The following is a 47,689-nucleotide window of genomic DNA, read 5'->3' as shown; positions in this document are numbered from 1 at the left end:
GTACGCCGTGCCCGAGCGCGTGCACTCGGCGCAGAGCGCCGTGGCCGATACCGTGCGGGCCTACCGCCGTGCGGTGAACGACCGCCGAACCGTGGTGCTGAACCTGCCGCTGAACGTCCAGGCGCAGGAAGCCACCGAGGAACAGGCCTCCGCCGTCGTGGCCATGGCGGCGGCCGAGCCGATCCGCCCCTCGCGGGCCTCTGTCGAGGCGTTGGCCGGGCTGCTTGCCCAGACCAAGCGTCCGGTGTTCGTCGCCGGCCGTGGCGGCCGCGAGGCCAAGGCCGAAATCCTGGCCCTGGCCGAGCACGCCGGTGCCCTGGTGGCGACCTCCGCGGTGGCCAAGGGCCTGTTCAACGAGGACGAGTTCAACCTGGGCATCTCCGGCGGGTTCTCGTCGCCCCTGGCGGCCGAGCTGATCACCGACGCGGATCTGATCATTGGCTTCGGTTGCGCGCTGAACATGTGGACGATGCGTCACGGGCACCTCATCGGGAGCGAAACCAAGGTGGTCCAGATCGACCTCGAGGAACAAGCGCTGGGCGCCAACCGGCCCATCGACCTGGGCGTGGTGGGCGACTCGGCACAATGTGCGGCGGACGTACTTGAAGCCCTGCAGGCCACCGGCATGCAGGCCCGCCAGGGCTACCGCAGCGCAGAACTCGCCGTGCGCATCAAGGAAGCGATCCACTGGCAGCAGGTCGATTTCGAGGACCTGTCCGACGGGCAGTTCATCGACCCGCGCACGCTGACCAAGGTGCTGGACGAGTTGCTGCCCGCCGAGCGGATCCTCAGTGTCGACTCGGGCAACTTCATGGGCTATCCCAGCCAGTTCCTCTCGGTGCCAGACGAGTTCGGATTCTGCTTCACCCAGGCCTTCCAATCCATCGGACTGGGCCTGTACACGGCGATCGGCGCTTCCCTGGCACAGCCGGGGCGTTTCCCGGTGCTGGGTACCGGGGACGGGGGCTTCCACATGGCCATCGCCGAACTGGACACCGCGGTGCGGCTGAAGATGCCACTGGTGTGCATCGTGTACAACGACGCGGCCTACGGGGCCGAGGTGCACCACTTTGCCATCGACAACCCGGAGGCAGACATGAGTTCCGTGCGATTCCCCGACACCGACTTCGCGGCCATCGGCCGTGGTTTTGGTGCCGACGGAATCACGGTGCGCAGCGTTGCGGATCTGGACGCGGTGGGGGACTGGGTGGCCTCGAACCCCGCCAGACCGTTGGTGATCGACGCGAAGATCGCCTCCGATTCGGGTTCATGGTGGCTGGCGGAGGCCTTTAAGGGTCACTAAAAGATTCCGCCAATAGGCGTCATGCGGCAGACCTGAAATGATGCTGTGACGTCATTGACCGAGCCCACCGCGTGGTGAAGAGGTTGAGAAGAACCCGGTGACGGGAGACTGTCACGCCGGGATCTGTGGGAGCCGGAGGGCTAAATCCCCTCCGGCCACCCGACCGTGGTCATTACCCTCAGGCGGCTCATCCGCCAAGCCTGGCAAACCCATCGCTGGGATACCCGGCCCAAACGCACACCCTGAGCCATCAACGCCTATTGGCGGAATTTCAAAATTATTTACCCTGCACAAACGATCATCGAAGCGCGGTACATCTCTTTTTATGCATGCTTCATGTCAATGGCTCGGAGGGGTTACTGAGACGATAAATTCGACGCCTTCCTTCGTGTCATTTACGAAGCGATGAGGAATTCGAGAATTGAAGTGGCAACTGTCGCCCTTGGCGAGCTCGAGACGCTCGCGGTCAGTCTCGATCACGAGCCGACCACGGGTTACCACAATGCATTCCTCTGCTTCATGGCTCCACACGGTCTCGCGCGAGACGCCACCTGGCAACAGTTCTCCCGCAAGCACCTCGAGCTGCATGCCGACTGTCGACTTGCGACGATATTTCATGTCGCCGGAGCGCGTCGTGATCGTCATTTCGTCACCCACACGCATGACGTGCATCTGCTCACGGTCGACCTCGGGAACGAATAGTTCGAACAGCGGCACATCCAGCACCTGAGCAATCTGGCGCAGTGTTTCGAGGCTTGGATCAACAAGCCCACGTTCAACCTGGCTGAGCATGGAAGCCGAAATGCCTGCTGAACCAGCGAGCTCCTTCGCCTTCAGCCCCTTAGCCTGTCGGAGCCGTCGTACGCGCAACGGAAAGCTCATGATTCGTCCTCAACGATTACAGGTCACTAAAAATGTAGTGCTATTTAAGAAAGTTTAAGTATACTAAAGTAACGAGCGTCACAAAAGCGGGATATTGGCTCGAATGAGCCAGCTCCCTATAATCCTCGCTAGCCACTAATCTTACTTCCCCAGGAGTGCTTCCACGATGTTCGTGAAACCAACCGCCGAGCCGCCCCACCGTGTAATGGTCCTCATGGCCTGCCGCGAGTCATGGTACGAGGCGAGCGACGATGAACGAAGCACAGTCGCGCTGCCGACCCTACAACACCTCCTTGAAGACTGGGAAGCGCTCGGATTCGAACTACTGCATTCTTTTGACGACGACTTCTTCCTTGTTGGCCAGCCCGGGTCGTTGCAGTTTCCCATCACGATCCTGGGCACGGTGCCGTCGCTTGACACCATTGTGCAGATGATGAACCGCGCACGCACCACTGTGAACGGCGAGCGTGCCGACCGGTACTACCGGTTCGAAAGCCGCCTCGGACGCAAGCTATTCCTACTCCCGCGATAAGCCGGGCTCCTCGCTAGGCACCCATATCCCGCTCCACCCGATCAAGAAAGGCGCCATCAACTTGAATACCGACAAACCACTGCAATTCCGAGTTGGCACTTTCGGTGCTTTTATCGCACCAATCATTTTTATCGCCGGCGCAATCGTCTACTTCGTCGTTTTCAAAGCATTCGATACTACGGCTCTCACGACCGCAGGCATCGTCGGCATCGTCATTGCCGGTGTTTTTACTAAGGAGTACACCCGATTCTGGGACAGCGTGATTGCAGGCCTATCGAACCCCATCGCGATGACCGTAGTGATGATTCTGTTCGTCGTCGGCCCATTGTCGTCACTGCTCGAATCCACCGGAGTCTCAGAGGGATTCGTATGGCTGGCTGCAGAGTTGAACGTGACAGGCGGCCTCTTCATTGCCGTCGTCTTTATTGCGTGCTGTGCCATGTCGATGGCGACGGGTACCTCACTAGGCACTATGTTCACTGCTTTCCCGATCTTCTACCCCGCTGGTGCAATGGTCGGCGCTGACGCTCTGTTGCTCGCCGGGGCGATCTTCTCAGGTGCTATGTTCGGCGATAGCCTCGCCCCGATTTCGGACACCACGATTGTCTCGGCATCCACGCAACGCTATCGTCGCCGTGAGGGCAGTGCCGAGGTCGCCGGAGTGGTCGGCACACGCGCTAAGTACGCGCTCACTGCTGCTGGAATCAGCATGGTCTTGTTCCTGGTGCTAGGCAATATCGCCGCGCCGCCAGCCCAGGGCGGCTCCGTCGATGCCAGCGGCTACTCGCCACTCGGACTCGTCATGCTGCTACCGGTCATCGCACTCATCGTGGTCGCCTTCTGGAAACGCAACCTCTATCTCGCCATCACTGTCGGTGTCATCAGCGGCACCATCGTCGCGCTCATCTCGGGCTTGATCACGCCGAAGGACATTATGTTCGTTGAGGACGGCTCCCCGAGTGGCTTCCTCTTTGAGGGTATTGACGGCATGCTGCCTCTGATCGGTCTGTCAATCGCGGTCTTTGGGATGATCGGCATTGTGCGTGAAGCGGGCGTATTTGAAATTATCATCAATGCGCTGTCGCGTCGGCCATGGACACAGAGCGCCCGCGGTGCAGAAGCTGCCATCGCCGTGGGCCAGACCATCACGACGACCATGTTTGCCGGCGTTGTGGGTCCCTCGATCGTTCCGTTCTCGGTCATAGCCGATGAAATCGGTGCTCGTGCAAGCCTCCATCCGTACCGGCGAGCAAACGTGATGGAGGGTTTCGCCGCAGGTATCGCATGCATAGTCCCCTCGTTCAGCGCGTTCCTATTCATCATCAGCCAGTTGACAACCGGTGTTGAGGGCATGCCAGCAATATCGCCGATTACCGTGGCATTTGTCTCTTTCTACCCCATTATGTTCAGTGCCGTGATGATCTTCTCTATCATCACTGGTTGGGGCCGGCGCTTCGAATCGGCTAACGGTGTCCCTGTGAAGCGATTCGAGGACATAGTTCCTGAGATCCTGAGCGAACCCGCAGACACCGCCTCCGCCTACCCAGCCCCCGCGACGCGCGGCTAGAAAACCTATCGTCAATCACAGAATTGAGGGAATCATGACAGTCAACGTCATTTCACCCGTCTCACTCACACCCGATCAGTTCCGCCGGAATTTCGCACAGCTCGACAAAGCACCGCATTTCGCAAGCTGTAGCCAAGGCGCGCTTTCCGACCACTTGACGCAAACCATGCAATGCATGACGGCATCGCTCGTCGACTCCCAAGCTCCATGGGACGTATGGGTAGGCGTTGTAGAACAGTACAGGGCCAAGAGCGCCGCGTTCCTAGGCTGCTCGAGCGATCAGATCGCCGTGCTCTCCTGTGCAAGCGAAGGCGCTTTCCAAGCTGTCACCTCGCTCGATTGGTCAGGTGAGCGCAACCGCCTCGTCACTTCCGATCTCGAGTTCCCGTCGGTCGGCAATGTGTGGCGTGCCCAGCGCGAAGGCATCGAAGTCGTCAACGTGGGAGGCATCGAGGAAGCACTCCTGGCCGAAAACTGGATCCCGCACATCGATGAGCGCACGAAGCTGGTCTCGGTTCCACTGGTGAGCTACATCAACGGCACGCGACCGGAGATCGAGCGCATCGTCGAACATGCGCACTCGGTCGGTGCCCTGGTTTTCGTCGATGCATACCAAGGGGCGGGCGTAGTACCGTTCTCGGTCAACGAGCTTCAATGCGACTTCCTAGTGACGGGCAATCTTAAGTATTTGCTGGGGTTGCCGGGCATCGCATCGCTTTTCGTACGCGAGCCCGAGAAAGCCGAACAGAACGCGATGCTGACTGGTTGGTTCGGACGCGTGAACCCGTTCGAGTTCGACCCGGCACTCGTCGACTACCCGAACAATGGGCGTCGTTACGAGACTGGCACCTACTCCATCCCCTCAGCGTATGCCGGTGTTGCAGGCTACGAAGTTCTCGAGCAAATTGACATCGCAAGTTGCTGGCCGCATGTCGAATCACTTCGCGAGTCGCTCGCAGATGAGCTACTCGCTCTCGGATACGAGATCGACTACCCCGAAAACCCAGCCCACCGCGGACCCGAAGTAGCAATCGTATGCGACGATCCAGATGCGCTTGCAGCTAAGCTCGCCGAGTTTCGCATAGGCACCTCACCCCGAGGGTCGCGCTTGCGACTCTCTTTACATGCCTATTCGGCGCAGAGCGACATTGATGCGCTAGTCGTGGCTCTGAAAGCTCTTTAGACCCAACGCCGTTTACATTGCGTTCTCAGATGCTGATCTATTTCCATGACACGTGGTGGATGAGTGTAGCCCGAAGTAGTTAGAACGACTATCAGGTCAAGTCTGTCTCGGTGGACTAACGAAGGGGTTCCCACCTATACCGGTTGCTAAAGCGATCAACGAAGTTGGGGCAGGCGAGCAGCACCTACAACTGCCACCTTCCTGAGCCATGGTCTACTTTAGCCTGAAGTTGCGTTGGCCTGAACGCCAGGAACCCCGGGTTGGGCGAATTCTAGGGGTCGTTGCAACGCCTAGGGGTGGTTAGTTAGTTATTAGATCACGCAAAACGCTCGGCCGGGGTATCCCAGCCGAGCGTTTTGCGTGGGCACGCATTGAGCTTTTGGGCAACGAACTCGAGGTCCTCGGGACTGTGGGCGGAACAAGCAACCACCGTTTGTTGCCACGGGCGAGGGCACAGCGGAAGCGCAGCCCAACCCTTGGTATCCGGCCTGACCAAGACGTAGGTTTTGTTCATCTTGCAATCACAATGTTCATCACATCATTCTCGCACTTGGACGAAGAAAGGTCCTTCTGGCCTGCCCATTCCCGACGGTCCCACTCTCCTACTCCGACGGCAGGCAACAACTGACCTAGGGCCGGGTCTTGGAGGGTAGATGAATCGGCGGATGAGACGACTCGTAATCCATGCCATGCAAGACCGCAGCCGGCGACGATGCCGAGACTGCTTGGCTTAAGATCGCTACGGATTACAAGGTTGCTGACCCGCAGGCGCTGCTTGATACCTACAAGGCCGGGCTGGAAGCCAACGCTGGGGCCACATACGAGGATGCCACCGCGAATTGCGTCGCGGGCTTTACCTCCAAGTAGCCTTCAGGATTAAAGGCAAAGGAGATCTCTGTACTCGTTGACAGCGGGGGTCATTGGCTGATTCGGGAATAGCTGGCTTGCCGCGTCATGGGCATCCTACCTTTGACGCGGCACTCTCGTTCAAGTGCCACCCATTGGCTACCGCAGTGGGTATCAAAGGGGACCGGTTATCGAGGACCTGGGATGGGTACCGTCGGTCGAAACTCAGCTGGGATCCATGATGCCAGGAAAGGCGGCACATAGGTGCCCCGCCCCGTGGCAAACAACCAATAGCAAAGGCCAACCACACCGAAGAGACGTGGCTGGCCTTTGCCATGCCCCGGCGGCTGATGTTGTTCATCGTGGTGACCAGCTGCGCCCTTCGCTCCGGCCTCGCGTACGGGCTACTGAAAGTCGGATGAAATGGATGTCATGGCGGCAGAGTGAACGATGTTCGGAGAACAGGGTGAGACCCTGGCCGAATCCCATACCGAGGGTAACCGCGAGGTCCCGTGTAGCCCGCTCAACGCCCTTCAATGCCATGGTGCGACACGCCAACGGCTTGCCGGCTGATGCCCATCTCACTGTTACGGACCATGGACCTGGACGTCGGGGCACGATGCTCCCTCGCCGACGCGTAGATCCTGCTGGTCAGCTGGTGGCGGGCCCACCGGGACAAGGGCCTGAAGACCAAGATCGCTCGCGTCCAGGTCAAACGGCTGGTCGCCGCCATCTTGCAGATCAATACCAGGCTGGCATCGAACCACCAGGTTCTGCGCGACGCTGTAGACGCCATGGCATCCGGCCTGTTGGAGCTCTCCGGTGTCGGTCCTGCGTCTGGGGCCCAGGTGCTGATCTCGTATTCGCCCCCGGACCGGTGCGTTCGCCAGGCCGCGTTCGCAGCCTGGGCCGCAGCAAACCCCATCCCCGCATCCTCCGTCACATCGACCCGGCACAGGCTCAACCACCACGGTGGCCCGCAGCTGAATCGTGTTCCGTATATGATCGCCCGATCCCGAACGGAATATGACCCTACAACCATCGCCTACGTCGGACGTCGGACTGCCGAAGCGAATACCCTTCGCGAGATCCGCCGCTGCGTCAAACGATTCATGGCCCGCTGACTCTTCCGAAGGTGAAAACCCGTCGACTTGAACTTTAGAAGGTGGGGAGGCTGCGCAGTTAAAGGCCTACTGCGTGGCGTTGGGGTGATGCGCGTGGACGTCGAACAGGACCACCGTTTTGTGCCCTCGACGTAGAACCAGATCCTAGCCCATGGGTGGCAAATATGGCTTGTCGGTACGTTCAATCCGGGGAGTTGGTGCCGCCGAGTGATCCCGGAGTTCATGCATCGAACAGGAGTCATGTGAATTCCGAAATGTTTTTGGCTGACGCTTACCGCACGATTCCACGCGAATAATTCAGCTTTACGATTACCCGAGCGATCTAGCGACCGGTCCTTGGCGCCAGCCCGCCGGTTAACCCCGCTGGCAGTTCGAAGTCCTGCGGGTTGGTTGCCAGGATGCGCAGGGTGTCCTGGCCCTGGGTCCGGTCCCTTTCATCGAGCATGAGCCAGGACGGATACAATGGGTCAGCCAATGCCTGGTGCAGGGTGATGATCCGGCTGCGGTCGCTGCCCTTCAGCTCCGGCACCACCCCGAGCGGGTCCTTGAGCGTGGCCGCGAGCATCGCTGCATCATCCAAGTGGCGGCGTCCGTCTCGGGAGTCCTCCCGGTAGGCCGCTCCTTTCAGGACAAGGGCGCCAAGCGTATTGGGGATGCTAACGCTCACGGCTCCCTCGCCTGTGTCGATTCGGCAATGGACGGTGCGCTGCAGGGCCTGCGTTCAGGCAGGAATCCGGAACACTTCCCTCCGGCCCAGGAGCAACGGAGGCTTGGCCACCCCATGGTCGGCGACCATGACGTCGATCTGCTCGGCGCCTCGCACGAAACGGTGGGCCGGGGCGCCGTTATCGATCGAGGCCTGCAGGCTATATCCGAGTGTGTGCAGGGTTTCGTTGAGCTCGCTGGCGGTGACCGAACCCGTTTCGACATGCAGGATGATGTCGACGTCGGAGGTCGGCCGAGTGACTTCCATTCCTGCGACGGCGGCGTGCAGCTGCACCATGAGTCCGCCCACCAGTGTCCATTTGCTGGCGGGCAGCGCTCGGGCCAATTCCAGACACTGCGGCCACGGCGAGCCCCACCCGCCCGCGGGCGCGGGGACTTCCCAGACGGGTCGAATCCCAGCTAGGTCAGCGCTGCTTGGCTCAGCCATGGAGCAGTTCCTCGAGGACGCGGATGCCCGCGGAGCGTTCCCGGGTGGATAGCGAATCCATCAGGTCCACGGCGACCGCGGCCCAGGGCGTATGGCTGGAGGTGAATGGTTCGGTGCGTGTGGTTTCGCGGATGACCACGTTGCCGTTGGGGTCTTCCACCAGGCCCAGTGCGTTGGCAAACTTCTCGCCATCTCCGGCCGTCGCATAGCCCTCGGCAAACCCGCCGCCGCCGGAGAGGCTAAAGCGCGCGGCCGTTACCTCATCGTGCATGGCGGAACCCGCGGTTGGCATCAGTCGTGGGCGGAGCCGGTCCACGGCCGCCGGGGTTCCCCGGTAGCGCTTTACTGCGGCGCGGTTCCTGGCCAGCAGATGCACGTCCTCGGATCCGAGGTCGCCGAGGCGGGTTTTAAGGCGGTATTTTTCCGCCGCAGTGATCCAGGGTGCTTCCTGCCCGGAAAGGATGCATAGGGCTGCCCATGCCGTCCGGGGGCTCCATAACCTGCCGGTATGTTTACCCGAATCGACCACCCGTTGCAAAGAGGCGGGGTCGATGAGCAGGGTGCGGCCGGCGGTCCCCGCGCCGGTGAGTCGGCCACTGCGGAGCATCTTGCGCACCGCGACATCGCTGATGCCCAGGCGGTCGGCCGCCTCCCGGGTCGTCACAACATTCATACATAAAGGTTCTCATAAAAGAACCATTGTGCATACATCGGTTCACCTGTTCCAGGATGCGGACAACTGAAGTCGGTCAAACATCGGCAACATCCCTGTGGACCGAGCTAGCACCCAAAGGCGCAAGGCCAAGAGTCCAGCATGGAAGTGATAACCATAACTTCATATGTGCGGTTATCGGCGGTTGCGCTTTCAGCGGCAGCGCGATCTATGTTTGCCAAACTCGGTATACATAGGCTGCCAACGTGAACCGTCCCGGGTTTGATGCCGCTGTCTTTTTTGAGAAAGATGGCAACCATGCCCAAGAAATACCCTGCCGAAGTTCGTGACCGTGCCGTGAACATGGTCCTGGATCGAATCACCGAATATCCATCGCTCTACGCAGCATGCAAGGCACTGGCCCCGAAGCTGGATGTCGGCGCCGAGTCCTTGCGCCGTTGGGTGGTCCAATCCCAGGTGGACTCAGGCGAGAAGGACGGCCCAACCACCGATGAGATCGATGAGCTCAAGCGGCTGCGGGTCGAAAACCGGGACTTGAAGGAAGCCAACGAGATCCTGAAAGCGGCATCGATTTTCTTCGCGAGGGAACTCGACCCTCGCCGCCGCTGATTTGCCGTTTCATTGACGAACTGAGAGCCAAAGGCCATGCGGTCGAGTCGATCTGTTCCGTCCTGCGAGAGCAGGGCGTGCAGGTCGCCGCACGGACCTACCGGGCCTGGAAAACACGACTGCCGGCACTGCGGGCGGTCGAGGACGCCAGGGTCATCGACACGTTACGCGCACTGAACATCCCAGACGCCAAGGGGCGGCCGCGGCCGGAAATCCTCTACGGTCGCCGGAAGATGACCGCGTGGCTGCGCCGCAATGACTTCCCTGAGGCCTCCAAACACACCGTGGACCGGCTCATGCGAGACGAAGGCATGAACGGGCTTGTCCGTGGCCGCAAGACCCGCACCACCATCCCCGGCAAGGACGGAAAACGCGCCGGGGACCGGCTGAACCGCAATTTCCAGGCCAGCGCGCCAAACCGGATTTGGGTCACCGATTTCACCTACGTCCCGGTGTATTCCGGGTTCGTTTACGTCGCGTTGGTGATCGACCTGTATTCGCGGGCCATCGTCGGCTGGGAAACTTCCACGGTCAAGGACACCGCCTTCGTGGAGCAGTGCCTCAAGATGGCACTATGGCGCCGAAAAAACGCCAATAGACCGGTTGACAAGGGACTTCTGCACCACAGCGATGCGGGCAGTCAATACACCTCGATCCGCTACACCGACACCCTGGAGATTGAGGGACTGATCCCTTCGATCGGCAGCGTCGGGGATGCGTACGACAATGCGGCCGCCGAAACCGTGATGGGACTCTTCAAGAACGAAGCCGTGGCCAAGGGTTCACCGTTCCGAACCGGGGCCCTGAAGACTGAATCCGACGTGATTGAGGTCGTCTTCGACTGGGTTCACTGGTACAACAATGAGCGCTTGCATTCCACTTTGGAACACCAAACCCCGGAGGAATTTGAGCGAACCTACTATGCTGAAATTTCCGGCTCGTTACCCGACGCTGCCGCCCACAAGACGGCGGCATGATTTCCGGGACGGTTCAGCCTTCCGTGGTGGACCAGCCGGTCGATGACGGCAGCGGCCATGTTGTCATCCCCAAACACCGTCCCCCACCTTGAAAACTCCAGGTTGGTGGTAATGATCAAGCTACGGTTCTCATAGCTGTCGGCGATGACCTGGAACAACAGCCTGGCACCCTCGGTGTCGATCGGCAGGTAGCCCAGCTCGTCGATGGCCAAGACCTGATTTTTGGCCAGGGATGCGAGCTCCTTATCCAACCGGTCCTCCTCCTTGGCCCGGCGCAGCATCATCACCAACGCCGAGGTGTGAAGAACCCGGCCGCGATGCCCCGCCGGCAGGCCGCGGCCACCAAGGCGGTGGCCATGTGCGTCTTGCCGGTACCCACGTCGCCATAGAGGACGAGGTCTTGGGCGCGGTCGATGAAATCCAGGGACTCCAGGGGCTCATGTCCGTAGTCCCCGGTGAACTTCACGCAGGTGTAGTCGAAGCCGCTCAGGGTTTTCAAGGCCGGCAGCCGCGCTGCCTTCAGCAGCCGCTGGCGCCGGGATTCGAGTCGGGATTCGTGCTCGGCGACCAGGACCCCGTGCAGGTATTCGCGTTGTTTCGGGGTGCCTTTCTCGGCCCACTCGGTGAGTACGCTGCCGGTCAGCGAGGCGTGCTTTCCGGCCTCGAGGATCTCCTGGACGGTGATCGGATTCATGCGACTTCTCCCGTGCTGGTGTTCAGGATGGTGAAGGTGTCATAGACGCTCAGATCCACGTTGGCCGCCGGTGGTTCGGTGCCGTCGGCCAGGCGGCGGGCCAGCATGCCCAGCATGGCCATGTCCGGTTCGTCCCCGCGCTGGATCAGGGTGTCGGCGGCCTGGATCGCGGTATCGAACCCGGTGGTCCCGGACGCGGCGTCCACCGCGCTGAACAACCGGCGCCGGTTGGTGGCGGTGGCCGCATCCAGCCAGTCGCGCACCGGGTCGCTGACCAGGGTCCGCAACGGGGAATGGGACCACGCACCGGGTTTGGTCACCAGCAACGGGAGAGGGGACGCCGGGTCGAAGATCGTCTCGGCCTGCGTCCCGAAGACACGCTCGAAGGTGCGCACCGGTGCCGAGTGCTCGTCCAGGATCTGCACCACCTCATGGCCCAGCCCCACGGTGAGCATCCGCCCATTGAACATTGGCCCGGCTGCGTAGGTGTTCCCATCAATGAGCAGGTTCCCGGTCTTGTCGGCCCTGCGCGATTCGTAGCGCACCGCTTCGAAACCGATCCCCGGCAGCTGAAGGGACGCGGCCACGTCCTGGGCAAACAGCTCGCCCAGGGGCAGGCCCTTGCGGTAGTGCACGGTGGCGGCCAACGAGTCGCATTTGGCCATCAACACCTCATTGAGCCTGGCCAGGGAGGCAGCTTCTGGCAGCGGGACCATGAAGTTGCGGCGCAGGAACCCGACCGCGTTTTCTTTCGTTGCCCTTCTCATGCCCCGAATACGCGTTGCAATAGCGTGATTCGGACCGGTAGTGGAGCTTGAACGCACCAAAGAGCTTCGACTCGACGACCTTGGTTCCGACCCTCCGACCGATGCCCGTGGCGTTGTCGAACACCAGGTGCCGTGGCGCCGCGTTGATGTGCTCGAACACGGTGCGCAGCCCGTGGGCGACGCATTCGGCGGTCTCGCCGCGGTAGGCCTGTACGAAGCGCATGTTCGAGAACGGGAAGGTCACCAAGAAGATGTGCAGCACCTGCCGGACCCCGGCAATGATGGCTTCGGCCTGCCCGAAGTCGACCTGCACGGTGCCGGCGGGCCAGAGAAGCTCGGTGAAGCCCTCCCCGGGCTTCCGGTGGGCGGCCTTCCATTTCTTCGCGTACCGCTGCACCGCCGAATACGCGCCGGTGAAACCGTGTTCCTCCACGAGCCGGTCAAAGACCCGTTTGGCCGTATGCCGCTGCTTGCGCGGTCGGCGATCATCATCGGTGAGCCACTGCCCGATGTGGTGCTCGAACCCGGTGAGCACCGAGGCGCCCGGCCGGGCGGTGGGGGCCGCCGGGGCCGGGGAGAAATCCTGTTGGTTGGCGTACTTGGAGACCGCGTCCCGGCTGACTCCCAACCGTCGGGCGATCTCCCGGCCCGAGATTCCCTGGGAATCCATAGTTCTGATATTTTCTTGTACGGACATGGGTACCGTCATCTGCTTTCCAGTTCCTTCCGGCGCACACGCTTTGCAATGGCAGCGCCGTATGGAACTTATCTGGGTGGTGGCGGGCCCATGTGCCTTGACACACTGGACGGGCCCGAACCACCGGGTGGTCTTTCTCTGCAGGCCAGTCCGGGAATGATGATTTCCGGGTGGAATTCTCTGGCCTGATTCTTACCGCTCTTTTGGCTGGAAACCGGCCACCAACTTGGCTGGATTCCTTGGCTCAAACGGCCTACAGATAGTCGATCACACACATCTCCGCCTGCGACCCGTTCGACTGCCCGATGGTGGACGAGTACCGCCCCTACTAAAAAAGGCGCAGCCCGGCAGCCCGTTGGCGTCGTCCAGGGAAGAACTGCACGGCGAGAAACATCTGCCCGGCAGACTGTCGCCGACCACCATGGAATCGCCTCAAGCGCCCGGCCGGGGATTCCACGGCCGGACGCTTGAGGTTTTCACCGCTTGGGGGGATAAACGTCTTCGCTGTTTTCCCCGGCCCGGGCAGAGGCGGCAAGATGCCCGCACCTCGAGGGCGGACGAGGGACTCGTTCCGGGTAAACAGAAGGCCCCTCTATGCCAGAGGGGCCCTCGATGAATGGGGTGGTTTGTCTCGGTTTAGGTTTAGCTTAACGGCGACGTGTCCCTCCCCTCTTGGCCGGTCAAATCCATCAACGGATGCAAGTAGCAATAGGCTAATAACGAGTGCCGGGCCCTGTCAAATCCATCCCTGCCCAGTGCTTCCGTGGCTGAATACAGCCCGTGGCAACCCCAGGCGTCCAGGGGGAACCAAGCCTCATTCCGGACCAACAAGCTCAGGGGTCCGGTCCCGCGCCGAACCAACCTTTTCAGCGGACTGCATCAAGGTCCTGGACCACAAGGGTGTCGGTGACCCCACGGGCAGGAACTTGCAGGTCAAAGCCCGAGCACCCGAGAACACCCGTTTCTTCAGCGGAACCGGCAAGGATCCGTGTGAATCACGCGCCAGAGGTGTGCCCTCGGCCGCACCAGGCGGTTCTGCGGGGGCTTCCGTGCCGCGATGAGCGATTTTGCTGCGTTGCCAGGACCAGAACCGCACCACGGAACTGACCGCAAGCATCGGCTGCGAAGACTTCGACTACTCATTGGTTGTCCCCTGAGGTAGCGCCTTTGCTTGTGGCAACCCGATGACCGCGATCGACAGCTCCTCGTCCCGGTGGGTCCACCGCCGGCCGGCCGGCAGGATCTGCCCGCCGGTGAGTCCGCTACGGCCAGGTCACCCCCGGGCATCCCGAGGGGACCATGCCGTAAGCCAGCGACCTCGCTTGGTTTGGTGCCCAACCCCTCCAAAAACCCCGGAAACTTGGGGATTTGATTTTCTCTGGAAGCAGTACTATATTTTTTGGCATGCGGGGGAGGAGAGCGAATTACCCCCAGATTGAGGAAGCTGCAGTTGCTTCCTTTCGGGGGAACCCCGCATGGCAGTACCCGGCCGTCGGACAGCTTGAGACGGCCACCGCAGTAAAGAAGTACCAGCAGTAAAGCAGTAGCCGGAGGGCGTGGTCGTCGGACAGCTTGAGACGACCGCAGCAGTACAGCAGTACCAGCAACACCAGCAGTAAAGCAGTAGCCGGAGGGCGTGGTCGTCGGACAGCTTGAGGCGGCCGCAGCAGTACAGCAGAACCAGTTACCCCGGCAATCAAGCAGTACCAGCAACACCAGCAGTAAAGCAGTAGCCGGAGGGCGTGGTCGTCGGACAGTTTGAGACGACCGCAGCAGTACAGCAGAACCAGTTACCCCGGCAATCAAGCAGTACCAGCAGTAAAGCAGTACCAGCAGTATCCGGCCGTCGGACAGCTTGAGACGGCCGCAGCAAAACCGGCAGTACCAGCAGTAAATCAGTAAAGCAGTACCCGGAGGGCGTGGTCGTCGGACAGCTTGAGACGACCACAGCAGTACCAGCAACACCGGTAGTACCTGCAGTACCGGGCCGTAGGACAGCTTGAGACGGCCACAGCAGTAAAGCAACACCCTATGGGGCGGGCTAGAGATGGAGCTATATCCATCACTAGCCCGCCTCATGCCGTTCGTGTCAAAGTTTGCATCGCTCACCAGTTGCGCGCACCAGGGCAGGAATCGGAGTTGACGCTCTCCAAGAGCTCACCCCTTGCCTCCTCGGGTGTTCCTCGGCCGCCCGCTAGAGCTTCCGCCTGGGGGTGGGGCATGGGTAGCAATGGCGTGAAATAGCGCGCCAGGTCACACGTGCCAGTTTGGGGTATACATCATCCTGACGTCAGGAGACCAACGCAGAACCATCAGGTTAGTGTCGTAATTTGGGTTGACTGTCGGTTTAGCTGGGGGTCTTTGAAGCTACCTGGATAGGTTCATGTTGAGGGAAAACGACGGAACCGCCATTATCTGCGTTCTACAGGTGCCACGTGCGGGCCGGCACGTGAGCATCGTTGGATGTGGTGCCGGGAGTTCCAAGCTCGCGATTCACAACTGGAGGAGCTCTCGGAAGAAGCCGTTCAACATGGTCCCCGCCTGGTCCCGGTTCACGAATTCGAACCCGCCGAAGCGGTAGACCTCGTAGCCGGTGAGCCTGAGTCGGCGGTCCTCGGCCACCATCTCGGCGTACAACCTCGGTTTGGCCCGCCCGTCCGGGTCAGCGTAATGCTGGACCCCGTCCAGCTCGAGCACGACCCGCCTTCGGTTCGGCAGCAGCAAGAGAAAATCCATCCGTTGCCGAGGAAGCGTACCGCCGTGGCGTTTGGTGTAGGGATCGTAATGCAGGTACACCTGCGGGATCAGAGCCGGAAGGTCAAACCCGTGGGCACCGTACAGACTGCAGTATTGCTGGAAAAGGAATTGCTCGGCGCCGTTGCCCTCCATCGATGCCATGAGACGGCGGTAGAGCGTCCCGGCCGTTTCGCGTTCGGTCTCGGCGGGGATGGTTTCTGTGTCGGCCCACCAGGACACCAGTGCCCGCCAGCTCAGTCCATCGGCCGGTAGTGACCTGTTGTAGACCAGACAGTGTTCGGCGTTTTTGGTGATCTGGATGTCGTTGTTCACCGCATCGAGCAGGACAATCTTGGGCTTCGGACCGTTTGCGGCAAAAATGAGGTTCTTTAGGTCGCCAGCCACCCCGCCGACGCCGGCAAGGGAAAGCACATGTTCGAGTTCCGTTGAAGGATGCTCCTCGTTGACCCGGTGGCCCAGGGCGACGAGCTGCTGCAGGGAGAATTCCCGGAGCTTTTTCTCGATGTATCGGATCTTGCCCTTCCAGGGATCCTCACCATCTTGGGGTGGCGCGAGGCCGAATCGTTCGCACTCTTCCGCCACCTCTTGTGCAGGTGTCTGGGCCAAGGCGCCGGCGATGGCAGCTCGCACCGTTTTGAGGTTGGCTCGGTCGGGCAGCTCTGGTGCCGGTAACGTCTGGAAGGCGGCAGGGAAGATGTCCTGAAACTGCTGCAGTGGGGCCGGGGGAGTGCTCACGTTCTGTCTACCAGATCTTGATGCCGAAGCGTTTTGCCACGGTCAGTAGAGCGGAATTGTGGGACTGGATTCCGGTGCCCGAATCGGAGGCCATTTCGTCGCCGTCCAAGCCATCGTCCCGGCGGCGCAGCCAGTACGCCCAACAGTCACCCCCACCGTGTTTGCTCATGAACCGAATACCCAACGGCAGGCTTCCGTCATCCATTGTCTGCTCGCGGATCCATGCGGCGATCTTGGTCGTCGCCGCCCGGTTTTCCCCGTGGAGGACGCCGAGCGTCAACTGGGAGATGCCAAGTTCATTTTTGAGTTTCTCGCCGATGCCGGCGCTTATGGCTGAGATGGAGTCGGGGTGTTCGACATCGACCCACCACCCCGCGCCGTTCAGTGTGAGCTGGTAGATGTTGCGCCGATCGCGCCAGTGCCGCGGCAGACAGCCCATCTTGACCTGGTTGCCCCAGTCGTCTTTGACGCCCTTGAAGTAATCGTCCAGGGTCATGCCCATGAAGTCGGCATCCTTTTGCATCGGGTGCTTGGAGCCAAGCTTCATGGCGTACCCCGACAGCACTTCCGCGAAGGCGATCTCGTCGTTGTCAGAAATATAGACTGTGGAGCCCGGCGTGTCATAGCGGTTCCAGCCCGCCGGGTCATCACCGCTCAGACGCTCGGGCGGATCCAAGGCACCGCGGTTGGCGGTGGCAACCCGGCGGCCGGACCGGAAATCGTCCAGGATCCAGAGACCCGTTTTTGTGCACTGCCGCCCGCTCAAACGTCTTGCCTGTCCTCGAGGAACGCCGTCAGTGCCTGGAAGACCTCTTTGTGCCGGTCTTCGCGGATCGCGGTGATCGGGGTGTCTTCGTCCAAAAAGGGGTTTCCGCCAATGAACCAAGCGCGCGCGATGGCCTCGCTCTCTGCATCTGCAAGCGAGATCCAGACGCGGTGTGCCAGCTGCAGGCGTTTTTGGAAGGCCGGACCGGGGGTCGGACCGTCGGGCTTCGCCCACTTGTGGGGAAGCTTCCTGTCCTTAGAACCTGCCAGTGCGGCCACCAAGAGAGGGCCGAGATGGCTGTTCAAGCGTCGTACGAGCTCGTGGATGTCCATGCGGGCGGTCTCGTTGTGCCCCTCGATGATGGTCGTTGAAATGCTCATGACCCCATAATAACACCCAAATGACACCCATGGTAGACAGTGGTAGGTACGCCGGTGCCACCCGCCGGCGCCAGGGTCGCCGTCAAGGACCTACAGGCCACCCCCGGGCAGGAACCTTTTCCAAACGGGTCCCTTGGGCTGTTCGGCAAAGCCTGATTGAACCGCTGGTATATCTTCATTGGCCTCAAGGGATCCAGGAATGCTCCTTGGCGGATTTACTTGATACCTAAAGAAGCGGACATCGTCGTGGCTGGTGCCATGCCGGTGATACGGAGAGTCGTTTGAAAGCACAACTCCGATGAACAGGTCCTCGCTGACATCTTCCTCGGAAATGACATAGGTGTATTCGAGCCTGTCACCCGTTCCGATCCGCGTGAATTCTGTACTGACATACTTGCTACGTTTAGTCTTCTGCAGATTCCATGTGACGAGGGTCCCGTCCCTACGTGTCAGGCTGGAGCGGTACCACGGTGACAGAGCACCTCAGCTCGATCGCGTAGGGCGAGAACCAGGAAACCAATCATTATGCAGAATCTAGTTTTGGCCGAAGTACGCCAAGATGGATCCATGAGTAGTCCCGGACCGCGTGCCGGTGGACCGACCCCTCGCAGGTCGTTCACCCCGACGCAGAAGCCGTAGTGCCTCATGTCAATGTGCTCGCCAAATGACCACCGCGTGCCTCACCTAAAGTGCTCTCGAAACTCATCAGGCAACCCTCGCCTGGGAGGAGGTCTTGGCGGCAGCCAACCGGATCAGGTCCTGCTGGATTCCCGAGATCCGGCGGGTCAATTTCGCCAGATCCACCTCGCGAAGCAGCTCTTCCACGGCGGCCCGTTCCGGTGGCAGCATCACCCCGGTACCTTTCACCCGGTCCGCCGGGGTACGCGGCGCGTCGTAGTCACGCACCTGCCTCCCGGTCTTGCTCAAACGGTAGCCAACAGCCTTCTTGGTCGGCAGGAACAGGTTCTTGCGCAGGTTCACCAACGGCCAGAGCTCCTGCAAGAGAACCAGCTCCGCGGGGGTGTCGTAACGGTAGTTGAACGCCGAACGGCGCACGATGTCACCGTTTTTCTGCTCAACGAACGGGTTGTCGTTGGAGTGGTGGGCCCGGGATCGAGTCATCCGGATCCCCTGGACATCACACCATTTGGTGACCGCGTCGTTGAGGAACTCAGAGCCGTTATCGCTGTGGACGTGATCGATCGGGTAAGGGAATTTGGTGGCAATCTCGTCCATGGCCTGAACGATCCATTTGGCGGCCTTGTTCTTGATGGCCCGGTTCATCGTCCAGCCGGTGAACACATCGGTCACGGTGAGGGTGAAGGCGAACTCGCCCTTGAGCGTGTGCCCGCAATGGGCGACGGTGTCGATGGCTACCAAGCCCGGCTGCTTATCGATCTCCGGCACGTGGGTCATGATGGGAATCGCCTCGCGGTGCCTATTTGCGACCGAACGGGTCGAGGACTTCGCGTCGGGATAGAGCAGGGCCTTGCAGGGGGCCAGCAGCCGGTCGATGGTCGCCGGGCTCATCGTGAGCAGCTGAGCCCGAACTGCCGGGGTATACCGGGCTTTTTCGTGGCCAAACGGTGCGGAACCGGGATGGTTTTCCATGTTCTGCAGCGTGGGTCCCATGATCGGGGCCAGGTATTTTCCGCATGGTTGCCCGGCCATGAGCCAGACCCGTTGCAGGACCTTGAGCGTGTCGTACCCGTAGGTCCGTGGACGTGGGTTCCGCTTCACCGCCGAGGCCGGTCCGCGCCGTTTCAGGGCATGGTTCAACTGCCGGCGGGCGTTGGCCCGGGACCAGCCGAGCTGGATGACCAAACGGGTCAGGATGACTCCCTTGGCCTTCTTCGAAGCCCGTGCATACTCCGTGGCTTCCTTCTTGGTGATTTCCCTGCGTGCAGACAACGAGATCCCATTACCCATCCCTCCAGCACACCAAGAGCGCCCGGCGTGGGCCAGAGATTTCGCGAGCACATTCCAGATGAGGCACGCACCCCATTTCGCGAGCACTTTTCATGAGTCCCCTCTACGTCAGGCTGGTTGTGAGCCACACGGTTCGTCCAAACCTTGCTGAAGGAGACAGCCATGACAGCAACAATCCAGGGATACACTCGCGAAGAAATCCGCGAGTTCATGCACCAGTACTACCTTCAACCACACGGAACCAAAGCAACCTGGCTGGCTGCTCAGAACGTGCCGGCATGGACCCTGCAGCAGTGGCGGAAGCTGGTCTACGACGGGGACCTCGACCGGAACCTGGTACCAAGGGATCATGGGAGTATGACCCGAACATCTGGCGAACGGTCCGCGTTTGAAAAAGCCCGCGCCAAAGAAATCGCTGAACACCAGTTAGAAGTCGAACAGCTCCAGGAACGCATTCGCATGCTTGAGGGGTCCAATACCGCCTTGGGAAAAGCTATCGGGCTCTTGCACGACTTGAACGTGTCAGGGCCCGATACGAAGCCGACGAACGCTCCGAAAAGTTTATAGACGCCGAGAACCAGCTCGTCCGAACCCTGAGGGACGTCACCGGCTCCCAACGCCAGGCACTTGAACTGGCCGGCGTATCGCGCTCCACGTGGCATTACCGACGCAATCCCCGTGAACACGTCCGGGACCCGATCCATCAGTCCGAGCGCGCCTACGAGAGCCGGATCAGCGAGGCGGACCGTGAGCGGATCAGTGAATACATCAAGCTGGGCTGGGCCGAGCAGGTCTCCGTGGACCACTCCTTCGCCACGGCTTGGGACAACGGGGTGATGCTCGCCTCTCGACGCACCTGGTGGCGTATCGCTGCCGAGATTGAAGACCAAATGTTGCGCCCCACGGTTCCTACCAGGGCCCAGAACAAGCGGGCCCGGAGCGCGAAGCCCGTGCTGAAGGCCACCGGGCCGGGCCAGATCTGGTCCTGGGACATTTCCGATGTGTATTCACCGTGGAAGTCGGTGGTGTTCAAGGTCTATTCCGTGATGGATATCTTCTCCCGCCAGATCGTGGGGTGGCGTGTTGAGCGAAAATTGTCAAGCTGTGTGGAGTCACTAGGCGCTCAGTAGGGCCGGTTTCGTTTCGGGCAGGTTGATTCCCACGCAGTTGGCCGGGGCCGGTGTCCTGGGCCGGGTGCGGAAGCGTCCGGGGTTCTTCTCGTAGTAGCACTGCAACGCGTGCTCACGCGTATCCCACACCTCTTTCCAGGACCCGTCATGGACCTGAGCGGGCGAGAAGAGGGCAATCCCCGAATGCTTGTGCTTCGTGTTGTACCACGGCACGTAGTCCCCGATGTAGGCCCCGGCGCTCTCCACGGTCTTGAAGATCCGTGGGTAACCGGGCCGGTATTTCATGGTCCGGAATCCCGACTCGCTGAACGGATTATCGTTACTCACGTACGGCCGGTTGTGGGAGAGTTCCACGCCGTGGGCGGTCAGCGCATCGCGCAGCAGATGCGATTTCATGGCAGGTCCCGAGTCGGCATGCACCGTGTGCGGTGCCCCGTGCTCGGTGATGGCACCCTCAAACATCTCCACGGCCAGGTGGTCCGCTTCGCGGTCCTCCACCCTCCACGCCACGATCCGGCGGGAGAAGATGTCCATCACGGAATAGACCTTGAACACCACCGACTTCCACGGTGAGTACACATCGGTTATGTCCCAGGACCAGATCTGGCCCGGTCCGGTGGCCTTCAACACGGGTTTGGTCCGCGTACCCCGCCGGTTCTGGCGTTTGGTCGGGACCCGGGGACGCAGCAGCTGGTCTTCGATCTCCGCGGCGATGCGCCACCAGGTGCGCCGGGAGGCGAGCATGATCCCGGCATCCCAGGCCGTGGCGAAGGAATGGTCCACGGAGTTGTGGTTGGCCCATCCCAGCCTGATGAATTCGCTGATCCGCTCCCGGTCCTCCTCGCTGATGCGGCTCTCGTAGGCCCGCTCGGACTGATGCAGCGGGTCCTGGACGCGTTCTCGGGGCTTGTGCCGGTAATGCCAGGTGGAGCGCGAGACCCCGGCCAGTGCCAGTGCCCGGCGTTGGGAGCCGGTGAACTCCATCAATGTCCGGATGAGCTGGTTTTCGGTGTCGATGAACGCTTCGGATTGCGCGTCGCTTCGGTAGCGGGCCCTGGCACGTTCAGCGTGTGCAAGAGCCCGATAGCTTTTCCCAGGGCCTCGTTTGATCCCTCAAGCTCAAAGATGCGCTCCTGGAGCTTTTTCACTTCTGATTGATGCTCAGCGATTTCCTGGGCGCGTGCTTTTTCAAACGCGGACCGTTCGCCGGATGTTCGGGTCATGCTCCCATGATCCCTTGGTATCAGGTTCCGGTCGAGGTCCCCGTCGTAGACCAGCTTCCGCCACTGTTGAAAGGTCCATGCCGGCACGGATTGTGAGGCCAGCCAGGTTCCCTTCGTCCGGTGTGGTTGCAGGTAGTACTGATGCATGAACTCACGGATTTCCTCACGGGTGTATCCCTGGATGGTCGCTGTCATGGCTGTCTCCTTCGGCAGGATGGAAAGAACCGGGTGGCTCACAACCAGCTTGGCTCAGAGGGCCGGCAGAACTTACTTAAATTATCGAGATCCTGCGGCCCGTGCCCGTGCCGATGAAATATCGAGGTTAGAAAATGCGCCAATAGGCCCTGATCGTTAGGGCTTTCGTTGGGGTCTTGCGTCCCAGCGGTGGGTGTGCCAGGCCTCTCGGATCAGGCGCCGCAGGACGATGATGCTGTTGGCGAGGCTGATCATCGCGTCGATGACCAGGGTGCGGCGTTCGGTGCAGATCAACAGTTTCTTGAAGCCTCGGTTGTGCCAAGCGTTGGTTCGCTCAACGACCCAGCGCGCCCCTGCTTGTAGCGGCTCGCCGCTGGTGCTGATCACCCATTCGCAGCCGAGTTCGGTGAGCAGGGTGCGGGTCTTGGAGCTGTCATAGCCGGCGTCCAGGTGCACGGTGATCTTTGGTGGCAGGTGGAATCCGAAGCGGGAGAGTTTCTCCAAGGTGGGGCGCAGTAGCGGGGAGTCGTGTCGGTTGGCTGGTGCGGCCACGCATCCCAGGGGGATGCCCTTGCCGTCGGTGAGGACCGAGCGTTTGGTGCCGAGTTTGCCGCGGTCTACCGGCGATTTTCCGGCCATTTCCCCGCCGCATGGGGCCTTGACGATGCAGCTGTCCACGGTGAGGTTCTCCAGTTCCAGCCCGAGGATGCGGTCGTAGGATTCGAGGCAGATCTGCTCCAGGGTGGTGAAGATTCCGGCATCGATCCAGAGGTCCCGGCGCCGTCGGATGGTGGTGGCGGAGCAGTTGGTGTCGGAGATTTTCTCGTAGGAGGCCCCGAGGACGAGGACCTGGATGAGCTTGTCGAAGACGAGCCTGTCCGGGATGCGGGGGCGATGGCAGCCCAGGGGGTGGTGGTCTTCAACGGGTGGGATCAGGGCCTGGAATTGGGTCCAGAGGGGTTCGATGAGGAATGATGGAAGGGCAGGCACGATTCTCCTGGTTAAACGTTTTCTTGGTCGAAAACAGTTTTAGCAGGAGTCGTGCCTGCCTTGCTTCTTAATGACGTCGACTGGCAGCTTAATGACGCTGGCGTGCGGTTTGGCGGGTTTGTGGGGCACGCCTATTGGCGCATTTTCTTAGTCAGTGTCGGAAGAGAAGGTGCTTGTTGCCCGCCAACTCTCCTGCTCCCGAATCGCGTGTTGAATCCGAAGACTGATATCGCGCAGCTGACCCCGTTGGGCGGTCGTGAGAGGCTCTAAGACCAATTTCGTAACGGTCCGAGAATGCACAGGAGTGACCTTTTCGACCATCGCAAGCCCTGCCTCGGTCAGGGAGGCCAAGGTCGACCGCCCGTCCAAAGGGTCACGACTGCGCTGCACCCAACCGCGACCCTCAATCCGCGATACTGCTCGAGAGAGCCTAGAAAGCGAGCTATTGGCATAGCCAGCCAGGACAGTCATCCTCAGCATCTGGTTCGGCGCGTCAGCCAAGGCGAAGAGGATGCCGTACTCAAAGTGTGTGAGGTCGAAATCACGAACCAAAGGCGCATCGAGTGCAGCGGGCAGCCATTCCAATACCGTCGCAAGAGCTGCCCACGTCGCGAGGTTATCTCCCGCGAGGAGGTTGGGGACGCTGGAATCAGTCATGCATACAGGTTACCCGTTTACTTGACTGGGCAAACAATTTTGACTATTCTTACTTGACTGAGCAAGTAATGCGAGAGGCTAAAACGACCATGGACATGCAACTGTCAACCAAACGCGCCTTTATAAGCGGGTCAACGCAAGGGATTGGGTACTCGATCGCAAAGGCGCTCCTCCAAGAAGGGGCCGAGGTGGTAATCAACGGCCGCGACGCCAGCCGCCTCCAGCAATCGGTGAAGAACCTTCAGGCCGAAGTGCCTGGCGGAGTCGTTACCGGCATTGCAGCGGACTTCACAGACGCCTCAGCGGTGCAGAGCCTGCTCAGCACGCTCGGGGCCGTCGACATCCTTGTCAATAACGTCGGTCTCTTCGGGCTAAAGCCCTTCACTGAAATATCTGACGATGAATGGTCTCGTTATTTCGCGGTAAACGTGATGAGCGGAGTCCGGCTCTCCAGAGAGCTACTACCCGGGATGATCGATGCTGGCTGGGGTCGGATCATTTTCGTAGGCAGCGAATCAGGCGTAAACGTACCCGCTGACATGACGCACTACGGCGTGACGAAAGCAGGGATGCTCGCCTTGAGCAACGGCCTCGCCAAACTCACTCGCGGAACCGATGTGACGGTCAACACGATCCTCGGCGGCCCGACCTACTCCGACGGCGTTGCCGGTACCATCCAGGACATTGCGGAGTCGCAGCGAATGTCAGCGGATGAGATGAAAGCAATGATCATTGGTGGCAATCAGACATCTCTCCTTGAGCGCTTCATCGAGCCCGCCGAAATCGCGAACCTCGCCGTGTATCTCTCAAGCCCCCTCTCCTCCGCGACAAACGGAACTGCCGTGCGCGCTGACGGAGGAGTACTGACCGCAATGCTCTGACTGGCGCAATAAAATTCCGCCCTCTCCGGCTTTCACCCATGCCCACCTGTCCGTATCCACCTTGCAGCCCGGTAGAGGTTCCCCTGCGGGCAGGCTATGGGTGGCTTCTATTGGCAAGCCGCAGTCCAGTGGCTACCTGGCTGCACGCGCCCTGATCGTACGATTTTTTCCGTTTTCTGAGGCGACCCCCTTAGCCTTGATCCACCGATCCGCCCCCGGTCGTCGTCTGCTGACGACGGACGGGGGCGGTTTCGTTTTTGGGCACGGGAAGGGCGCCAGCCTCTCTGCCGGCGGGTGTTCCACGATGGTTTCCTGGTTGCGCCGCAGAGGGCTCGGTGAACGGTTCTAGGCGATTTGGGGTGGGGCGTGCACGGAAGTGAAGAGCCGTTCCCATTCGGTTTCCCATGGCCAATCCAGCGGAAGCCGGAGCTTGGTTTTCCTGGCACTGCGCGCGATGCGCGCCGGAACCTGGATGAGCTTGCGCCGGACCGTTGCGCTCCTGGCCTTGGCGAAGGTGCCGCCGGCCAGGATTCCGGTGGCGCGGGTGAGGTTGTAGGCGATGGCCGCGGCCACCAGCCAGGCACTATTGGCGCCGAAGTGCCCGGAGGGCATATGGGCCAGTGCGCTGTCCTTCAAATCTGCGTTGACCTGCTCGATGACCGCGTGTTGGCGGTGGGCCTTGTCCGCCGCGACGGTGTCCAGGACCCCGTGGTCCACGGTGGTGAAGAACGCGTGGAAACGGTGGCTGTCAAAGAGGGTGCCTTGCCCGGCGGCCTTCTTCGGGTTCAGTTCCGGGATCCGGCGCACCACCAGGCGCCCGGGAACCCGTTCGGCTTTCTTGCGGGAGGTGAACGCGGTGAAGCCGGTTTCGGCGACCTCGGCGCTGGAGACCAAAACCCCGGTGGATTCGTCAAGGATCGCATCGGTGTAGTGGATGGTCTCCCAGGCATCCTCCGGGATCGTGGCGATCGCCCGCTTCACGGCCGGGTCCATGCGCACCGTCACCGAGACCTGCGCGCCCGCCTTCAAGGCCGCCGATACCGGCCCGTGGCCGTAGTAGGCGGAGTCGAAACGGCACAACACCTTCGATCCGGGTTGGCAACGTGTGAGCGTGCCCAGTGCCTCGGTGACGAACTTCTTGGCTCCGCGGGCGGAGTTGGCTGCGCCCTTGCGCAGGCGTTGGGCGGCAATGAACGGCACCGCGTCCTTCGTGGATGCTGTGGCCAGCAAGGCGTTGAGCCCGCGCACCCCGGAATATCCGTAGCCCGAGCCCTGCTTCTGGTAGCCGTGGACCTCGATGATGGTGTCATCGACGTCGAGGTAAACGTAGTCATCAGCGGCAACATCACCCAGCAGTGGGGCCTTGCGGTTCAGGCTCACCAGGAACCTGGAGGCCACGGCATCGAGCTGGCGTACGTGCCCGAAGGTGAAGGAGCGCAGGAAGGACCCCAGGGTGGAGGGGGCATAGCAGGCGGTGAAGACCTTTTTCATGGCTCCGTGCCGCAACAGGGCCATATCGTCAATGGAGTCGGCGCCGGCCACCATCCCGGCCACGAGGGAAGCAATCTTTAACCCGGGGTTGGCACCTTTGTCGGTGGGCACGCTGAGCCATTGGTCAGTCAGTTCATGCAGGCCTGAGTCCCGGGCCAGGACCATGGCCGGCAGCAACCCGGCGGTGGACACGAGGTTTGGTTCGTCGAAGGAAACTGACACGGCGGAGGGATTGTGGGAAACTTGCATCTACGAGATGTCCTTCATTTCAGGAATGTTGCTACTGTCGCAAGTTCAATTTTCCCTGATACGACGGGCATTTCGTGGTTAAAACGCCGAGCAGCTCCCAAATCTCATCGGTGGATCAAGGCTTAGGACTCCCGGCGGCTGGACCAATGCTTCATCAGCAGCTCTTGTCCCTGCTGCTCGGTGATGCCGGCGATCTCTTCGGGGCCAAGATTGAGCTGGTCCCGCAGGGCGGTGACAAGCCAGTCCGGCAGGGAGGGCTCCCGCGGGGGTTCGGCAGCGGCCTCGACGGTTTCATAAAGGCGTCCCATTTGGACAATAACGTCCTTCAGCGGCTGGAGCGTGGGATCATCGCCAATCCGGGCGACACGGGCCTTAAGCTCCTCGTAGATCTCGCTGTCGGACCGGGCGCCCACTGCCCAGATTTCGGAAATGTCAAGGATCGGGGTGCCATCGGTGTCCGCGGTGACCCGCCAGACAATGCGCCAATGGCGATCCCCGACGACGAGCTTGCGAAAACCGACCAAGGCGCCCAGCAGGGGCTCCCCGGCATCCGGGGATCGTTCCAGCAGGAGCATCTTCTTGAAGACGGCGCGGACGATCGCGGGGTCTTTCTTGCCGAGCCGGTGAAGGTCCGCAACGGCATCCTCGGTGAGCCGAACCACGCAGGCTCGCCGGGGATACTCCGTCACGCTCGCCCTGCGGCGATGTCTGCGGCGAGCTCGGCTTCCAGCTCGGCGCGGGTGAAGCCGAAGAATTCCATGGCCTGGTCCAGGTCGGTGCGGACCCCGGTGTCGGTTGCGAAACGGGCCATGACGAGTGCCGCGTCGCGAAGCGTGTCGCGGTCGCGCCTCAGGCTGGAAATCTCCTGGGCGGAAACAACTTCGGCGACGATTTTGCCGTGCCGTGACAGGGGGATGTCGTTCCCCTCTTCGGCCGAGGCGACCAGTGCGGAAAGGCCGGCCCGGGAAGCTTCTGTGATGGTCATGGTGGTCATGTAAAAACTATATAGATTTCTGTGTAGATCCTCAACCTTGTGGAAAACTGTTCGCCGGTCTAAGAGATCCGACGGCTGCGCATGGGCGTCCCTTACGTAGGTTTTGCACCGTACGTGCCGTGCATCCAGGTAACGATATCCAGTGTGTGCGCAGGAGACTGAGGCGGGCGGCTTCGGGCACGCTTCCGCGCAATTGGCTGGCGAATCCGCCAACGACGGGGCGGTCAAGGATGTGCAGGTGCATGGCCTGCCACCATTGGTCCCAGTAGGTGGCGTCTGTCGCGCCGAATTCGCGCATGACCGCGCTGTCCTGGATCGGCACCAGGGCCGGGCGTTTGCGAGCCGTGACCTTGCTGACGGTCGTTGCTCCCATGTTCCACAGGTTCCCCTCTTCGTCGCGGCGAAGCAGGTTCCCGAGCTCCTGCAGCGCGGAGTCGACTTGGTACATTTGTGCGGTGCACCCGGAATCCTTGGATCGCTAGATCCGTCGGGATCCGTTCAAGTGCCTCGGTCGGCGCCGCTGCGAGGGTGGTGAGGATGGTCCATGCCGCGCGCGGCAGTACGTTCACGGAGAGGAGGGACATCGCGACGAGGTCGGTGGCGGTGATGGTGTTGGGATCATCGTCCACTGTGCCGGGGTGCTCAAACCGCCGACCGATGGCCGGCCAGCCCCGCCGACTACGGGGTTGGTGCCGCAGAGGTACGTGCGCAGGTAACCGATGGCACGGTCCGACGGCGACGTGGAACCGTCCGCTTGTACGTCGCCCAATTGGCCTCGGAGGTAGTTCCAGACGCCGTGGCCGAGAGTGTGCTGAACGCGGATGGACATCGGCATTTCCTTCGAAGTTTTTGTCATGTTCCGTCAACCCGTCGATTTTTTGGATAATTATATTGAAATATTTGCGTTTCATGGTTTTTCGGCTCTACGGAATTGACCGTGGTGCGGGCGTCTTGACGCCGTGATCTTGTGAACGCCTTTCGGGGTTTCCGGCGTGCCGTGTCTCGGGGTCTGAGGAAGATCCCGGCATTGCACTAAATCGGTGGAACACCCAAAAACAACAGCAAAATGCACGTGAGCATGCCAATCCCGGCTAGGAGTATCAGTCCGAACCTAACCCGGCCCTCCCGCGTCAGAGGAACACCAGGCTGCCGAGGATTCTTGTAGAAATATGGCACGCTGAACATCACAAGCAACAGCGATGGAATAAACAGTAAGAGCATCTACAGCTTCCCTTCAGAGACACACGAAGAGCGAGTAGGTAAGAGATGCGGCTGGGCCACCGCCTACCGCTAGGGATCCTGCAGTGAGTACCGCGCCAGCCGGCGCCCCAAGAATGGTTCCAGTCGCCCCAACCGCACCAATCGCCAACGCCACCGAGATTAGGCCCAAACCGGCTGTTACTCCCCCCGAAATTAAGCATTGGCTTGTCACCAGCCCCAGAGGGTCGGCGTTGTTAATGGGGTCGTTGGCTGCGTAGGCGTAGCGGTTGGCGTTGGCCGGGTCCAGGGGTGCGTCCAGGGTGTCTTGCTGGGTCCAGCGTCCGATGGCGGGGTTGTACCAGCGGGCCCCGTATTTGACCCAGCCGGTGGTGCGGTCCTGGGTGCCGTCCTTGAACGCGTACGGGTTTTGGGCGACGGCGTTGCCGCCGGAGACCTGGGTCAGCACGGGTGTGCCGTAGGGGTCGTAGGCGTAGGCGAATGCGACGTAGGGTTCGTTGGTGATCAGGGCCACGGGGCTGCCGGTCCCGTCGTGGACGTAGAGTGACTGCATGCCGGAGCTGGTGGGCAGCATCAGCGGTTCCCCGGTGACCGGATCGTGCTCGAGGCAGGCGCCTTGGTTATCGTGTTCGGCCTGCTCGATCACCGGTAGTCCCTGGGCGTCGGTGCGTCCGTAGGTGAATTCGTAGTTCCCGGCCGGGGACTTCTGCGAGGGCATCTCGTGCTGGGTGGTCCCGGCATAGGTCTTGGCGTACGCGGTGCCGGTGGTCTTGGTGGATTTCACCAGTTACCCGACCCCACTATAGGTTCTGAACCGTGTTTAGTGATTTTTGTCTTTCTTCACTCCTCTGAAACCAAGGGCGCCAGCAAGCGCCATAAACGCCCCAACGACTACATAGAATACGGGGAAGTTTCCTAAGAATATTGCGCTTATGCATGCAACTCCTATCATGACGAGGCCAGCAACCATAAGGGTAATGAATGCAATTTTTGGAATCACGGCGTCCCTCGTTCATCTGGCGGGGAAACACACCACCGTAGAAACCGCCGAGCTCTTCGGTGTAGCCCACTCAACGGTCTACCCTGCCATCAAACGGGCCGGCGACATCACCAAGTAGATCCACAGATTATTGCCGTCCGCGCCAGAATCGGCTCCTCGGTACGCCGTTAGCATGAATTTCCGGGCGGTTCTTCCTCAGACCCCCTCGCCGCATTTTTATTGGACGGATGACGGTCCTTTCTCTGCCGCCAGAGCAACGTTATGAAGAAAATGATCATTAGGCTAACGGGGGCTGCGGCCCATTGGCTCGTGCTCGTCAGTGCCAGGGCCAGAGCTGCTGCTAGGGTGGCGAATATGATCGCATAACCCCATTTGTAGGATGTTCGCACTTATCCTCCGTAGGGGGTGTCGTAACACTGCTGACCGACTGTTGCAAGGCCCCCAACAATGCCACCTAGCCCAGCGACGACACCAAGAAATCCAACGCCGACTTCAGTTGTGAGAAGACCGGCACCGAAAGTTGCGTAGCCGCTAATCGTTGTTGCAACTCCGCCGATACAGCCCCCCACGTCCCTTCCTGTGGGGTCGTTGTTGTTGGTGGGGTCGTTCGCGGCGTACGCGTACCGGTTGGCGTTGGCCGGGTCCAGTGGTGCGTCCAGGGTGTCTTGCTGGGTCCAGCGTCCGATGGCGGGGTTGTACCAGCGGGCCCCGTATTTGACCCAGCCGGTGGTGCGGTCCTGGGTGCCGTCCTTGAACGCGTACGGGTTTTGGGCGACGGCGTTGCCGCCGGAGACCTGGGTCAGCACGGGTGTGCCGTAGGGGTCGTAGGCGTAGGCGAATGCGACGTAGGGTTCGTTGGTGATCAGGGCCACGGGGCTGCCGGTCCCGTCGTGGACGTAGAGGGCCTGTTTCCCGGATGCGGTGCGCAGCATCAACGGTTCCCCGGTGACCGGGTCGTGTTCGAGGTAGGCGGTGAGGTTGTCCTTCTTCAACTGCTCGATGACCGGCATCCCCTGGGCGTCGGTGCGTCCGTAGGTGAGCTGGTAGGTTCCCGTGGGCGTGGTCTGGGAGAGCAGTTCGTTCTGCGATCCACCGGCGTAGGTGTAGTGATACGTTGCCCCGCCCTTAGTGACGGTCGTCATCTGCTGCGCTGCGTTATAGGCGTAGGTCCCGTTCGGGTCGGCGGTGAGGTTCCCGGCCCCGTCGTAGCCGTACCCGGCGGTGGTGATCTGGTTCGCCGCGTTCACCGTGAACGACTGGCTGCCGCTGATACTGCCGGTGGTGGTGGCGGTCAGCCTGTTCCCCCGGGAATCATAGGTGTAGGTGTACGTCGCCGGCGAGGATCCGCCGGTGATCGCCGCCTTGGTCAGCCGGCCGGCCCGGTCGTAGGTATAGGCGGTGACGGCCCCGGACTTGTTGTCTTTGGTCCACTGGATCTTGGATCGGTCCGTCGAGGCGTTGCTTGGGCAGGTCGGGGCGGTGGACCCGGCGGCGTAGCAGTAGGTGAGGTCCACCACCGTGGTCAGGCCGGCGGTAGCCGATTGTTCTTCGGCCAGGACACCGGTGACCCGGCCGGTGGTGTCGTAACGGGTGCGGGTATGAGCTGCCCAGATTGTGTGCTCGGGGTTGGTATCCATCCAGGTGTCCGTGCGCCGGCCCCGGTCATCAACGCCGAACGCCAACACCCGGGGCGTGCCCTGGTACTGGTACGTCATCGAAGACGGGACACCGGAGGCGTCGAACGCGTACGTTGTCGTGCCCCGGGTATCGGTGGTGGAGGTCAGGTTTGAGGCCTTGTCATAGCCGTAGGCGATGGTCCCTCCGCCGGCCGTGTTCGCCCGCGAGGTCAGCCGGCCCAGCTGGTCGTACCCGTAGGTGGTGGTTCCCTGCGGGTCGGTCCGGGTGGCGAGCTGCCCGTTGTTGTTGTAGGTGTAGGTGGTGTTCGCCGTCCCGCCCGAATGCGTGATGGATCGGACGCGGTCCAGGGCGTCGTAGGTATAGGTCGCGGTGGTCCCGGCACCGTTGGTCGCGGTGGCCGTGCGCCCCCACAGGTCATAGGTGAAGGTCCGCACCCCCAGGGAGGAACCGGTGACCGGGGTGAACTTCGTCAACTGCTTGAGACTGTCGTAGGTGTAGAGGCTCTTGTTGGTTCCGTTGCCCGGGGCCAGCGCGGTGGCAGGAGTCCCGTCGGTGTTGTACGTCAGGGTGGCCGTGGCGGCCAGCGCGTCCTGGGAACTCAACGGGTTCCCGCTCCCGCTGTAGGTGAACAGGGAGGTGTTCCCGGCATCGTCGGTGCCCGAGGTGGGCAGGTAGGCGGTGCTGGCCGCCGTGTTGGCGTAGTCCAGGGCACTGGTGGCCCCGCCGGGGGATTGGGAGGAGGTCAGGGACTGGCCCGAGTTCGCGCCGTAGGCGTTGGTGGTGGTTCCGGCCCCCGGCCCGGTGCCACGGGTGGCGGTGAGGGTGTCGAAGTCCCCGGTATAGGTCGTGGCGCGTTCACGACCCAGGGCATCCACCGCCTGGGACACTCTCTTGGTGGAGGTCAGGGTGTAGGTGGTGCGCGGGACGGTGGTGATGGCAGCGCCCTGGTCGGTGTTGGGTCCGGCGACCAGACTCTGGGTGGTGTCCGGGTAGGCCAAGCGGGTGATTGAGTTCCCGACGCCCGGGGCGGTGTTCACGGCCGTGATCGAGGTGACCCGTCCGGAGGCGTCGTAGCTGAACTTCGTGGTGGCCCCGGTCGGGGAGCTCACCGAGGTGATGCGGTGATCGGTGTAGGTGAAGGTGGTGTTCTTGCCCGCCGCGTCGGTGACCTGGGTCAGGTCCCCGGCGCCGTCGGTGGCCAGGATGACCTGGCGGGCGGATGATCCGCTGGCCTGTCTGAAGCCGGTCAGGATCCCGGCGGAGTCGTAGGTCAGGGTGGCGGTCCGGGCCTCGGTGGCACCGCGGGTGGCGGTGACGGTGGTCGGTTTCCAGGAACTGTAGGCCAGGGTGGTGGCGTTGTTGTTGCGGTCGGCGCTCTGGGTGGGTTTGCCGTCGGCATCGAAGGTAACCACCTGGGCTGTGGTGCGGGAGGTCAGGGTGTAGCCGGTGGCGGTTTTCACCAGGTCGGCCTTGACCCCGGGAGGGGCGGTGAAGGTGGTGGTGGATCCGGTGAGCGGGGTGAACACGGAGACCGATCCGTCGGCGCCGTGGAAGTTGATGCGTGGCCCGTCGGTGGAGAGAACCCCGGTGCCGGCGATGGCCAGGTTCCAGCGCGGCGGGGTGACCACCGAGGGCCCAGCGGCCGGAGGTGTGGCCAGGGAGTTGAAGCTCAGGCCCACCGTGGTGTCCTGGTTGACCCCGCGCAGGGCCAGGCCCCGGAGGGTGAGCAGGAGGTTGCCGGTGCCGACATCCACCGAGGCCTGCACGGTGTCGCTGACCGGGATCGGCAGGGCGGTGGCGCCGGGGCGTTGACCGAGCAGGTCCGTTGGGGCCGGGCCGCCTACCGGTGGGGCGGCGAATGCGGCCGGGGCGATGGCGGTGTTCAGGGAGGCGATCAGGCTCAGCCCGGCCAGCCCGACCAGGGCCGTGTTCCAGGGGCTTCGTCGCTGGGGCCGGGGCGGCACCACGCCCGCGTCGGCGTGGTGATGGTCCGGCGGAACGGTTCCTGGCATTGTCGACCCCCAATTCGAAGCAATGTGATGGGGCATGTTTATCGGCTGACGTGGGTGAAATCAATAGTTCTAGTGGATTGACTTTTTCCGGGGCCCGGGCCTGACCCCGTAGGAGGCGTTCACCTCGGGTGTGACTCGCGGGGAGTGGCCCCCTGCCAAGGGCTCCGGGGGAGGGGTAATGAGGCGCAGAGGTATCCGCCGCATAACGGCTGATCGCAGGCCGGAACGCGCTTAGCCGGTACCGTCGAACCTTGTCCGCAGCTCGGTCAAGCGGCACTCCTCGGCGGCATTGGCATCCGCATCCAGGCCGGTGAGCTGGCGTTCGAGCCGGAGGTGTTCAGGCGTGCCCGGCGAGGCCCTGGCGAGCTCGACCTCGATGTCTGTCATGCTCAGGGCCAGATCACCGCCGATGGTGGATTCGTAGCGGGTGGTCAGGGTGGTGGTGCCCACGGTGCGGGTGCTCCACCCCGGGTTATCCGTGGTGTCGGTGTAGTGCTTGGTTTCAGTGCTCCCGGTCCCGGAGGTTCCCAGGGCCAGCCGGCGGCCGGCGGCCGGCCGGATCCAATCCGATGGTCGTGGTGACCTCACCGCGGGTGAGGGTGCGGGCGCTGTCGTCGTCGTAGTAGCCCAGGGTAATGGCCCCGGTCCCGCCGGCCGTGCTCGAGGTGCGCGGTGCATCGACGGCAGGGATGGTGGTCTGTCGTCCCAACCCGTCATGCATATACCCGCTGCTCACGCGGACGCTGCCGCCCGCAAGACGGCGGCATGATTCTCGGGACGGTTCAGAACGGTCGGCGTTGGAAGCCAGAGGGTCCGGTTCGGAGGCTGCGGTTGATAAAGTTTTGCGGGACATGCCGACGCCCAAGCCGGAGAAACTGCGCGTCTTGCTCCTGGGCGCTTCCTCCGAGGGAGATCTGCGCGTGGGCCGAGAACAGAAGCGTATCCGTGCCGCGGTGGAATCTGCTCTACACCGCAACCAGATTGACCTTGATGTGCGCCCCGCGGCCACCACCGCCGATCTGTTAGACGGAATTACTAGATTCCGACCCCATGTCGTGCACTTCTCTGGACACAGCAACCACGAACTCATTGTCTTCGAGCAGGACGTCGATGAACATCATGAGGGTCATGTTGTCTCGGCGCAAGCTTTTGCAAAGGCAGTTCAAGCAACGGACGACCCACCGCTTCTGGTTTTGATGAACTCCTGTAACTCCGCCTCGCAGATTGACGATGTTGCGGCCAACGCGGTGCCTTTCGCGATTGGTATGGCGGACAGTATTGACGGCGCTGACGCGATTAATGACGCAGCGCAGTTCTATGCAGCCGTTGCCAATGGACGCTCAATCAATTCCGCTCATTTATCTGGTCAGGCGGCGCTTGAGCTCGCCGGGTTGGAGAGCGCGGCCCTCCCCACGCTCGCTTACGCCTGGGATGCCGATCCGGCCACCACATTTTTGGTGAAACCGATAACGGTTGACGAGCGGGTTTAGCTCCTTGGTTGGCGTCGTGGTTGAAGGACAACAACCGGATGCCGGCGGGTCCTCGCACCTATCATGGGTCGTTGGGTACGGAGTGTTTTAGAAGTCGCCTTCCGGCTTGTCCAGCACTTCGTACTGATCCAGACCCTGGGTGGTTACGACGGAAAGGTCGAGCATCTCATCGACGACGTCGCGCATTTCCCGACCTGTTTCGTAGCCATGTTTGGCCGGACCCGTTGGGCCAAACATGGCCAAGGCCCTGGATTTTCCTGCAGAAAAGCGTGGCTGATACCAGATGCCCTTGAATCCACTGGTGTGGAAAGCCGCGGCCCACGCTTGCGGGATGGTGTAGTTGTCCATATTGCTGAGCTCATTAGTGACACGAAACTGGAACACCAGCGGATCGGTGAGCTTTGCGGCCTTGATGCTTTTGTGCAGGGTCACCTGGGAGACCACACGATCGCTGACGAAAGCGTCGTTGATGATTCCGCTTCGGATAAAGTCAGGTCCGACGATTTCACGAACGGCGGTTTCGTCCGTGTTCGCCACATAGCAGGTGCCGTGCGGTTCCCTGATGTCGAAGCGTCCGCCCATGCTCGATGAGTAGAACCAGGGCCCATTGCTGCGTTTGTGTGCCCGACTCCACTGCCTTCCCTGGGATATTTCCTTGATGGGGAAGAGACTGATGTCGGCCTGCTCAGGTGGGGGCTGCTGGGTTGATGATTCCCGGGGCGTGCTGTCATTCACTTAGGCAGACCACCGCGCTGCGGCACGTGTGGCTGAAGACTTCACGACCTCGAAGCAGCCCTCGTCGAGCTGACTCAAGGGGGTTCTCTTCTGAGCATCATCATCTTGTGGGGTGCGCAACCACTGGGCGACCGTGAAAGGATCGGCGCTTTCTCGAAGGACCTTCACGATGTCCCGCACGTCTGCACGGACTTCATTACCGCGGAATTGAAAGACCGGAAAGAGGTTTTCACCATCGACCTTGAGGGCGAGAAGCTTTCCGGAGCGCGCCTTCTTGCTCACTGCTTCGCGGCTGATATCCCACATTGCCTGAAGTGCCTTGGTCGAGTAAACGGGGCCGATCAGGTTGCCATAGGTGCCAGGGGGAGCCGGCACGAGATGGGCCATGCGTCGGGCGAGACCCGCGAAGTCTTTGATGGCTTCAAGCTGTTCATCCGGCAATGCCTTCAGATTGTCGGCCAGCGACTCCATGAGCTCGGTGCGGTTTCGTTCTGCCAGCGTTCCCATGGCGCACCTCCAGTGCTGTCAACTGTGTCAACTGATTGCATTATTCAGTATGCTCTCGCGCACCCACCGCGTCAACCGCGTCAACCAATTGCGCGCGAGAGGCCGTGGATTGTGAGACCGGCCTATCAATAAACCCCGGAGGACTCGTCTGCTGGCCAGCTTCTAGGCCTGAAGCTAATACGCCGCGCACGAACGGGGCGCTAGGTCAGGTGGGAGAGCCGTGTCGGCTGAGGAATTATGCCGTCTGTTTGCGAGGGGGCCCTGGGGGCGATCAGAACCATGCCTGGGCGTGAATCTTCGCTATTGCCGGCTATTCCCGTGGGCCTGAGAGTGGCCGGTCCCCGACATGCCGGTTCTCATTGTCCAGGGGTTCCCGCGATCCCGCCTCCAGTGATGTCGAGGGCCAGTGCCCGATGCGGGCTGGAGCGGTCGATGCCGAGCTGTCGGGCTATCCGGGCCTTGGGAGCGCCGACATCGATCATCTGGCGGGCTTCTGTGAGTTGTTCCGGTTTCAGCTTCCGAGCGCGTCCTTTATCCACGCCGCGGGCTTTGGCTGCCTTGATGCCTTCGGCTTGGCGTTCCTTGCTGATCTAACGCTCCAGCTGGGCGAAGGCGGCCATGATGTTCAGCTGGAACTCCGCGAACGGATCCCTGGCATCGGGACGGAAGCTGGTCCACTCGCTCAGGAACTCGACGGTGACGTCCTTGGCGATCAGTTCGGCAACGATTTGGTTCAGGTCGACCACCGATCGGGCAAGCCGGTCCATGGAGGAAACCACCACGATGTCACCGGCCCGGGTATGGGCGGTCATCTCAGTCAGGGCGTTGCGTCCGGTGCGTTGGGCGTCGTATTGCTTCTCTTCGAAGAGGCGGTCCACCTCTCCGAGGGTGGCCAGTTGGCGGGCGAGGTTCTGGTCGGTGCTCGAGACCGGGCGTAGCCGATGTGCTGCCCCTCGTGTTGCGTCATGTCTAGGGTCATGCACGGTTCTGCCGCAAAAATATGAATAGATACCCTAACGCAACGGTTTTTCTCGGGAGATGAATGTGTTGCGTTGGGGTGTACTCCAAAGCTGCGAGGGGTGATCCAAAATAGAGTAGTGGACGGTTTTTGATTGCCTGCTTCCGAGCCCCTGAACTGTCTCAGAGCCGGTAGTTGCGGATGCTCTGGTTCTTTCCCTTCCAGCTTCGTTTGCCAGAACCTTCGTCGCTGTAGGAGAGGCCTCAGATGTCTCAGCTCTGATGGGAGGGAGCGGTAGTTGTGCCAACCCCTCCCTCAGAGCCTCGTAGGAAAATAGCTCGCTTCCTCCGTTTCCGAGGGGATTCGACTCCAGGGATGCTTCCGCATGTGCTCAGGTGGAGGCTGCGGAAAGCGCCTATGGTGGGCCAGGATATGGGACGAGGGTCGTGGATTTCAGGGTAGTCCAGCCCTATTTGACGTAGGAGAAGACGCCCATCATGCCGCGTTCGGCATGGTAGGCGTTGTGGCAGTGGAAGAGCCACTGGCCCGGATTGTCGGCGTCGAACCGGACGATGATGGTTTCCTTGGGGCGGACGATGATGGTGTCCTTGCGGGCCCCGGTGTCCCCGACCTGGAATGTGTGGCCGTGGATGTGCATCGGGTGCCACATTTCGGTGTCATTCACGAACTTCATTTCCACTCGCTCACCGGCCTTGATATCAAAGGCGTTTTCAAATGGTTTGGCCATGTCGAAGCGATGGCCGTTGATGCCCCAGTCGTAATTCGCCATCCCGCCGGTCAAACGAAGCTCGTGGACCCGGTCAGGTGTCTTGGTCGCCAGGCTCACGGCCGGGTCGGCGGTGAGCTGGCCGCCGTCCACGACCTTGCCCGTCAACGTCTTTGGGAGGCTGCCCCTGGCCGGTGGGGTCCCGGTCCCGGTGGAGAGTAGCCCGTAGGCCATTTGGGCTTTCCCCTCGGCCAGGGCCACCACCGGGGTGTGGCCGTCACGGACGGTCAAAAGCGCGTCGATGCGTTCCCCCATGCCTAGAACCACGGCATCGACCTCGATGTGCTGGACCGGGAAGCCGTCGGTATGGGTCACGGTGAGCTTCTGGTTCGGGACCCCGATCCGGTAGGCAGTGTCACCTGCCGCGTTGATGATGCGCAGCCGGATCCGTTCACCCTTTTTTGCCGTGAAGATCTCCGGGTTCCCGGGTTCCCGGCCATTGAAGAGATGGAATGGGTAGGCGACGTCGCCGGCGTCCACGCCCAGAAAGTCGCTGGTGGCACCCATGAGCATGTGTCCCATCACCATGCCACCGTCGCCCCTGCCGTGATTCATGCCCCCCATGCCGCCCATACCCTCGGAGAGTTCCTTCAAGACCTCGTCCGGGGTACCTGTGATGCCGTCGAGCCAGTCATCCAGGACAATCACCCACTCCTTGTCATACTTCAAAGGTTCCTGGGGGTCATCAATGACCAGGGCCCCGTAGAGGGCCCGTTCGCGCTGCATCTCCACATGCGAGTGGTACCAATACGTGCCCGGATGCGGCAACTTGAAATCGTAGGGGTAATCCTTGCCAGTGCCTACGCCTTCCTGGGTGAGGCCCGGCACCCCGTCGGCATCGTTGCGCAATGCGAGACCGTGCCAGTGGATGCTGGTGGATTCAGGAAGCTGGTTGGCAATGGTGAGGTTGAGCTGGTCTCCGGCCATGCCGCGAAGCGTCGGCGCGACGAGAGAGCCGTCGTAGCCCCAGGTGGTGATGTTCTTCCCCGCCAGGGTGGTGGAGAAAGACCTCGCGGTGAGGGCATGGGAGACGGTTTTTCCTGTGCTCGCCCGCTGGGTTTCGTAGGCGGTGACGAGCGGGTCGGTGGGCAGGATGCGGGCAGTCCCGGTGGTCACGGGCGGTGTGGGTGTGCAGGCGGCCAGGGCTGCCACTGCGGTCGTGGCGACCGAGAGCCCGAGGAACGAACGCCGGTTTAATTGGTGGGTCATGGGGGAATCCTTTATGACATGCGTGTCCGGAGGAGGCACGAAAGAGATGATGCCAGCGACCGTGGGATGGGGCCTGCTGGGCGGGGGCGGGGGCAGGGCATCGCAAAGGGGGGCGCAGCCCGTGGGCCGTGCCGGACCGAGAGGCCAGAAGGAGCTGGTCGGAATGGAACGGTCGGTGGTGGATCCGGGGAATCCCGGATCCACCACCGCAAAAGGGAAGGCCGAAAGGGCTGTTACAAGGCCGTGAGCAGGTCCTTCATGTCCTTGATTTCGGATCCTTGGGAGGACACGATGCTCTTGGCCAGGGCCACGGCGTCGGCATCCTTTCCGTCGGTGACCTCGGATCGGGCCATCTCCACGGCACCCTGGTGATGTTTGATCATCTGGGACAGGAACAGTGTGCTCGCCTCGTTGCCCTGCGCTGCCTTGAGTTTTTCCAGGTCGGCATCGGTCATCATGCCGTCCATGCCGTGGCTTCCGGACATGGTGGTTGGCTCGCCCCATCCGGTGAGCCAAGTGGTCATCTTTTGGATTTCCGGGCCCTGCGCTTTCTTGATGTCCCGGGCCAGCATCGCGATCTGGGGATCGAGGCTGGTCTTGGCCAGCATGATATCGCTCATCTCCACGGCTTGTTCGTGGTGGGGAAGCATCATCTGGGCGAACATCGTGTCAGCGGAATTGTGTGCCCCCTCGGCCACGGGGGTTTGGGCGGTTGCGGTGGCCGAGGTGCCATGGTCCATGCCCGGCATGGTCTCGTCAGCTCCGGTGGAACACCCGGCCAAGGCGATGGCGATGGCGACGGCAGTGGTTGAGAGGACTAGAAATTTCTTCAAGGAGATCATTCCTTCACTAAAAGGGTTCGAAAGGTAAACGGCATTCCCCTGGGGCGTGCCGATGGTGCCCGCCAGCACGGCGGTGGGCAGGTCATCGGTTTACGTTCGGTTGATCGAAAGCTGAATCAGTGAGGGAGGATCGGGGACACGGCCCATCGACTTGGGTCCGGGTGCCCTCGTGAACGCGGTTCGGACTTGGGTCCAGGTGAGTGCCCCCGGGGTCGGCAGGCCCAAAAAATCCGGGCCAAAGGAGGGGACGCAGGTCCCGTGACCGGTCATGGAGGCGTGATCGTCGGAGGGTGAGAAGCCACAGCCGATCGGACCACCGTGAAGGGCAGGCTTGGCCATGCCTGCGACGAGATTGGCCTGTCCAAGGCTATGTGAGGTGGTGGTGCGCTCACCCGCAGTACCCTCCATGGCGGGAGTGAGAACTAACGCCGGGTGGGCCATCGATGCCGAGGCCATCGCCTTTGCATGGACGATACCCATTGTGTGCATGCCAAGCAGGCCCCCGATAAGGGCCAGCACGACGGCGAACAACCCGAGCCGGGATAGGGCGGTTCCCACGATGGGCAGGGATTTGCTCATGCGCACGGCGGGTTCCTTCCTGTGGATGGCCGGATGTAATGGGTTGTTGCGGATTCTACGGGTGTCAGCTGGGTGGTTCGCCGCGGAGCAGGTATCAGCTGGCGTCGGCCGGGTTGAGCTTGAGTCGGCGCAACAATTGCGCGTTCAAGGCGACCACAATCGTGGAGAGAGACATCAGCACAGCACCGGCAGCAGGCGAAAGCACGAACCCGGCAAACGCGAGCACCCCGGCAGCCAAGGGTACGGAAATGATGTTGTAGCCGGTGGCCCAAATCAGGTTCTGCCACATTTTCCGGTAGCTGGCGTGGGAGAGATCCACCATCGACAACACGGCCCTCGGGTCGTTGCCGGCCAGCACCACACCGGCGGATTCCATGGCGACATCGGTCCCGGCGCCGATCGCGATGCCAACCTCGGCGCGAGCCAGTGCCGGGGCATCGTTGACGCCGTCACCGACCATGGCCACCTTGAGCCCGCGCCCCTGCAGTTCGGCGACCTTCTCATCCTTGTCTTGGGGTAGGACCTCGGCGAAAACCTCATCAATATGCAGTTCGGCGGCCACGGCGCGGGCAACCTGCCGTGCGTCTCCGGTGATCATGGCGACCTTGATACCGCGGTTCTGCAGGGCTTGAACTGCCTGACGGGACTCGTCCCGGACCTCGTCCTCCAATGCGAGGGCCCCGATCACGGCGCCGTCCCGCATGACATGCAGCACCGAAGCGCCCCGGTACTTCCATACTTTCGTTTCGCTGGCTATGTCCTCGGGCTCGGTCAGGTTCAGGTCCGCCAATAGTGCAGGACCGCCCACGGCAAGCACTGAATCACCGAGCCTTGCGCTGACTCCGCGACCGGTCATCGACCGGAAGCCCGTGACCGTCACTGACGGCGTCCCCGTCCGCTGGGCGGCGTTGACGATGGCACGGGCCACCGGGTGTTCACTGTCGGATTCGACGGCAGCGGCCAGGGCCAACAATTCGCCCGTGCTCAGGCCCTGGACCGAGGCGACGGCGGTGAGGGAAGGTTCTCCCTTGGTCAGCGTGCCGGTCTTATCAAACAGGACCACATCGATGGTGCGCATCCGTTCCAAAGCCATCCGGTTTTTGATCAGCACCCCGGAGCGGGCGGCTCGTTCGGTGGAAATGGCGATCACCAGGGGGATAGCCAGCCCCAGGGCATGCGGGCAAGCAATGACCAAAACCGTCACGGTGCGGGTCACGGCGTCCGGGATGCTGCCCAGCAAAGACCACACAATGAAGGTGATGACGCCAGCGCCGGCGGCGAAGTAGAACAGGAACGCCGCTGCCCGGTCAGCCAGTGCCTGGGCGCGTGAGGTGGACGCCTGGGCTTGAGCGACGAGTCGTTGGATCCCGGCCAGTGCGGTGTCATCACCAACAGCCGTGACCCTCAGACGCAGCGAACTATCGGTGGCCACGGTTCCCGCCACCAGGGGATCCCCGATGGTACGCGGTACGGTTTTTGATTCGCCGGTGATCATCGATTCATCGACCTCGGCGGAACCCTCGGTGATGATGCCGTCGGCAGGCATCCGCGCCCCCGAGCGAACCAGGACGGTATCCCCGGTGCGCAGCGCGGTGACGCTGATGGTTTCGGTGCCGCCGTCGATGACCCGCTCGGCCTCGTCGGGCAGTAGCGCCGCCAAGGCGTCCAGGGCGCCGCGGGCCGAGCCCAGTGCCCGCATTTCGATCCAATGACCCAGCAGCATGATGGCTACCAGCAAGGCCAACTCCCACCAGAAGTCCAGATCGAAGCCGCCGAGGCCCAGGCTCGTCACCCATGAGGCGGTAAACGCGACCGTGATGGCCATGGAGATCAGCAGCATCATGCCAGGCTGCCTAGCCTTGATCTCTTGTCGTCCTCCCTTGAGGAACGGTTGGCCGCCATAGAAGAAGATGATGGTGCCCAGCAGTGGGGCGATCCACGTCGAGCCGGGGAACTGCGGTGGGGTGTACCCGAGCAGGTGACCGAACATGGGGCTGAAGAACACCACCGGAATGGACAGTGCCAGGGTCAACCAGAATCGGTTTTTGAACATGGCGGTGCTGTGTCCGGCATGCTGGCCCTGGGTGTGGACCGCATGCTCATCATGGTCCACGGCGCCGTGTTTCATCATGCCGTGTCCGATGGCCGTATGGTCCATGTCCGGCATTGACTTGTGGTGGTCGTGATCTTCCATGATTCTCCTGAGGTCAGGGGATGGGCTGTTCTAAGGTGAAGTGATGATCTCCCAGGGAGGTGGCGGTCGGGCCGGTGTTGTTTCGCGACGGTTGGGCCGTGAAAAGTCGGGGCAGGACTGGCCGATGTCTGCGATGGGCATGTTTCTAACATCCAGCCCAACTATACCCCCTAGGGGTATAGTTGATCAAGGTGAAAGAGCACGGGAAAACCGACTTGGCTCTTGCCCCTACCCGGCCCGAGAGCAGCATTTTGACCTCCGAGTGACTGCTACCGCAGAGAACGGTGATAGGCGTGGATGGGTGTCCCGTCCTTTGAATGCCGTTCCTCCACGCAGGTCCACCCCAATTTCTCGTAGAACGTTCCTGCTCCCGCAGCCCCTGCCGTGGTCACAAGCTCGGCCAGGGACGCCTGGTCCGCCCCGGCACGTTCGAGAAATTCCTCCACCAGGAGCCCGCCTATTCCCCCGCCTCGCACCGTTGGCAGCACCACCACTGAGGTGATGACGGCCGTTGCCGGCTGGGAAGTAGTACCGGCATCCGGGGCATGCGTGCGTCCCAGGATGCGTCTCAGGTAGGGCCGGGCCCGGGTGCGCAGAAAGTGAAGCAGTACCCGCGGACGAAGGCAGAGTGCCGACAGCCCAGCGAGCAAGAGGCTCTGCTTATGCTGGTGCAGGACGTCGGCGACGTGGCGTCCTTGGTTGGTTGAACCGATCAGGAAGCCCACTTGCTGCCGAGGGGCATCGTTGGTAACCGCAACCAGCGCCACCCCATATTGTTCGCTCAGAAAGGTTTGCATCCACCGCCGCACGAAGCGGTGTCCCAGACGTGGGAACAACCCCTCGGGCAGGTACCGGATCAAGTAGGAGGCCATCAATCGCAGGTCTTCTTCCGTGGCCTGCCTGATGACCACCAGAGACCGGGGGTTGGGGATATTCGAGACCCTCTGAATCATCGGGTTTCCTCGGTGAAGGTCGTACCGTCGTAGGAGAACTTCACCAGACCGCGTTCCATGGCCATCCAGATGGAAAGTCGTCCACCTGCCAGTGCGGCGGCGCCAATGGCCGCAGGTTGTTCGACCTTGGCACCCAGGGCCGCCCAAGAAGCTCCGGCGTCGAGACTGAGGTACACACTTCCCTCCGGTGTTACCCCAACGACCGTCATCAGATCGGCGAACGCGGCAGTGAGAAGCTGCGGGCCTCCACCCGGAGCGGACCAGGTTTTTCCACTGTTAGTGGATCGCCAGACACCTTCCTCGGTGGTGGCCAGAACGACGGTGTTTTTTGGGTTTCCAACCAACGCATAGGGAGTTGGTGCCAGGGGGCCGATATCCGCCCACTTCTGGCCATCAGTGGTTGAGCGCAGGTTCCCGTCGTATCCGATGATCTGCTCCCTGGTCACGCTCAGTGCATGGAAATCCGAGACCCCTTGCAAGGAGAGGGGTGCCCAGGATTCTCCACCGTCGATGGATTTCATCAGACCCAGGGGATCGGGCAGATCGGTGCCCGGACCGGGATGCCCGGAAGCGTAGAAAGTCCCATCCGAAGCAGCGCTGAATCCCATAAGGTCGATCGTTGGGCCGATCTTCTGGGGGACAACCTCAGTGGCGTCAAAGAGGCCGTGGTGGGTGGCGAGCAGGACTCGTTGAGTTGATTCTTCGATGGTGATGGCGTGGATATGACCGTAGGGGTTAACCGGGGGTAATTCACCGACACTCGAACTCCTTGGTTCACCGCATGCGGCAAGTCCCAGGATGGCAACTGCGGCGAGGGCCGTCGTTGACCACCTTCGGGTACGACGAAAAATGGGCAGGGGGGAAGACATAATTCTCCAGACGAAAAAGAGCAGAAGTGGGCCCGCTGGAGCGCATAGGGGGGGTTGCCCCAAGCTCACTTGGTGCGGGGCTGGTGGCGGCTGACCGCCGACGGAACGGGTCGGCCGGGTCGGCAGAGCTTACTCGTGGGGTAGGAGTCGTTTCTGCGGGGCGTTCATCGCCGATGCGTGGTGGCGCGGGAGCGTAAGAAACAGCGCAGCACTCATCTAAATGGTGTCGGTGGGGACTGGCCCGGTGGTCATGGGCACAGAGGCCTTGGTAGCGCCAAGAACGGCGAAAGAATCCGGATGATCAGGGATTCTCCAGCGGAAACAAGCACGACAAAGGGGTGACCGCCCCGGGGCAAGCCAACTGCTCTTAGGTGCGACTGATCGAAAGTTGGATCAGCGAAGGCGTTGTGTGGGGACGGCTTTGTGGGAACCAAATTACCGGCGGTGCCGCCAGCCCTCGCCCGGGGACCGGGCGGAAAGCCCGGGAAAAAAGGTGGATGAAGAGTCCGCCGATGGACAGGGCCAGGACACACATGCCGATCATGGCCGATTCCGCAGCACCGAGGGAATCCACCGCGAGAAAGGCGGGGGAATCGTCGGCTGAGGTGTGCTGCATCGACGCAGCTACGGCGGTCAGGTCCTGGGGGGAATGCTGATTCCCTGCCTGATTGGTGAGCGCACCCTGGGATCCATGGGCTCCGTGCGGCATCTGGTGATCAATACCGAGAATGTGCATCGCCAGCAAACCCAGGACCAGTGCCACCAAAATGAACGTATGACGAAGCACCGGGGGTAGGACCACTCGGCGTTTGTTCACGACGGGTTCCCTTCCGGCAAATAGTTTCGAAGCTGTTCAGGCGGTGTTCTGGTGCACCCTGGGGAGGCCGCCCTCAGCGCTACAACCTGGGTGTTTTGCATGGCATGACAACAGCCGATACCCCGGTGGGGGAGGCGGCTCCTGCCGGTGCCATGACGAAGCGGGTGAATTCCACAACGCAGTTCCAGCGAAACCACGGATATGGACCCGGGTGTCCCAGTGGCCTTGAATCATTTTATGGGAGCGTGCACGCGAAAGGACAATCGCCCAGTGCGACTGCCCGCAGGCCATCGTCATCCGGGGGCAACTTCTACCCAGCTCAGGCCGGGGAACAACCCGTGCAAGGTGGAGGCCGACAACACCCTATTCACCTCGTGAAATTGAACAATTGCGTCATTGGGCCGGTTGTCTCATCGATGAGGGTCGTGCGTGGGTAATTCAATGTCGTCCACTTCTTGGCTTGCCGATGCCGTGATGGCCTTGACCAACACGTCGTCGAGCTTCGGGAGCGCATGTCAGAGCCGGTGTTCGCCTTCCTTGATAGTCCCCTCAATGCTTGAGAGTGCCGCGTCGGCGACAACAATGATTACCCCACCCTGCAGGCGATGACCCACCAACGCAATTGCAGCCGTGGCACCGCAAGGATCCCGGGTGTGCCGTCAAGAGCTGCCTGTGCCCTGGAAACAAGATCGGGTTCAAGGCCGTCCATGAGTCGACGGCCAATGCTTTTCACCGATCCGAAGAGCAGGATCCTGATCGCTACCGAAATCAGCAGGCCAATGATCGGGTCGGCCAGCGGATGGCCGAGCATCACTCCTACGGCGCCGAACACCACGGCGAGGGAAGTGAATCCGTCGGTGCGTGCGTGCACGGCACCGGCTACGAGCACGGCGGAACCGATCCTTTGACCGACCCGGATCCAGTACACCGCCACCAGTTCGTTCCCGGCGAATCCAATCACGCCTGCCGCACGCACCCACCACAGGTTTTCGAGGGGCTGCGGGTTAAATAGGCGTTCGATCGACTGCCACGCGGCAAGGACAGCTGACAGCGCGATGACCACGATGATGACCAGGCCAGCTAGTGCTGTGTCGTAGCTAATGTTCTCTGAAGATGGCCAACTATGCAAAGACCCTTCCGCTGCGTGTCGGGACCGGGAAATCCTTGAATCAATGACCCGGGGAAAATCCATCAGTGCGGCGGTTGCCTTACGGGCACGCACGGTATTGCTGGCTGCTGGCGGGTCCTCCAACCTTCAGATCACGGAGATCACCGGGTTCAGCGATCCCACGGTCAGGCGCTGGCGCAGGCGCGATGAGGAACTGGGCATCAAGGGCCTGGAAGATGTTCAACGGCCCGGAAAACCGCGGGGAATCGACGAACTTTCCTTGGTTGCCGACACCCTGGCCAACGACGGGAAGCCACCGCTGGAGCTGGGGATCTCGCATTGGTCGGCCCGCATCATGGCCGAACGCCACGTGATCTCCTTTTCCTCCGTGGCACGGATCTGGCGGCGGTGGAAGATCCAACCGCACCGCATCGAGACGTTCAAGTTCTCCACCGATCCGGCCCTGGAATCCAAGCTCCGGGACGTGGGGGGACTCTCCATGTCACCACCGGCGAACGCGGTGGTGGTGAGCATCGATGAAAAGACCCACATCCAGGCCCTCTCACGCACCGCTGCGGACCAGCCACTGGCCCCGAAGAACCTGCAGCAGCAGACCCACGACTACAAGCGAAACGGCACCACCACCTTGTTTGAGGCACTGGATGTCCTGACCGGGAAACTCAGCGCAAACGCGTTCTACCAAAAGCACACGAACGTGGAATTCGTTGACTTCCTGAATCAGGTCGCCCAGGCCCATCCCTTCGTTGACGTGCACGTTATCTGCGACAACTACGCCACGCACAAGCATCAGAATGTGAAGGAGTGGTTGGCGGCGAACCCCCGGGTGACGATGCACTTCACCCCGACCAGCTGCTCGTGGCTGAACATGGTGGAGATCTTCTTTGGCGTCATCACCCGCCAGTGTCTCAAGCGCGGCACTTTCTCCTCGGTCAGAGATTTCCAAGAAGCCCTGGAACGCTACATTGAGCACTACAACAAGGACGCTAAACCGTTCGTGTGGACCACATCAGCTGATCATTTGTTGGGCAAGATGAAACGCAAACAAATTATTAACACTGAACACTAGGGGTTTGAGGGGACCGAGACGCGGCCCAGCAGAGTGTCTACGGATAGTAGGCACCGTACTGCTCTGGGTGCTTATTAGGCCTGTGCTTCCGGTGGAGCCTCATCATCGGTGGGTTCATCGACGTACGCATCGATTCCAGGATCTTCGTTGAGTTCCAGCTCCCGGTCGTGCACTTCGTCCCACACCACCAACCGCTCACCGTCCGGGCCCGTGGGGAGCTCATCGTCCAGGTCCAGGGGTCGGGCATCATCCGGTGCGATGACGCCTTGCGCGATGGCCGCGGCATCGGCCGGGTCCAGGGG

At 61.6% G+C, this 47,689-nt stretch carries 46 protein-coding genes and 3 pseudogenes (1 of these 49 only partly in view); 12 read left to right on the top strand and 37 right to left on the bottom strand.

The genetic code is table 11. The annotated features are described in order from the left end of the window. A partial coding sequence (locus tag E9229_RS18860; protein ID WP_183513321.1) for a thiamine pyrophosphate-binding protein occupies positions 1-1,303 on the top strand: 1,303 nt, incomplete at its 5' end. Positions 1,304-1,642: 339 nt separating this feature from the next. Here the strand turns inward: E9229_RS18860 and E9229_RS18855 are convergent. Further along, positions 1,643-2,185: a helix-turn-helix domain-containing protein gene (locus E9229_RS18855; RefSeq protein WP_183513320.1), complete on the bottom strand. Its 543-nt coding sequence runs from the start codon at positions 2,183-2,185 to the stop codon at positions 1,643-1,645. 166 nt (positions 2,186-2,351) lie between these two features. Between E9229_RS18855 and E9229_RS18850 the strand changes: the two genes are divergently transcribed. The 5 genes from E9229_RS18850 to E9229_RS20165 all read left to right on the top strand — a co-directional run bounded on the left by E9229_RS18850 (position 2,352) and on the right by E9229_RS20165 (position 7,437). Continuing rightward, complete coding sequence (locus E9229_RS18850) at positions 2,352-2,717, top strand: hypothetical protein (protein WP_183513319.1); 366 nt, start codon at positions 2,352-2,354, stop codon at positions 2,715-2,717. A gap of 61 nt (positions 2,718-2,778) precedes the next feature. After that, complete coding sequence (locus E9229_RS18845) at positions 2,779-4,284, top strand: Na+/H+ antiporter NhaC family protein (protein WP_183513318.1); 1,506 nt, start codon at positions 2,779-2,781, stop codon at positions 4,282-4,284. Between the two features lie 34 nt (positions 4,285-4,318). Continuing rightward, complete coding sequence (locus E9229_RS18840) at positions 4,319-5,467, top strand: aminotransferase class V-fold PLP-dependent enzyme (protein WP_183513317.1); 1,149 nt, start codon at positions 4,319-4,321, stop codon at positions 5,465-5,467. Between the two features lie 684 nt (positions 5,468-6,151). Beyond that, the gene (locus E9229_RS18835; protein WP_183513315.1) at positions 6,152-6,334 is read left to right on the top strand and encodes a hypothetical protein; all 183 of its coding nucleotides are present in this window, start codon (positions 6,152-6,154) and stop codon (positions 6,332-6,334) included. A 773-nt stretch (positions 6,335-7,107) separates the two neighbouring features. Next, complete coding sequence (locus E9229_RS20165) at positions 7,108-7,437, top strand: transposase (protein WP_407671406.1); 330 nt, start codon at positions 7,108-7,110, stop codon at positions 7,435-7,437. Positions 7,438-7,759: 322 nt separating this feature from the next. On the opposite strand, the gene E9229_RS19135 is transcribed toward E9229_RS20165, so the two are convergent. The 3 genes from E9229_RS19135 to E9229_RS18820 form a co-directional block, all read right to left on the bottom strand. After that, positions 7,760-8,104 carry a hypothetical protein gene (locus tag E9229_RS19135; protein ID WP_221184799.1) on the bottom strand — a complete coding sequence of 115 codons (345 nt, stop codon included), beginning with the start codon at positions 8,102-8,104 and terminating at the stop codon, positions 7,760-7,762. Between the two features lie 54 nt (positions 8,105-8,158). After that, positions 8,159-8,452, bottom strand: coding sequence for a hypothetical protein (locus tag E9229_RS19130; protein ID WP_221184798.1), 294 nt, complete (start codon positions 8,450-8,452; stop codon positions 8,159-8,161). Between the two features lie 130 nt (positions 8,453-8,582). Then, positions 8,583-9,263 (bottom strand): helix-turn-helix domain-containing protein, encoded by a 681-nt coding sequence (locus E9229_RS18820; protein ID WP_183513313.1) that lies wholly within the window; start codon positions 9,261-9,263, stop codon positions 8,583-8,585. A 297-nt stretch (positions 9,264-9,560) separates the two neighbouring features. Here E9229_RS18820 and E9229_RS18815 point away from each other — a divergent pair. Further along, positions 9,561-10,849, top strand: a protein-coding gene (locus tag E9229_RS18815) for an IS3 family transposase (protein ID WP_183513312.1) whose coding sequence is annotated in 2 segments (ribosomal slippage) — positions 9,561-9,834 and positions 9,834-10,849 — 1,290 coding nt in all. Because the reading frame shifts where the segments join, the coding sequence is not laid out codon by codon here. Here the strand turns inward: E9229_RS18815 and istB are convergent. The 6 genes and pseudogenes from istB to E9229_RS18785 all read right to left on the bottom strand — a co-directional run bounded on the left by istB (position 10,792) and on the right by E9229_RS18785 (position 19,556). Continuing rightward, positions 10,792-11,543: pseudogene (gene istB, locus E9229_RS18810) on the bottom strand (IS21-like element helper ATPase IstB). The gene E9229_RS18815 and the pseudogene istB sit on opposite strands and share 58 nt — an antisense overlap. Continuing rightward, positions 11,540-13,007 (bottom strand): annotated as a pseudogene (istA, locus tag E9229_RS18805) (IS21 family transposase). Before istA ends, istB begins: the two co-directional pseudogenes overlap by 4 nt. Before the next feature lie 2,493 nt (positions 13,008-15,500). Beyond that, positions 15,501-16,499, bottom strand: a complete 999-nt coding sequence (locus E9229_RS18800; RefSeq protein WP_183513311.1) for a hypothetical protein — start codon at positions 16,497-16,499, stop codon at positions 15,501-15,503. Between the two features lie 7 nt (positions 16,500-16,506). Further along, positions 16,507-17,265 (bottom strand): hypothetical protein, encoded by a 759-nt coding sequence (locus E9229_RS18795; protein ID WP_183513310.1) that lies wholly within the window; start codon positions 17,263-17,265, stop codon positions 16,507-16,509. Continuing rightward, positions 17,262-17,645, bottom strand: coding sequence for a hypothetical protein (locus E9229_RS18790; RefSeq protein ID WP_183513309.1), 384 nt, complete (start codon positions 17,643-17,645; stop codon positions 17,262-17,264). The genes E9229_RS18795 and E9229_RS18790 overlap by 4 nt, the downstream gene beginning before the upstream one ends. 705 nt (positions 17,646-18,350) lie before the next feature. Next, a complete protein-coding gene (locus E9229_RS18785) occupies positions 18,351-19,556 on the bottom strand; it encodes an integrase catalytic domain-containing protein (protein ID WP_183513308.1) in 1,206 nt (401 codons plus the stop codon). A 180-nt stretch (positions 19,557-19,736) separates the two neighbouring features. On the opposite strand from E9229_RS18785, the gene E9229_RS18780 reads away from it, so the two are divergent. Beyond that, positions 19,737-20,141, top strand: coding sequence for a hypothetical protein (locus E9229_RS18780; RefSeq protein WP_183513307.1), 405 nt, complete (start codon positions 19,737-19,739; stop codon positions 20,139-20,141). 151 nt (positions 20,142-20,292) lie between these two features. On the opposite strand, the gene E9229_RS18775 is transcribed toward E9229_RS18780, so the two are convergent. From E9229_RS18775 to E9229_RS18755, 5 genes are all read right to left on the bottom strand, one after another. Further along, positions 20,293-20,607 carry a hypothetical protein gene (locus tag E9229_RS18775; RefSeq protein WP_183513306.1) on the bottom strand — a complete coding sequence of 105 codons (315 nt, stop codon included), beginning with the start codon at positions 20,605-20,607 and terminating at the stop codon, positions 20,293-20,295. Positions 20,608-20,689: 82 nt separating this feature from the next. Beyond that, complete coding sequence (locus E9229_RS18770; protein ID WP_183513305.1) at positions 20,690-21,688, bottom strand: DDE-type integrase/transposase/recombinase; 999 nt, start codon at positions 21,686-21,688, stop codon at positions 20,690-20,692. Then, the gene (locus E9229_RS18765) at positions 21,688-22,122 is read right to left on the bottom strand and encodes a hypothetical protein (RefSeq protein ID WP_183513303.1); all 435 of its coding nucleotides are present in this window, start codon (positions 22,120-22,122) and stop codon (positions 21,688-21,690) included. Before E9229_RS18765 ends, E9229_RS18770 begins: the two co-directional genes overlap by 1 nt. 156 nt (positions 22,123-22,278) lie before the next feature. Beyond that, positions 22,279-23,112 (bottom strand): IS5 family transposase, encoded by an 834-nt coding sequence (locus E9229_RS18760; RefSeq protein WP_183513302.1) that lies wholly within the window; start codon positions 23,110-23,112, stop codon positions 22,279-22,281. A gap of 147 nt (positions 23,113-23,259) precedes the next feature. Continuing rightward, positions 23,260-23,769, bottom strand: coding sequence for a MarR family winged helix-turn-helix transcriptional regulator (locus tag E9229_RS18755; RefSeq protein WP_183513301.1), 510 nt, complete (start codon positions 23,767-23,769; stop codon positions 23,260-23,262). Positions 23,770-23,858: 89 nt separating this feature from the next. Between E9229_RS18755 and E9229_RS18750 the strand changes: the two genes are divergently transcribed. After that, positions 23,859-24,650 (top strand): SDR family NAD(P)-dependent oxidoreductase, encoded by a 792-nt coding sequence (locus tag E9229_RS18750; protein ID WP_183513300.1) that lies wholly within the window; start codon positions 23,859-23,861, stop codon positions 24,648-24,650. Between the two features lie 345 nt (positions 24,651-24,995). On the opposite strand, the gene E9229_RS18745 is transcribed toward E9229_RS18750, so the two are convergent. The 6 genes and pseudogenes from E9229_RS18745 to E9229_RS18725 all read right to left on the bottom strand — a co-directional run bounded on the left by E9229_RS18745 (position 24,996) and on the right by E9229_RS18725 (position 29,386). Continuing rightward, on the bottom strand, positions 24,996-26,390 hold the full coding sequence (locus E9229_RS18745; protein ID WP_183513299.1) for an IS1380 family transposase: 1,395 nt from the start codon (positions 26,388-26,390) through the stop codon (positions 24,996-24,998). Positions 26,391-26,512: 122 nt separating this feature from the next. Continuing rightward, positions 26,513-27,079, bottom strand: a complete 567-nt coding sequence (locus E9229_RS18740) for a type II toxin-antitoxin system RelE family toxin (protein WP_183513297.1) — start codon at positions 27,077-27,079, stop codon at positions 26,513-26,515. Next, on the bottom strand, positions 27,076-27,375 hold the full coding sequence (locus E9229_RS18735; protein WP_183513335.1) for a type II toxin-antitoxin system Phd/YefM family antitoxin: 300 nt from the start codon (positions 27,373-27,375) through the stop codon (positions 27,076-27,078). The genes E9229_RS18740 and E9229_RS18735 overlap by 4 nt, the downstream gene beginning before the upstream one ends. 40 nt (positions 27,376-27,415) lie before the next feature. After that, positions 27,416-27,832, bottom strand: a complete 417-nt coding sequence (locus tag E9229_RS19770; protein WP_183513296.1) for a DUF6308 family protein — start codon at positions 27,830-27,832, stop codon at positions 27,416-27,418. Positions 27,833-27,863: 31 nt separating this feature from the next. Continuing rightward, positions 27,864-28,295 (bottom strand): annotated as a pseudogene (locus E9229_RS20160) (DUF6308 family protein); the annotation flags it as partial. A gap of 323 nt (positions 28,296-28,618) precedes the next feature. Then, positions 28,619-29,386, bottom strand: coding sequence for an RHS repeat-associated core domain-containing protein (locus E9229_RS18725; RefSeq protein ID WP_183513295.1), 768 nt, complete (start codon positions 29,384-29,386; stop codon positions 28,619-28,621). Between the two features lie 193 nt (positions 29,387-29,579). Here E9229_RS18725 and E9229_RS18720 point away from each other — a divergent pair, with 193 nt between their 5' ends. Then, positions 29,580-29,720, top strand: coding sequence for a hypothetical protein (locus tag E9229_RS18720; protein ID WP_246380976.1), 141 nt, complete (start codon positions 29,580-29,582; stop codon positions 29,718-29,720). A gap of 271 nt (positions 29,721-29,991) precedes the next feature. On the opposite strand, the gene E9229_RS18715 is transcribed toward E9229_RS18720, so the two are convergent. The 3 genes from E9229_RS18715 to E9229_RS18705 form a co-directional block, all read right to left on the bottom strand. After that, positions 29,992-33,252 carry an RHS repeat-associated core domain-containing protein gene (locus E9229_RS18715; protein WP_183513294.1) on the bottom strand — a complete coding sequence of 1,087 codons (3,261 nt, stop codon included), beginning with the start codon at positions 33,250-33,252 and terminating at the stop codon, positions 29,992-29,994. Positions 33,253-33,483: 231 nt separating this feature from the next. Then, positions 33,484-33,702 (bottom strand): hypothetical protein, encoded by a 219-nt coding sequence (locus E9229_RS18710; protein ID WP_183513293.1) that lies wholly within the window; start codon positions 33,700-33,702, stop codon positions 33,484-33,486. A gap of 52 nt (positions 33,703-33,754) precedes the next feature. After that, positions 33,755-33,961: a hypothetical protein gene (locus E9229_RS18705; protein WP_183513292.1), complete on the bottom strand. Its 207-nt coding sequence runs from the start codon at positions 33,959-33,961 to the stop codon at positions 33,755-33,757. Positions 33,962-34,103: 142 nt separating this feature from the next. On the opposite strand from E9229_RS18705, the gene E9229_RS18700 reads away from it, so the two are divergent. Then, positions 34,104-34,742 (top strand): CHAT domain-containing protein, encoded by a 639-nt coding sequence (locus E9229_RS18700; protein WP_246380974.1) that lies wholly within the window; start codon positions 34,104-34,106, stop codon positions 34,740-34,742. 87 nt (positions 34,743-34,829) lie between these two features. On the opposite strand, the gene E9229_RS18695 is transcribed toward E9229_RS18700, so the two are convergent. The 12 genes from E9229_RS18695 to E9229_RS18645 all read right to left on the bottom strand — a co-directional run bounded on the left by E9229_RS18695 (position 34,830) and on the right by E9229_RS18645 (position 46,321). Further along, positions 34,830-35,477 carry an RES family NAD+ phosphorylase gene (locus E9229_RS18695; RefSeq protein ID WP_183513291.1) on the bottom strand — a complete coding sequence of 216 codons (648 nt, stop codon included), beginning with the start codon at positions 35,475-35,477 and terminating at the stop codon, positions 34,830-34,832. Continuing rightward, entirely contained in the window at positions 35,478-35,984 is a 507-nt protein-coding gene (locus E9229_RS18690) for a hypothetical protein (RefSeq protein ID WP_183513290.1), read from the bottom strand. It abuts the gene before it with no gap. Between the two features lie 356 nt (positions 35,985-36,340). Continuing rightward, positions 36,341-36,466 (bottom strand): hypothetical protein, encoded by a 126-nt coding sequence (locus E9229_RS19765; RefSeq protein WP_281369655.1) that lies wholly within the window; start codon positions 36,464-36,466, stop codon positions 36,341-36,343. Between the two features lie 108 nt (positions 36,467-36,574). After that, on the bottom strand, positions 36,575-36,967 hold the full coding sequence (locus E9229_RS19585; RefSeq protein WP_312855761.1) for a recombinase family protein: 393 nt from the start codon (positions 36,965-36,967) through the stop codon (positions 36,575-36,577). Positions 36,968-37,411: 444 nt separating this feature from the next. After that, entirely contained in the window at positions 37,412-38,938 is a 1,527-nt protein-coding gene (locus tag E9229_RS18680; protein ID WP_183513289.1) for a multicopper oxidase family protein, read from the bottom strand. Positions 38,939-39,171: 233 nt separating this feature from the next. After that, the gene (locus tag E9229_RS18675; protein WP_183513288.1) at positions 39,172-39,780 is read right to left on the bottom strand and encodes a DUF305 domain-containing protein; all 609 of its coding nucleotides are present in this window, start codon (positions 39,778-39,780) and stop codon (positions 39,172-39,174) included. A 90-nt stretch (positions 39,781-39,870) separates the two neighbouring features. Next, positions 39,871-40,365, bottom strand: coding sequence for a DUF6153 family protein (locus E9229_RS18670; protein ID WP_221184796.1), 495 nt, complete (start codon positions 40,363-40,365; stop codon positions 39,871-39,873). Between the two features lie 88 nt (positions 40,366-40,453). Beyond that, positions 40,454-42,553 carry a copper-translocating P-type ATPase gene (locus E9229_RS18665; RefSeq protein ID WP_183513286.1) on the bottom strand — a complete coding sequence of 700 codons (2,100 nt, stop codon included), beginning with the start codon at positions 42,551-42,553 and terminating at the stop codon, positions 40,454-40,456. 269 nt (positions 42,554-42,822) lie between these two features. After that, positions 42,823-43,506, bottom strand: coding sequence for a GNAT family N-acetyltransferase (locus E9229_RS18660; RefSeq protein WP_183513285.1), 684 nt, complete (start codon positions 43,504-43,506; stop codon positions 42,823-42,825). Beyond that, positions 43,503-44,375: a F510_1955 family glycosylhydrolase gene (locus tag E9229_RS18655; protein ID WP_183513284.1), complete on the bottom strand. Its 873-nt coding sequence runs from the start codon at positions 44,373-44,375 to the stop codon at positions 43,503-43,505. Before E9229_RS18655 ends, E9229_RS18660 begins: the two co-directional genes overlap by 4 nt. Before the next feature lie 367 nt (positions 44,376-44,742). Next, on the bottom strand, positions 44,743-45,192 hold the full coding sequence (locus E9229_RS18650) for a DUF6153 family protein (protein WP_183513282.1): 450 nt from the start codon (positions 45,190-45,192) through the stop codon (positions 44,743-44,745). A gap of 586 nt (positions 45,193-45,778) precedes the next feature. Continuing rightward, complete coding sequence (locus E9229_RS18645) at positions 45,779-46,321, bottom strand: cation diffusion facilitator family transporter (protein WP_407671398.1); 543 nt, start codon at positions 46,319-46,321, stop codon at positions 45,779-45,781. Positions 46,322-46,364: 43 nt separating this feature from the next. Between E9229_RS18645 and E9229_RS18640 the strand changes: the two genes are divergently transcribed. Next, positions 46,365-47,387, top strand: a complete 1,023-nt coding sequence (locus tag E9229_RS18640; protein ID WP_183513281.1) for an IS630 family transposase — start codon at positions 46,365-46,367, stop codon at positions 47,385-47,387. Between the two features lie 74 nt (positions 47,388-47,461). Here the strand turns inward: E9229_RS18640 and E9229_RS18635 are convergent, their stop codons facing one another. Then, on the bottom strand, positions 47,462-47,689 hold the 3' portion of the coding sequence (locus E9229_RS18635) for a hypothetical protein (RefSeq protein WP_183513280.1). 18 nt of this gene lie beyond the right edge of the window; the window shows 228 of its 246 coding nt (coding positions 19-246); its start codon lies off the right edge, out of view — the gene reads right to left on this strand; its stop codon occupies positions 47,462-47,464.

Source organism: Paeniglutamicibacter cryotolerans, from assembly GCF_014190875.1.
In the GTDB taxonomy this organism is placed as follows: domain Bacteria; phylum Actinomycetota; class Actinomycetes; order Actinomycetales; family Micrococcaceae; genus Paeniglutamicibacter; species Paeniglutamicibacter cryotolerans.
Note: the sequence above shows the minus strand (reverse complement) of the source record. Positions and strands in the feature narration are given on the sequence as shown.

Bases quoted from the DNA above. Each gene is read 5' to 3' on its own strand.
- E9229_RS20165 (WP_407671406.1), top strand. From the start codon at position 7,108: ATGGCATCCGGCCTGTTGGAGCTCTCCGGTGTCGGTCCTGCGTCTGGG.
- E9229_RS18665 (WP_183513286.1), bottom strand. From the start codon at position 42,553: ATGGAAGATCACGACCACCACAAGTCAATGCCGGACATGGACCATACG.
- E9229_RS18700 (WP_246380974.1), top strand. From the start codon at position 34,104: ATGCCGACGCCCAAGCCGGAGAAACTGCGCGTCTTGCTCCTGGGCGCT.
- E9229_RS18675 (WP_183513288.1), bottom strand. From the start codon at position 39,780: ATGATCTCCTTGAAGAAATTTCTAGTCCTCTCAACCACTGCCGTCGCC.
- E9229_RS18660 (WP_183513285.1), bottom strand. From the start codon at position 43,506: ATGATTCAGAGGGTCTCGAATATCCCCAACCCCCGGTCTCTGGTGGTC.
- E9229_RS18790 (WP_183513309.1), bottom strand. From the start codon at position 17,645: ATGAGCATTTCAACGACCATCATCGAGGGGCACAACGAGACCGCCCGC.
- E9229_RS19765 (WP_281369655.1), bottom strand. From the start codon at position 36,466: ATGATCGATGTCGGCGCTCCCAAGGCCCGGATAGCCCGACAGCTCGGC.
- E9229_RS18820 (WP_183513313.1), bottom strand. From the start codon at position 9,263: ATGAATGTTGTGACGACCCGGGAGGCGGCCGACCGCCTGGGCATCAGC.
- E9229_RS18735 (WP_183513335.1), bottom strand. From the start codon at position 27,375: ATGACCATCACAGAAGCTTCCCGGGCCGGCCTTTCCGCACTGGTCGCC.
- E9229_RS18770 (WP_183513305.1), bottom strand. From the start codon at position 21,688: ATGGAGTTCACCGGCTCCCAACGCCGGGCACTGGCACTGGCCGGGGTC.
- E9229_RS18840 (WP_183513317.1), top strand. From the start codon at position 4,319: ATGACAGTCAACGTCATTTCACCCGTCTCACTCACACCCGATCAGTTC.
- E9229_RS18835 (WP_183513315.1), top strand. From the start codon at position 6,152: ATGCCATGCAAGACCGCAGCCGGCGACGATGCCGAGACTGCTTGGCTT.
- E9229_RS18750 (WP_183513300.1), top strand. From the start codon at position 23,859: ATGGACATGCAACTGTCAACCAAACGCGCCTTTATAAGCGGGTCAACG.
- E9229_RS18855 (WP_183513320.1), bottom strand. From the start codon at position 2,185: ATGAGCTTTCCGTTGCGCGTACGACGGCTCCGACAGGCTAAGGGGCTG.
- E9229_RS18720 (WP_246380976.1), top strand. From the start codon at position 29,580: ATGAATGCAATTTTTGGAATCACGGCGTCCCTCGTTCATCTGGCGGGG.
- E9229_RS18640 (WP_183513281.1), top strand. From the start codon at position 46,365: ATGACCCGGGGAAAATCCATCAGTGCGGCGGTTGCCTTACGGGCACGC.
- E9229_RS18655 (WP_183513284.1), bottom strand. From the start codon at position 44,375: ATGTCTTCCCCCCTGCCCATTTTTCGTCGTACCCGAAGGTGGTCAACG.
- E9229_RS18680 (WP_183513289.1), bottom strand. From the start codon at position 38,938: ATGACCCACCAATTAAACCGGCGTTCGTTCCTCGGGCTCTCGGTCGCC.
- E9229_RS19770 (WP_183513296.1), bottom strand. From the start codon at position 27,832: ATGTACCAAGTCGACTCCGCGCTGCAGGAGCTCGGGAACCTGCTTCGC.
- E9229_RS18745 (WP_183513299.1), bottom strand. From the start codon at position 26,390: ATGCAAGTTTCCCACAATCCCTCCGCCGTGTCAGTTTCCTTCGACGAA.
- E9229_RS18850 (WP_183513319.1), top strand. From the start codon at position 2,352: ATGTTCGTGAAACCAACCGCCGAGCCGCCCCACCGTGTAATGGTCCTC.
- E9229_RS18690 (WP_183513290.1), bottom strand. From the start codon at position 35,984: ATGGGAACGCTGGCAGAACGAAACCGCACCGAGCTCATGGAGTCGCTG.
- E9229_RS18755 (WP_183513301.1), bottom strand. From the start codon at position 23,769: ATGACTGATTCCAGCGTCCCCAACCTCCTCGCGGGAGATAACCTCGCG.
- E9229_RS18780 (WP_183513307.1), top strand. From the start codon at position 19,737: ATGACAGCAACAATCCAGGGATACACTCGCGAAGAAATCCGCGAGTTC.
- E9229_RS18765 (WP_183513303.1), bottom strand. From the start codon at position 22,122: ATGACAGCGACCATCCAGGGATACACCCGTGAGGAAATCCGTGAGTTC.
- E9229_RS18715 (WP_183513294.1), bottom strand. From the start codon at position 33,252: ATGCCAGGAACCGTTCCGCCGGACCATCACCACGCCGACGCGGGCGTG.